Source organism: Streptomyces katrae, from assembly GCF_000717655.1.
Lineage (GTDB): Bacteria > Actinomycetota > Actinomycetes > Streptomycetales > Streptomycetaceae > Streptomyces > Streptomyces katrae_B.
The window spans coordinates 1-57,671 of sequence record NZ_JNZY01000038.1 but is presented as its reverse complement, the minus strand read 5'-3'; the positions used below and the strand labels follow the sequence as shown (position 1 = coordinate 57,671).

The following is a 57,671-nucleotide window of genomic DNA, read 5'->3' as shown; positions in this document are numbered from 1 at the left end:
CGGGATCGCCCGTTCCGGGCAGTCGGCTACCCGATGGGCGTAGGCCAGGCTGGCGGTCACCGTGAGGGTCTCGGGATGATCGCTGCCGAAGATCCGGGCGTAGTCGGTCAAGGCGTGCTCTAGCAATTCGACTGCGGCGTCGGTGTCGGCGCGGGCAAGGAGGGCTCCGGCCAGGGCGGCTCGGTACCTCAGGGTCGCCGGATCGTCGGGGCCGAGGACACGTTCGGAGCGGTCCAGTGCCCGATGGAAGGCGGCAACGGACTCGTCGATCCGGTCGCACGCCTGGAGAGCGCCCGCGACGTTGCCGAGCGCCGCGAGTGCTGCAGGATGGTCGTCGCCCAGGGCGCGCCGGTAGGCCGCGTGGGACCGTTCTAGGAACGCCAGTGCGTCGCCGGGAGCACCCTGCTCGCAGAGGAAGAGCCCGGTGCGGTTGAGTAGGCGGGCGGTCACCGGCGTGTCGGACGACGCTGCAGACTGATCGGCGAGTGCCGTGATGTGCGGCAGGAGTTCCCGCCATCGCGGCCAACTCCGGGGTTCGTGGACGGGCGGAACGTACTGGTCGAGCAGTTCGGTGGCGATGGTCAGGCCCTCGGCGATGGCCTCCGTACTGCGCAGCGAATCGCGGTCGTCAGCGGTCCGCACCAGGGTCTGGACATGCCGGTGAACGGAGACCGTGTTGTCGCCGAGTTGGACAAGGCCGTGCGCGCGGAGTTCCCTCAGAGCCTGGGGAACCGTCCTTCTGACGGACTGCCCGTCGGAGCTGGACAGGAGTACAACGGGCACGGGCTCGTGGCTGTACCAGGACAGCACGCGCAGCAGGCGCAGTGCGCCCGGCGTATTCGAGACCGCACGGAGCGCCAAGCCGATGGCGTCCACCAGATGCCCGGCCCACGCGTCGTTGCCACCGATGGTGTCAGGATGTTCGGACATCAGCCGACGGAACGCGGCGACGCTGATCCCGGTCTCGTGAAGGTGTGCGCCCACCAGAGTGAGCGTCAAGGGATGTCCGCGGAGTTCGAGCGCAAGCTCACGGAGCTCGGCGGGCTCTGCTGGGCGCGCGGCACCCGGTTCCCGGGACAGACTAGCGAGCAGCTCGGCCGCGGCGTCCGGGGCGAGGGGCTGCAGCTGAAATACCTCGGTGTCGGGCCGGCGCCAGCCGTATGAGAGCCGGGTGGTCACGAGGGCCCGACCGCGGCTGCCCGCCAGATCGGCCAGCAGCGGATCGACGTGTGCCGGGTCGGTGACGTCGTCCAGCACCAGCAGCCATTCATCGTGTTCGAGCAGCCACCGGACGGCGCGCCGCGCCGCTTCCTCCATGGGGAGCGACCCGGCCAGCTCGGGCTGCAGTCGGTAGACCAGGTCTGCCAGGCCGTTGTCGATCTCGGTGGGAGACCCGGCCGCCAGCCACCAGGCGGGTGCCTCCCTCCGCCGGAGCCAGAGGTGTGCGAACGCGGACACCAGAGCGCTCTTTCCGACACCCCCCTGTCCGGTGACCACCGCAGTCCGCCCCGGTTCCTCCAACAGATCTGTCAGCAGGCCCAGTTCGTGTTGCCGTCCGATGAATTCCGGTACTTCAGGCGGCAGGTTTGACAGTCCGACCCCGGCCTGCACGTCCGACACCCGGCGCAGGGATCCGGTGTTGAGGAACGAGCCGTGGATGTTGACGTCCCCGGTGATGTTGATCTGGCCGTGCCCGGAGGCACCCACAGTGCCGTTAAAGCGGAAGTCAGACATCGGCATCCCTCTCATCGGCCGTCAACTGCGTGAGGAACTGGAGCAGCACCTGCCGGTCGCGGATCTCCACTCCCTTGTACGTGGCGAGCACAGGTGCGAGGCCACGGTCGGGAATGGGAACGGCATGGGCGGGGCGGACCTCCGCACTGCCGTTGACCGTCCGGTCCGGTGGCTCCGGCGGGCGGTGCGCGCGGTTCGGCGCGAGTACGATTCCGGCGCCGTGCCCGCGGGTGCCGAACTGTGGGACCGGCATGCCCGGACGCAGGGCGAGGCGCGCCGTGACGGCGTCATAGATCGCGGTCATGTCGAGGTACTCCGAACCACCCTCCACTCCGTGGCTCAGGATGTGTATCAGTTCACCGGTGAACGCGCTGTACCGCTCGCCCACTGGCGACAGCGCCTTGCGGGTGGCGGCGGAGGCCGTGAGCACGCAGACGCCCTCGATGTCGGCCTTGCCCGCCACCAGCGCAGCCAGCTCCTGCTGTTGTGCCGCCGGATCGCCCCGGTGTTCCGCCCCGGCGGCGCCCATCTCGCCGTTCAACGCTTTGCCGCTGTAGCAGCAGTCGAGGATCACCACGGTGCGCCGGGCCCGGCTTCCAGACTGTCGCAGCCGGGTCCGCAGCTTGGCGTAGCTCAGGCAGTCGTCCTCCCAATGGACGCCCCTGAGCGCCAAGTGCAGGTCCTGCGATTCGCCCACCAGCAGTCCGTGGCCGGAGTAATAGAGGAGCAGCGTGTCCGTCGCTTCGGCGGCGGCGCGCTGAACCTCGTCCAGGACCTCGTGGGGATAGGCGGGTTCAGGAATCGAGAAGCAGTGCTCTTCCGGTAGGTCCCACACCGTACCGTTGGTGAGCAGGCGGCGCATGGCCGCCAGGTTCTGCTCCACCGCCGGGAGCGCGCCCATGCCCAGGCCGTCGGCCGCACTGTGCACTCCGATGAGGATCGCCCGGGAACCGGCCGGGTCCGGCGCGGTCACGAGCCCGATGCATCCTCGTCGACGGTACCGTCGCCGGAGGCCGTAAGAGCGTCGACGACACGGCGGACCTCGGCGGGGTCGTCGTTGGTGATCTCGACCGTCGCATCCTTGTACTGGATCCGGACCGTGGGCATGGTGGCCCTGTCCCGGCCCTGCCGTCTGGCGTCCCGCCACGCGGCCACCGCGACGGCGAGGCTGCCGAGCCCCGAGACGTCGTCCAGGATGGCCTGTACGATGTCGGCGACGCCCATCTCGCCCTGCCCGGGTTCGGCAGGCAGCACGCTGAGCTCGGCATGACCGGCAACTGGGTCGTTCCGCAGCCATCGCAGGAGATCTCCGCCCTCGCCACCGTCCTCCACCCGAATCCGTACCTGCACGACGCGCCCCTCCGTCGATCCCTCACCCGGTCCGACCCGGTCGGCTCTAATCCTGCCCGATACGGCGGGCGCCGGGGGCGGTTTCCGTGATCCGGTGTGCTCAGGCGGTGCCGCAGATGGTGAGCACCGCCAGCCCCAAGGCAGTTGATGCTCGCGGCACCATGAACACTGACCAGTGGCGCGAAGCTGGCAGGATCGCCCGGACGGCGGTTCATACGGTGGCCTCCTGCGGGTTGGGATCACCCCCGCGTCGGCAGGGAGCGCTCTTCGTGACCTGCAGGTTCTTAGGTGCTTTGCATGTTCTTTGTCATCTGCCCGAGGTGCGGAAGTGCTGTTATGGCAGAAGCCATAGGGCGTGACGTAGTCCATGGGTCGGTAGCGTGTTCGGGGTTGTGGCGGTCATATTCGTCGTTGGGCGTAGGCCGCGAGTTCGGGGTGCTCCCGTATGAGTTGTTCCCGTAGTTGGCGTACTTCCTGGGCCTCGGTGGCGGCGCGTTGTTCGGCTTCGGTCTGGTCTTGTGCTGATTGGGACCGCTCGGCATGCTCGGCATAGGCTTCATCGAGCATGCGTTCCCAGCGGATTGTCTATCGTAGGCGTTCGGCTTCCTGTGCTGCCTCGGCCTCGGCGACGAGTCCTGCCGTCGCGCGTTGGATCTCAGTCTGTTCTGCCCTGTTCCGGCACTGCTGGCATAGCCCGTCGTCGGGTCGTGGTCCTTTGCCGGCTGCCGAGCAGTCCTTGCCGTCGCATTCCCACCACCGGAGCTGCGGGCCGTTCTGCCGTTGTGTGGGCACTGGGCGCCGGCGGTGGTCTGCCCGGCGTTCTGTGCATTTGGGGCATGCGTCGTCCAGGTGGAGGGTTGTGCCGTCCTCGCACATGGGGTCAGGGCAGTCCGTGGACGGGCGCACCAGCCCGACCGCGGCCCCGACGGGGGAGGAGAGCTCTCCTTCGGCCAGGGCGTGGGCGTAGCCGTGCGTCCACCAACGGCGTTGGATCCGCTCGAGTAGCTGCTGGGGGGTCCGTCCTGCGTCCAGGGCGTGCAGGATCGCCTCACGTAGCACGGCCGGGGGGTGGGGCGGGAGCAGGGCTGCCAGCTCTCGCGGCCATCCCGCCTCAACGGCTCTGACCGAGTCAGCCAGTCCCGGCGACAGTCGCAGCCGGGTCGTCTTTCGCGACCTGGCTGGCGGGATGGGCGCGCCAGCGCCCCGGGACGCGGCGCAGCCGCTGGCCCCTGGCGGCCTACTACCTGTTGTGGCCCTGCGGGCGTCATCGGCGCTACGCGCCGCAGGCGCTGTCGGGGTTTGTGGAGTGGGGAGGGTTATAGGGGAGGGTTGGGGGACTGTCAGTCCCCCCTGCGGGGATTGACAGTCCCCCCTTCCCCGGGACTGAGAGTCCCCCCGTCCGTCGGATTCGAGGGGTTTTGCGGGAGGGGACTGAGAGTCCCCTCCTTTCTGGCGTGGCTTTCCCTTGTCGCTGCGCTCTGTCCGCGGCGGGGTGGGTGGCAGTGTGGGCCGGGTGTGGTGTGTGAGTGGGGGCAGGCCGCGGTGTGCCCGGTCCTCGTTGACCCGTGCCAGTCTTTCGGGGCCGTACCAGGCTGCCGGGATCTGCAGGCCGCTCCGGCTGGCCCGGATCGGCGTCCCCCTTTCCCAGACGGCCCCGGAGGGCCTGGCGGCGGCGGGCATCGACCCGATCCTGTTGCCCCCGGTGCCGGAGTCTGCCGGGCACGTGACGGTAGAGCGCTCTCATGCACCGCAGGGCGTTCCGGTCGGGGCACCAGCCGTGTTGAAGGAGCACGCCTTGGTCGGTTCCGCAGATACGGATGAGAGCCTCGCCCACCCGCTGCAGCCGGACCCCGCACATGACGAGTACGGTCAGGACCACCCCTATGGTCCTGAATTCCCCGAAGCGGTGCCGCCGGCACAGCCAGTTGTTCGGGTGGCCTCCGAGCCGGCCCGTATGACGGAGGCGGAGCTCTGGGAGGCATGCCGCTCGTACGCGGCGCGCACCGGCGCGCCCCCCTGATGCTGCCGCTTTCGTGGTGCACCTGGCCGAGGCGTACGGGGTGGTGGACCCGGTGACCGGTGGGCCGCTGCCCGCGACAGATGTAGAGGAGCTACTGGCCCGGTTCCCCGGAAGCCCGACGGCTGTGACCGGTGACGATGCGGTGACCGGTCACGGTGGGGAACCCCATCCCTTCTTTCAACCCTTCTCGGCTCGAGGCGACGTTCATGCGCCCGCCGTGCAGGCCCCGGTGTCCGGTCAGGTAGCGGCGGCGCCATTGGCGTCGGCGGGTGACCGGCTGCCGGCCGCACGACGTAAGCAGATGCCCCCTGACGTGCTGACCGATCTGGTCCTGGCGTCTGCTGGGGAGGCCGAGCGATGGGAGGCGACGGTCACCGACACCGGTGCGGCCGCTGCCCGGCTGCCGGAGCAGCAGATCGAGGAGCCAGTCCTGGATCCGGTCCAGCAGCAGATCCTCACTGTCGCCGCTTGGCTCACCGAGGCCGAGGAGACCGGCGTGAAACTCTCCGGAGCAGAAGTGGCACGCCGCCTGGGAGTATCCCCTAAGACAGGTCAGCGCCGCGTGATCGACGCTGGCAAGCACCTCACCGAGCAGCGTCGGCAGCAGGGGCGTGCTCACCTCCGCTCGGTCTGAAGCTGACCGCCCCCGCGTGACCGGTGACCGACGCCTCCGTGACCGCTGACCGACAACTGGTGAACTCGTGACGCGACCGGTGACCGGTCACGGCCTGACCGGCCCTCGTGACGGCGCGACTGGTGACTGATTCGGTGACCAATCCGGTTACAGAATCGGTGAGTCACCGACTATCACCTCACCGGTGCGAGGTCACCAGCACGCCGGTCTGGAGCCCCATTCGACGCGAGCGGCCCGCGTGGGCGAGCCCCGGCACGTCGTCGTGCTCGGCTGGCTCCATCGTGACCGGTCCAACACCCGCACCCCTTTGACCTGCGATTTGACCGATGACCGATGGTCAGGATGACCGGTGACCGGTGACCGGTGACCGGTGACCGGTGACCGGTGACCGGTGACCGGTGACCGATCCCACCTCCATCGGTCATCGGTCATGACGGACTCTCCAAAGTCACCAGCCCCCTGCGAGGGCACAGGCGGTTGGAAGTTGGACGGAGGCGCGTACGCAGTCGACCTCAGGTGATACCCGTGTCGAGCCAGCATGGCCAGGAGCGGTCTGATACCGGTCCGCGTATCCGGCCGGCGTCCGCGGTGCTGGTGAGCCCAGCGCAATCGCAGCTTGCCTCCGAGAGCCTGGGCCACACCCGAGCCCTGGCAGGCCGTCACGATGCTCGCCAGGGCACATTGCTGGACAGCGGAATTGCTCCTGGGCCCACGCCAGTTCGGCGCTGACGTATGCGGCAGCGGCCGGCGCATAGGCGCAGGACCGGACCGGTAGCCATCGATCACCTGACAGGTTGCTGCGTCCGCTCGCTTTCGAGTGTGCGACGGGCGAAGGGGAACTGCGTGCTGTCCTCAGGGGGCTTGGCCGTCGATGGCAGGAATCGCTGCCTCGTGGGGTGGCGAGAGGAGCTTCCGGGGCGTCGCGTGTTGCTCCACCCCGGGGCTGGTGTGGCAACGCCACTTTCCGGCCGGTCGGATGGGTCAGGGCCGGTTGTACCGACCGCAGTGGCTTGAATGCGCAGTCACATCGTCAATACAGACCCTGACGTACGCGGCCCCGCGGGGCGCATCCGCAGGAATTCCGATCCTGAACGGATACGTCCCATCACACTTAATGCCGGTGTCCCAGGCGCCGAGCTCCTCGCCAGAGGCACCGTACGTGCCGAACCACGCCCTGTAGCAGCCGACGGCCCGGAGTGTTCCATCGGCCCCGACCGACCGGTTGTACCAAGTCAAGGTGCCGCGGAGGTAGCTGGCACCGAATGTAACGTCGAAAGGGGTGGTCGAGTAGGCGGCGGTCTGCGCGCCGGCGGCGGGAGCGCCCAGCAAGGTGCCCGCGGTCAGCACGACGGAACCGAGGGCGGCGGCGAGATGAGCCTTCATGCGATCTCCAGGATGGGATGAGCCGGTTCGTTCCGCCCGCGTAGGCGCAGACCAGGTTGAAGCCTTCGTGATTGAGGTGTCCGGTGATCTGGCGGCGCAGAGCGGGAACCGAGAGCTTTTCGGTGGCGGCGCCGGGGGTATCGACGAGTTCGGGGTGGGCGTCGGCCCAGATGCCGGCAAGGGTGTCGACCAGGGCGGGGACCCGTCCGGGGACGCCTGTGTCCGGGCGTCGAACGGGCGGACGGCACGGGGCGCGGCCGGCTCGTCCCCGCGGGGTGCGGGCGTAGAGCTCCTCGGCCAGCGAGAACACGTCGTGCCGGAAGCGCGCGGCGGTGCGGTCGGTGATGCCCTGCACCTCCAGCCCGGCGGCGATCTCCAGCGGGCGGCCCCCGCACGTCCGGCGCGGCCCTGGTCCCCTCTCGGCTTCTGTTCCAACCCCCGTTCGAACCTCTCTCCGGGGCTCCGTCTCGGGTTTCTCTTCGGAGTTCTCCGCGACGTCGGGGCGATGGCACGGTGGCAGCGCTCCGACCTGCTGGCCAAGGGGTCAGGTACCTGCGGTTCGCAGGCTCACCTGACCCAGGCGCCGGCCGCGCCGGCACCCACCAGGCGCGGGTCTCCAGCAGCTGCGACCGGGCTTTCCAGCTGGCCTCAGCTCGCAGACGGAAGGGGCCTGGGGATGCGCAGGCACTCGAGGTCCTTGAGGTTCCCGTCATCGAGACAGACCCTGACGTATGCGGCACCGCCGGGCTGGTCCGCAGGCACGACGAAGTCGTAGGACTCGATGGCGCCGCAGGCGATCGGGGAGCCGCCGCCCGAGCCGACCACGCCACGGTCCCCTTGGAGGGCGTAGGCCCACGTGGTCCGGCACGTCACCAGACTGTCCGACACTGCGGACCTGTGCTGCCCAACGACTCGGACCGATCGGTTGTACCAAGTGATGGTTCCCCTGGTCCACGTGGCACCGAAATTGATGGTGAACTCACTGGGGGGAGGATAGGCGCTCGCGTTCGCGGTCTGCGCGCCGGCGGCGGGAGCACCCAGCAAGGTGCCCGCGGTCAGCACGACGGAACCGACGGCGGCAGCGAGATGAGTCTTCATGCGATCTCCAGGATGGGATGAGCCGGTTGCGGCTTCACATCCTGGGCGGGTCGGCCACCTGCGGCCTACCTGTTAAGCCACGGCTTAAAGGGGCGGGACGGCAGTCGCGGCGCCGCACGCGCCCTCGGGGCGAGTGTCCGGTGGTCCCCGAGCAGGGCGGCACTGCGCAAACGGGTCTGACCCCGCGGCGCCCTCGGGCCTCAGGGTTCCGTCAGAACACCGGTCCGCAGCAGGGCCAGCCCGAGAGGGGTGATGACGTGCAGAACGGACCTGCCTCGGCGGCTGGTGGTGATGAGGTCCGTGTTCCGCAGCACGGTCGCGTGCTGACTAGCCGCTGCGGCAGTGACGTTGAGGCGACGGGCCAGTTCGCTCGTCGTGCAGCCTTCCGCTGTCACCTGCAGAGCGGCAGCTCGCGTGCGGCCGAGCAGCAACTCCAGGTTCCGCACGGCGGAGCCGTCTGCCTCCGCCGGTCCGGTACCAGTCAGCGGCCGACGGAGAGCAGGCACGGTCAGTCGGGGTGGCTGGGCGGGATCGAGCGGGTCCCACAGAAAACTCACCGGGAGCTTCGCGAAGACCGTGGGCGTGATGATCAACCCCCTTCCCTGGAGACGCACCTCAACTCGGCGCGGGTAGGGAGCTTCGAGCACCGGCGGACGCCAGCGGACCAGTGGCGCGCAGACCGAACGCAGCAGCAGATCGATGCCTCCCTCCAACACCAGGTTCGCGCAACGGGTGGTCAGCGCGACCAGCTCGGACCGCCCTTGATGCCAGTAGGGCTCCACGGTCAGCCGATGGCAGGCACGCACGGCCTCGGCGAGCTCCCGCCGCGCGTCGCGGTCACCCTCGGACACCTGTCTGGCCCATGGCAGGTGCCCTGGGTGAAAGTCGAGCCCCTCGAACTCGCGTCGCAGCCGGGACACTGGGGCGTGCAGCAGATTGTCCACGGCGTGGTCTACAGAGGGCACATCACCCATCAGGGCCAGCAGATCAAGCCCGGGACCGCGCACCGGAACCAGGGACGTCAGGGGGCGCGTGTCGGCTCCCATCCGGCCCGCGACCGCTGACCGCCACGAGCGGAAATGAGGAAGCTCCCGGTTCTCCCTCAGCAGCTCCAGACTGTAGTAGACCTCCGCTGCGACGCCGATCGTTGCGGCCACCCGTGTCCGGGCGAGGTCTTCCGCCGTGAAGTGAATGCGTAACACCGACCGGCCTCCTCCCACCGAAGTAGAGCGCGTGAGCGCACCGCCCAGCATGCCCCAACCCGCCGCGTTCGCACCGGCATTCAGGCGGAGGCCGCGCCCGCTTGCTGACGGCGTATGCGCGCCCGTAAACCGGCTCGTGCGACGGATCGGGTCTGCCCCGGCATGACTCGGATCATCGCTGACACCTCCTCTTCTCCGGCGGCTTCGGCGCCAGGCCTGACCACGGCTCGGACAACGGTCTGTGGCCGGGCACACCGGTACCCCGTGGTTCGTGGTGGAAAACGGGAACCGGTTCCTCGGTCGGCACGTGAAGTGAGGCCGGGCCGCCTGGCCGGCAGCAGACGGTAGGCGACCGGCCGGTCGGGGAGACGCGAGGGCATGGACGCATAGGTTCGGTGTCAAACGCCTCGATTGGATGACAGGGCGACTGGCTTCACTGTCCAAGGACACCTACACCGCTGCTGCCCTGTCTCACTGAAGGTTGGCCGCTCAGCTGCTTCGACGGTCAGGGAGCACAGTGGACTGGGGAACGCTCGTAGGCACTGGTCTTGGGGCGTTACTCGGCGTCGGATCGACACTCGCTGTCGACCGTGCCCGAGCACGTCGTGAGAAGGACGTCCGCGGCGAGCAGCTTCGACGCCAGGTGTATGGCGAGTACCTCGTCGCCCTGTCACGGACCCGGAGTCAGCTGCGCGACATCGCTCATAACGTCCAGGAGCCGCCGGAGCAGCAGACCCGGCAGGCACGTGACACAGTGCGCGAGAGTGAAGCCTACGAGCTCCGCCAGCAGTTGCAGCTCTGCGCGCCGACGGAGGTGCTGGCGCTCACTGATCAGGTGCACGCAGCGCTGCGAGACCTTCGGGAGCAGGTCGTGAACGGAGCTACTTCCGAGAACGAGACGTACCGGGCAGCGCGCGCAGCATACGAGACCGCCGCCCGAGCCCTTCGCGGAGCGATGCGTCGCGACCTGGATGTCGCCCCGGGCCAGACGTGAGGCGCTGTCGGCCCCAGGCCTCCCCACGAAGATGAACCTCGGCCGTTGCCTCCAGAAGCCCCGCACCGGCCATAGACCGAGCGTTTCGTGGTCCAAGTTCAGTGAGAGCGGCCGATCCTCAGTGAGACAGGACAGCTGCATGCCCGGTGACTGGCAGCGTGCTCACCGCTCGACGGAAGCGAGGCGCGGCTGTGCCAGGGCTGGTGAGCTATCCGGGGACTCCATTGCTCCCCGTTCGTCGGTCAATGCCAGCGGGCGACGTCCTCGTCCTTGAAGTCGAGGCCCTCGGCGCGGAGACGGGCCACGGCGGCGTCCAGGTAGCGGGTGTTCCACAGCACCACGGCGTTGACGACCAGACGCGGGGCGGCGGCAGGTGGTGCGCGCCGCCGTGGGCGGTCCAGCGGATACGGCGGTCTATCACCGCAGGACGCAGCTCCATGTGCATGGGAACGGGCAGTGTGAGCGGTTGCCGATGAATCTGTCGGTGTGGGTGCTGGCGTCTGTGTGGCGGAGGATGGAGATCCCGTACGGCTTCTACGGGCCGGTGGTCGTCACGGGGCCGCAGCTGGATGCCTTGGACGAAGCGATGGCTGAGGAAGTACTGGCGGTCTGCGCGGCGGTGGCGGAAGTGCGGGAGGAGTGGGTGACGCGGCAGCCTGCCGGTGAGTGGCAGGCTCGTGCCGAACTCCTCGCCGCGGCCCGTCACCGGGTGGCGGCGCTCGCCTGAATGGCTCTGTTCACGAGTTAGGGGTTCTGGCACACATTCCGTGAACGATCTTGGCTCGGGCTCCACCAGCCCTCTCGTGACATCCAATCCGCACAGCTCACGTGGTGCGCACCGCCATGCTGACGGATAGCCAGCAAGATCGTTCACGGAATGTGTGCCATAACCCGGGTTTCGACAGTAGGGGGCTGCGGGGCTGGCAGGGTCCCGTCCACCCGTCTCTTGTTCGTTGGCGCTGGGCGGCTCTTGCCGGTCGTCACCGGTCGCGGCCGAGCCGCTGAGACGACTGCGTCCGGTGGCTCGGGCCGATAACGCATGGAAACCGCGCCTCCAGCCAGGCAGGGTGTGGCGTGATGAGCTATCACGATGAGACGTCCCGCACCCTGTCCTATGCATGCCATGACACGCTGGAAGGGCTGCTGCAGCGCGGCCGGGGGCTGGGCGCGCAGCGCGCACGGTATGACCCTGAGGCCGCCGCGCCGTTCGTGTACGACGGGACTCGCCGGGACTGGAAGTGGGACTACCAGACCGACACCCGCTACCTCTACCAGGCGCGGCTGATCCGGGACCTCAAGCTGCCGCCTACGCCGGTCGTCGACCAGCTGGCGGGGGATGAGGAGGAGTGCTTGCGGGCCGCCGATGTGCTGGAGCTGCTCGCCCTCGCCGGTTCGGATGAAGCCCGGGAGGGACTTCGGGCATACATTCGGGAAGGCAAGCACTGGGTCTCCGTACTGGAGTCGGTCGCGGATGGCTGGCCGGCCGAGTGGTGGGAGGACCTGGGCGACGTCGCGCGCGCCCGGATCGGCGAGGAGGAGGATCTTCCGTGGTCTTTCGAGCCGTGGAGCCGGTTCGGGATCGAGGTGCCGGGCCGCCGATTCCCTCCGCGGCCGTCCCTTGGCGGGCTGAGCGACGAGGAGCTGCTCGCCCTGCTGGCCGCCGACGGCACGGAATTCAACATGAAGATCCATGCTCTGGGTGCGCTGGCCGGGCGGGAGCCGGCCGAGGGGCTGATCCCGCTCGTGCCTTCCCTCGGAACCCCGGACGGCCGCCGGCCCCTGCCCCTGCTCTGGCGGGCGGTCAAGCGCCTCGGAGTCCTCGCCGTGCCGGCGGCGCGTGAGTGGGCCCTGGACAATCGGGAGTGGCTGGCCCAGCTGGGGGCGGAGGTCTTGTCCGACCACCCCGGGCCTGAGGCGCTACCGGGGCTCGTCACCGAACTGGCCGATCAGTGGAAGGCGCGTGCCTGGTGCGGTCCCGACACGACGGCGAGGAGACTGGCCCGCTTCGGACCCGAGGCCGCCGACGCCGTGCCCGTCCTTTGGCGCTATTGGCGTCACACCCCGCACTCGTACGAGCGCGCTGACTACCTGATGGCGCTCGCCGTGATCGATCCTTCCGGCTTGGACGACGCGTACACCGAGTCGCTCTGGGACTGCGAGGAACGGGCACGGCTGCTGGGCATCGCCTCGGCACCCCACCACCCGCAGACACTGCACCGCATCGCCGTACTCCGCGACGACCCCATGGAAACACCAGAGGTACGGGCCGCTGCCGGAGCTCGGTTGGCCTCGTGACCGGCCCTGAGTTCTCCCTGACTCAACTCGGACGGCAGAGGTCGCCACGGGGTGCCTCCCGTTCCCGGGGTCTGGCACACATTCTGTGGTGACGGCTCGACGCTCAGTACGTTGGCCAGTGACCCCGGCTTTGCACGCGAGAGATCGGCTCTGGTGAAGTGAACAAAGCCACCTGAACGCTGGACCGCGAGCCCGCTCTGAAATTGGGTGTGGGCCTCTGCAACTGCCGGGGCCCACACCGATCTATGCCGTGCTGGGTATCACGACGCTGTGTTCTCGGCTGTCGTGGGGGAGGGCCGGCTGGACAGGACGAGGTTGATGGTGTCTTCGGTGAGGGTGTCGAGGGTGATGTCGTAGGTGCGGGCCATCTGCTGCACTCGGGCGATGGTCCTGCGGATGGATGCCTGGTTGTCCGCGGCCCATTCGATGTGGAGCAGGTCCCGGTAGAGGACTTCCGAGGTCTCTTCGATGTCGAGGCCTTGCTGGACGGTGCGGCGGGCGGCGTCGAGGTCGGGGGCGGTCCCGTCGGTGTGCCAGCGGGCGAGGGTATGGGCGGTGTCGGTGATCCTCGACAGCATGTCCTGAATGACGGGGTCAGCCCAGGGCAGGGTCCGGCCGTCGAACGGCTTGCCCCGCACCAGCCCCATCGCCGTTTCCAGATCCGCGATGCCGCCCTCGGGACCGGCGGCCAGCCCGCGAGAGGCCAGCTGCTGGAAGCGGTCCCAGTCCGAAGTCACTGCCGGGTGGAAGACATACCCGCTGCCGCTCTTGGGCCGCGGAAGCAGCGGATACCCGTCGTCGGCCAAGCCGATCTGATTGCGGAGCTCGGACAGCCGTGAGTGCAGCGTGCGGGTGGACCACGGGTGGAGGGGGTCCATGGCCTGACACAGGTACTCGGCGCTACGCCCCGGGCGCAGGTGGATCAAAGCCGCGATGGCGTTGGTGCGGGGGCTGTGGGCGGATCCGAGGCCGCCGGTGATGCGCAGGGGGCCCAGCATCTCGATACAGACGACCGTGTCCTCGTCGCCTCGTTCGGCTGTGGTCCGGGCCGCAGGGATGAGTTTGCTGGGCTGGCCCGGGCGAGCATGTTCGCCCGGCGTACCGGCGGAGGGTTGGCCCTTGGTGTCGGCAGCTTCGGCGGCGTGGGCGGCTTCGGTTTCAGCGGCCGCGGGGCCGCTTGGGGCGGTGGCCGCAAGGAGGGCGGGGAAGGGGTTGCCCGGGTCGTGAGCGCCCTCGCTGGTCACCCGCACGGTCAAGGGCGCGCTGGTGGCAGCTGGCTGGTCGTGGTCCTCGGCGAATTCCCACGCCCCGGTCGCGGTCGCGGGTTCCTGGACGGATACCTGGAGGGCGTGGATGTACTGCAGGTACTGCTCGTCGGTGATCCGCTGCAAGGTCACTGGCTCGTCCAGCAGCGCGAGGCCGACGTCTTGATCGCGCGTGGTGTCGAGGATTTCGGCGTGGGGGAACGCCCGGCGGGTGGTGTCGGTGGCGGGCAGGACGACGGCGGTGTGCAGAGTGCGGGCAGCGGCGAGGGCGTCAGCGAGCTGGGTGACGTGTTCCTGGTCGCTGTCGCCGGCGCCGATGAGCAGCCAGGGCAGGACCTGTTCCCCGCTCTGGTGGGCTGCGAGGAGGAGTTCGCCGAGGTCGGCGGCGACGGCGGGTAGATGGGGCATGGTGCGGATCCGGCCCTGGGGGAGGAGTCCGGCCAGGCGGGCGCCGAGCCCGGTGGTGAGGATTTCGCTGTAGTCGGTCCAGGCGCAGGTGCCGAGCTCGAGTGCGAGGGCGCGGGCGACTTCGAGGACCTCGTCAGCCTCGCCGTCCAGGAGCAGCACGTTGCAGGTCATGAGATCGGCCAGGAGCAGACCGGTCTGGGTGGCACCGAGCGTGACGAGCCCCGGGTACGGGGCCTGGACGTCCTTGACCTGGTCGGCGGGCAGCAGCACCGCCTGGGCGTCCAGGGTCCAGGCTCGAGGGTCGCCGCCGGCGGTGAAGGGGGTGATGGGCTCGGCGGGTTCGTCGAGCAGCAGGGTGATGTCGGCGGCATCGAGTCGGGCACCGCGCAGGGCGGGCAGTTCGCGCTCTGCCTGGGCGGTGTGGTGGGCGAGGGTGCGCAGGACGCGGTCGAGGAGCTCGATCCCGGCAGGCTCGGAGGTAGCCCCGAGGATCTGCTCGAGGCTGGTGGGGTCCGGGTCTTGGGCGATGGTCTGGCCGGCGCGGCGCTGGCGCTGCTGCATGATCCGCCGTACGCCGAGCGCGCCGGCGAGGGAGGCGGCCAGCAGGGTGCCGATCCCTGCGATCAGCGCCCAGTTGATGGTCGCGGGGCTGTGGGTGTTTGGGGTGGTGGTGTCACTGGGGGAGGGGGTGACCGGCGTGGGGGTGGTCTGCTGCGGGCCGCCGGCTGAGGGAGCCGTAGTTGACGGTGCGGGTTCGGGTGTCGCGGGTGAGGATGCTGATGGTGCGGGGGCGGCCGGCGACGGTGTTGCCGTTGCCGGGGGTGCGGCGGGCGCCGGAGTGGGAGGCGGGGTCTGCGGTGGGGTGGGTGTTGCGGTGGCGGGCTGGGGGAGGGTGAGCCGCTGGCCGGGGTGGATCAGGTCGGGGTCCGTGAACACGCTGCCGTCGGGCAGGGCCTGGCCCTTGTTCAGGTCGAAGATCTCCTGGTATCGGTCGGCGTTGCCCAGCGTGGTCGCGGCGATGCCGGACAGGCTGTCGCCCCTCCGGACGGTGTATGTCGCAGGAGCCGCCCCGGTCTGCTGCGGGTTTGTGCCGCCCGTTGCAGCCGGGCGGGCGTCGGCGGGGAGGCGCAGGCTCCATCCGGGCTGGATGGGCCGATCCGCGTGGAAGACGGTGCCGTCGCCCATGGTGTGGCCTTCGTTGAGGGCGGCGATGTCGCCCCACCGCTCGCCGTCGCCGAGGCGTTCGGCGGCGATGGACCACAGGCTTTCAGCGGGGCGGATGTCGCGGACGGTGTGGGTGTCGGCCGTGCTGGCCGCTGGTTCGGAGGTTTCTGCTCCGCCTGCTGCGCTGGTTTGCGTGCCCGGAACGGGGGCCGCGCTCGCGCTGATGTGCGGGGTAGGGGCGGGTGCTGCGGTGGCGGGGGCGGCGAGGGCGGTGCCGGCGGGCAGGGCGAGCATGACGGCGCCGACGAGTGCGGCGGCGGCTCGCTGTCCCAGCAGTCCGCGGATCTGGGGTGCGGTGCGGCCGCGGAGCTGGGCGGGGATCTCGAGCAGGACCGCGCACGCGAAGCATGCCCATCCCGCCCAGGCGGCGGCGGCGAGGACGAGGAGGAAGACCTGGCCGGAGTCCTCGGTGGACAGCAGGCTGGTCAGGGCGGCGAGTCCGGGTGGCCCGACGAGGGCGGTGGCCCACCACAGCAGGGCCGGCAGACCGGCCAGCAGCGCAGCCAGCACGGTCAGGGCCAGCAGGCCGCGCAGCATTGCGGCCGCGGTCTGAGCGCCGGCGCGCCGCCGCGGCGGGGTGGGGGCGGGGGTGGGCTTCGGCATCGGCCGGTCCTTCTCGCGTCGAACGGTGGGCTATTGGGGCTGGGTGGTGCCGTACAGCAGGTGGGCGGAGCCGTGCCCGGTGACGTCCATCGATCCGAGGCCGATGAGGGCCAGGAACTTGGTCGGGTAGGTGTCATGGACGGTGACGGTCAGCTGGGTGCCGTCGGCGGAGAGGGCGGCGCTGCCCTGGGTGCCGGCGCGGGCGAGGTAGGCCTGCGCGGCCGCCTGGGCGGCTGCGGGATCGACACGGACCGCGGCCCCGGTAACGGCAGCCTCAGGGTCAATGGCCTGCCCGGCCGCCCTAGCCGCCTCCATCGCCACAGCGTCGGCGCGCTCGGTGGCGCGGAGCTTGCCGCCGCCGTCGATGGCCAGCCCGATGATCGCCAACAGGGCCACGGTGACGATCGCCGTGTAGATGGCGATCCCACCCCGGTCCTCGTGCAGTCGGCTGTGCCACCAGGTACGCAGGTGCTCCATGGTCAGCCCTCCCGGGATCGGAAGGCGTCCACCACGGAAGTAAACCGACTGGTCATCGTCTTGGATCCCGGAGCGCCCGGCAGCAGTAGGTCGCTCATGGTGACAGTGCACGAGATGGTCACGGTGACGGTGCCGACCTGTCCGACCGGTACGGCGAGCCCGGAGGCGTCCACGCTGGTGCTGGTTGAGGCGCAGTGGATGCCCTGGTCGTTAAGGGAACGGGCTGCCGCGGCCGAGGCTTCGGCATGCGCGCTGCTGTAGGTGCGGGAGATGGACGCGGCACGGGCCGCGTCCTCGGCGGCGGCGTCGATTTTCGCGCCGGCGGTGACGATCCGCCCGCCCGCGATGGCCAGGCACAGCAGCATGAGCAGCAGTGGGGTGACGATCGCGGCCGCGATCGTCTCGCTGCCCCGGTCACCCCCCGCGGTGCGCCGCCGTAGCCACGTCATGATTCGGGTGGATTTCACGGCGTAGTCCACCTTTCGCGTGGCGCGCCGGCCGACTGCGACACGGACAGTCCGCCCATTCCGGGGATGAGGGACGGGGCGCTGCCGGTGACCGTGACCCGCACGTTGGTTGCGGAGCTCCCGGAGGTGGTGACGGCGGTGGCGGTGAGGCTGTCGCCCGCGATCCGTCCGAGGGTCTCTTGGGCGCGGGCTGCGCCTGCGCCGTCGGGGGCCTGGTAGACGCGGGCGGCGGCGACGCCTTCGCGGGCAGCGGTCAGCGCGATGCTGCGGGCGTGGACCCACATTGCGGCCTGGACTACCGCGACGGTCACCAGGAGGACGAACGGGAAGATGATCGCCATCTGGATCGACGCCTCACCCCGGTCCCCGGCCAGCCGCCGCCGGAGTGCCGTCAGCCGGCTTCCGGACCGCCTGCTGCGGACCGGCCGTCCCCGCGCCGTACGCGTCACTGCGTCCCCCTCTCCCCCCTTTGCACTGCTGCTAGATGCCGGACAGCTTGCCGTTGTACTTGGTGACGACGATGCCGATGGTCCCGGCGATGGCGAGGGCTCCGGCGACGGCGGCGACCCAGATGATGATGGTCGTGATGGAGATGTCGCCCCGGTCCTCGGAGGCATGCGCCTGGACCTTCTCCCAGTGCGAGCGCAGGGCGACGTTCAGGCGGACGAGCGTCTTCATGGTGTGACTCCCTCTGTCGGGTCGGGTCAGGTGGTGAGCATGCGGATGATGGCCGGGAAGGCGATCAGGAGCATGACCAGGACGGCGAGCAGCGCGCCGGGGGCGGTCATCTTCTCGCTGTCGCTGTTGGCGTCCGCGGCCTGCTGGGCGAGGAGTTCGGTGCGCAGGTTGCGGGCGCGCGAGCGCAGAGTGGTGTAGACGGAGGCGCCGTCGTCGGCGGACTGCCGCATGATGGCTGCGAGGTCGTCCATGACCGGCAGGTCCAGCTCGGCGGTCAGGCGGGCCAGGGACTCCCAGTGCGCCACCTTGTCCACCCTCGACTGCGCCAGCGCCGCCTGGATCCGCTGGAACGCCCACCCCTGCCCCACTGTTGCGGCCTGCTCCATGGCCTGTTCGGCCGACACGTTCCCGGCTCGGCGCAGGGCGACCAGGTCGAGGTAGGCGGCCATGGCGTGCGCGAACTCCGCCCGCGCCCGCTTGGCCTTGTCCCGCAGCGCGAGGGCGGGCGCGAACCACAGCACGACGGCGGCGAGCAGCCCGACGATCGCTGGCAGGTACAGAGGCAGACCGAGGAGCAGCAGCGGCACCGTGGACAGCGGCGGCAGCAGCAGTCCGGCACCGGCCAGCGCCACCTTGGTCAGGACGAACCGTGCGGGCGTGGACCCGGTCAGAGAGAGGTCCTTATAGGGGATCCGGACGCCGGGGACGTCGGCCAGGCGTTCCAGCAGCCACTGCCCCCACTGCTCGTCCCGGTCCGGCCTGGCCTCGCCGTCCGGGGTGGCGGCGGGTGCGGGCTGGTTGAGGCGGCGCAGCGCGGGCCCAAGGGCGGGTGTGGGCCGCAGGACTTCACGGATGAGCAGGGCGCCGCCGGCTCCGATGGCCGCGCCGGACAGGATCGCTGCGACGGGCATCATGCGCTCACCTCCACGGTGGGCTCCTCGGCGTTGTCCCCGCCTGTGGGGGTGGGGGTGACGGCGCTGCGGGGGTCGGCGATCAGGAAGCGGGGGACGGGCTTGATGTCGGCGATCTGCCGCATCAGCGCGAGGACTCCGACGAACCCGGCCAGCACGACGGCCAGCACGAGCTGCCCGAGCAGGGTGCCGTAGGGGGCGGTGTAGGAGGGAATGAGGAACCCGCATCCGATCACGCCGAGGGTGATGATCGTCATCCACCGCATCGTGGTACGCGGCTTGGCACGGTCGGCCTCGATCGCCCGGCGCCGGGCGACTTCCTCGTGGACGGACTCCGCGAGGTCCTCCAGCGCCTGCGCCAGACCGGGCCCCCGGTCGGCAGCCGACAGCACGAGAGCGGCCACCACCTTGTCCGCGGTCACATCGTTCAGCGCGTCGCCGAACTCCCGCAGGGCGTCCACCGGCCGCCATCCGACCTGCAGCCGGTCCACCAGGTCGGCCACCTCACCCGTGATGTCCTCGGGACAGCCCCGGCGGGAGACCTGCAACGCCTCGTCCAGCCCGCGGCCCAGCCGCAGAACGTTGGCCAGGCGCTGGGTCCAGTCGCCGAGGGCTTCCAGCTTGGCGATCCGGGCGGTGGCTGACCTTGTCGGCGAAAGCAGCCACGGCACCCCGATGACCGCGAGGAACACCATCACCCCGGCGATGAACACCCCACTGATCAGCCACAGCAGCACCCCGGCCAATGCTCCGCCGGTCAGGCGGGTACGGCGGGCCATCTGCTCATCCCGGCTGGCCAGATGCCGCCCGGCCCGAAGCCGGGCCGCGGCACCGGGCCCCTTGGGCGCGGTGGTTCCGGCGATCCCGGCGACCAGGCCGACCAGCCCGCCCGCGACGGCGAGGCCGGCCAGCACCCACAGCAGCACGCTCACAGCGCCGCCCCCTCGGTTACCAGCAGCGGCAGCGGCGCGCCCCACGCCCCGGACGGGTCGTTCAGCAGGGCGGCGTCGAATCCGGCGCGGCGCAGATCGGGAATGCAGCGGGGGTGCATGAGCGGGACGGCGCGGTGCTCGCCCCATTCGGGGCGCGGGCCGAAGATGGTGTTCGTCTCGGGGCGTCCGCCTTCGCCGATGCCGGTGACTTCCAGGACGTGGGAGATGAACCGGTGGCGGTGGCCGCCGATCTTCGTCTCGTCCACGGAGGAGACGAACACGATGAAGTGGAGCCCGTTGGCGGCCTGCCGGTAGGCGAGCGACTCCGACATGTTGGCCTGGGCCAGCAGGTAGAGCTCGGCGATCCGGTCGAAGACCACACTCGGGTGGATGGCGTGCAGGGTGCACAGGTTGCCGCCCGCACCGTTCGTCATCGCCTGCAGCATCGCGACGATCTCCGGGCCACGGACCTCACCGACCACGATCCGCGTCAGCGTCATGCGCAGCGCCCGGTACATCAGGTCCATCAGCGTGATCTCACCGGCAGCCTGCCCCGCGACCACCTCGCCGTTGGACTCACGGGCCTCCATCGGCACCACCTGCCGGTGATGGCCGTTCTCGTGGGCGAACAGCTCGTACTCCGTCTCCAGCGTCGCGAACCGCTCGTCCGGATCGATCTCTTTGAGCAGGGCCCGCAGCAGCGTCGTCTTGCCCGCCGCCTGACCGCCCACGATCATCACGTTCTTCTCCGCGCGCACACACGCCCGCAGGAACTGCTCAAGGGTCGTGTCGAGCATGCCGCGGCCGACCAGTTCAGGCAGGTCCGCATGGCGCATGCTGTGCCGGCGGATCGTCACATACGTGCCCGGCGTGACGTCGATGACCGCCTGCAGACGCGACCCGTCCGCGAGCCGCAGCGCCAGAAACGGATCCGCGGTCGAGAGACTGCGCTCGGCCTGGCCGGTGGTGCGCCGAGCCAGATCCCGCAGCAGCTCGCGCAGCTCCTCGTCGGAGTCCGCGACCGGCGCCACCCGCACACGGCGCCCGTCGGTGAAGTCCAGCCACACATCCGCGAACCCGTTGATGAAGATGTTCTCCACCAGCGTGTTGTCCAGGTGCTGCTGCAGACGCCCAGCCCGGAACTGCAGGTCGAAGACCGCCTGCGCGATGGCTGCGTCCTCGGCCGCAGACGTCGCAACGCCACGCTTGATGGCCTCGGCATCCGACCACACCGCCACCTGCCCATTGATCAGATGACGGCCCTGCTGCTCCTGCGCGGCCACACTCATGCCCGGCCGGGCCCGCAGCAGCTCGGTCAGCCGTTCCCCGACCTCCTTCTTGATCAGACGGACCGCCCCGTAATCGAGGACCGGCACAGACACCGCCGCGGGAGCGGGCGTGGCCGTGGCGGGCAGCGACCCCCGCGGATTCACCGGCTGGGCGCCAGGGCGCCCATTTGAGACGGGGGCCCCGGGGACGGCGCGGGGGCCGGCCAGCCGGGCCTGGAGCGAGCCGGCGGGCATCTGGGGGTTGGGGTTGTTGTGCAGGGGGTTAGCGCGCACCGGTCACCACCCGTCCGCCACCCGGCCCGGCGGGCGGGGCCAGGCGTGTACGGCGCACAGCCACAAGCTCCTGGATCCGCACGGCGGCCGACCGGGCTGAGCGCATCAGCTCCCCGGACTCGAAACGGCGTGGCTGCTCGGCCCCGTCTGACAGCACCGCGGCCTCCTTGGGCCGCCAGGGCAGCACCGCCGTGACCCCGACCCCCAGGTGCTTGCGGACCTCCTCCTTCGAGAACGGGCCCTCGTCCATCAGCAGAATGCCCAGCTCGGTGGTCCCGCCGAGCGACTCGCGTAGCGCCTCCAGGCGCACCTGGGCGCTCTGCAGCGAGCGCAGCGTGCTGCGTGCCACCACCAGGACCACGTCCGCGCTCTGCGCCAGCACCGCCGACGGGCCGAACGCCCCACGACGGCCGAGGTCCACGATCACGTCGTGCCCGTGAGCCTCGATCCCCGTGAACAGAGCGGCCAGCGGCCGCCACACCGGTTCCATCGCCGACGCGTGCGCCGGGTCGTACAGCCCGGGCAGGACCAGCCGGTCACGGCTCCCGGCGTCGGTGACGTCCACCAGCTGCCGCCAGAACGCCTCACTCAACTGCCCCTGCCGCGTGGCCACCGCAAGGTTGCGCAGCCCGTGGGAGTTGTCCAAGGTGCCCTGCAGCGCGCCGGGCAGGATCGCCCCGCCGTCCGGGTCGGCCTCGGCCAGCACCACCCGGTGCTCCTGCGGCATCGGCCACGTCATCAGGAGCGCCATCGCCGCCGTGGTCACCCCCGGCGCGCCCAGCCCGCCCGCCAAAGCAATGACCGTCATCAGCTGCTCCCGTCCTGCGCGGCCACGATCAGCGCGACCGCCCCGGTCGCCACCCGCGCCGCCAGCGTCGGCCCGCTCGTCGCGGGCACCGCCACGTCCACCACCACAACCCCCGTCGCAGGCGCAGCCACACCCACCGCCACCACCGTCGCCGCGAGCGTCTGCGGCGCCGGCGAATCAGCCGGCTTGCCGGCACCTGCTGCCGCACCGGCCTGAGCCGGATCAGGTGTCGAGACGATCAAGACCTTCTGGCCTGGCGACAGCCGCGACGCCGGAAGCTGCGACGGCTTCAGCGCCACCCCCACCAGCTGTTCGCCTGCTTTGACCAGGGAGGCGGAGGTGACCTGGCCGGGGGAGAGCAGCGAGCCCGACTTCAGGGCCACGGCCGCACGCTGCCCGACCATGCCGGCCTTCTTCGCGGCGGGGACCGCTTTGACCGCAGGGTCCAGGGCGAGTGAAGCCGAAGCGAGGTCCGCCTCCGTGATCGCATTGCCCACCGGCACATCCCGGGCCACGACCAGCACACTGGAGCGCTGCCCCGACGCCGTGAACAGCAATGCCCCCGACAGCCCCCCGGCTGCGATCAGCGCGACGGACAGGGCGATCAGACCGGGGCGGCGGCGCCGCTGGCGCACCACGCGGGGAGCAGCGGCCGGAGCGGCCGGCGGACCGGCAGGCCCGGGCCGTGCCGTGCGGGGTGCCGAAGGCTGGGTGGACGTGCTCACGTGCTGTGCCTCCAGAAGACAAGAGCAGAGAAGAGAGAAGCAATGGGGAGAAGCCGGGCCGTTACTGGCCGACCACCTGTACCTCGCCCACCGACACGGTGAACGGCGACTGGCGGACCTCGGTCAGCTGGCCGGTGCGGCCGCCGCCGGTCACCGCCCAGTCCACGCTCCACGTGGACGTTGCCGTGCCCTTGTAGACGCCGCCTGGCTGCCCGGCCGACGTGGTCCGGTACAGATGCCCGCAGTCCGGCGACGGCGACATCCCGCGGCCCGCCGTGTACGGGGTACCTGGGCCCTTGCAGGTCACGCTGGACCCGTCACCCATCGCCCACACGACCGACGACACCCTCGCAGTCGCCGTCACCGTGACCCCGCCCGCCGACGCAGACGCCGTATTGGGCCCCCACGTGGTGGGACTCTGGCTCGCCCACAGCCACATCGGCACACCAACTGTGTACCGCCCCTCGGGCCGCGGACTCACGATCGCCGGGCCGGCGAGGAGCATGCTGTCCACCGCTTGCCTAGCCAGCACCTCCGGATCGACAGTGACCTCATCTGGGCTGGCCGCCCAGACGGTCGTGACCACGAAAGTCTTGTCGGGGTCATCGCTGAGCCACTCGCATTGCTGGCGATAGACCGCACCGTCTCCAGGTGCGTGCCCTTCCCAGTCCGGGCTGCCTGCTGGCGGTTGAGGGTCTTTGAGCGTGCGGGTGCATCGCCAGCGACTTTCTCCCGTACCCCGGCCGGGTTCAGGGGGGCGTGAGCCTGCCCCTTCTCCGCCGCCTGGTTCAGTCCCGGGTTGCTTGACGCAGACGGTGACCCACTTGTCTGCCCCTTTACAGACACCGCCATCCGCATGGGCTGGACCTGCTGTGGCGAGGGACAACGCAGCGAGTAAGGACAGCCCGAGCGGTACGGATGCGTGCCTCAGCACGTTCTGTCGCCGTTCGGCGTGATCTTCACGACCATCCATCGGCCGGCATGTTGCTCAACTTGCGCTACGGCGATGTAGCGCAATGGCTGGTTGGACGGATAGGGCCGCACGGTGCCTGTGCTGCGGTCGGTTGTGTGCCAACTGGAGAGGTCGAGGCAGTCGGACACCGTGGCTGTCGGTCGCTCAGCGGACAGGCTCAGAGTTGTCGTCTCGGGACGGTGGCCCGGGCTTCCCTGTTTGGCGACACCGGCCTCCAGCATGTTGGCAAGATCGGTCAGAGTCTCGTCAAGCGCACTGCCAGCAGCGAAATCAACCAGCCGTGTGTCCTTGTCGGTTCCCTTCTCGTATGCCTTTACCGACTCGGCCCAAAAGCCGTCGTAGGCGGCGAGGACCTTGGCTTTCTCTGCTGCCTGGGGGTCGGTGGACGCGGTGGGGGAGGCGCTCGGGCTGGGGCTCGCGGTCGCCCGTGCCTTGTCGTCCTTCGCGCTGCTGGTGCAGCTGGTGGCAAGTGCGGCGAGGGCCGCGGTGGCGGCCGCGGCCGCGAGCAGCCGGGTGGTTCGGGTGTGGTGCTGTCGTGCTGGTGTCACCGAGGGACCCCCGGGGCTCGTCGGATGGGTGGGTGGTGTCGTTCTCCAGGGCGGCGAAATCGCTGGTGCAACGTTTTGGGGTGCTGTGGTCCGGCGTTGGTACAGGGCACCCTACGATGTCAACGCCCCAGGTTCTATGGGGTTCTTGGGGTGCAGTTGAGCGAACGACACTTTTGCCCTGGATTGCCGCTTCGGCATATGACCGCAGGGCTGTGAGGTGCGGGAATCGCTCCGGAGGTTGGCAGGGAGGGGTGGTTGGCGGGTCGGCGCCCCGGGGTGGCCGGAACTCTTTCTTCTGGCTGATTCTTTGCTGGTGGTAATGCTTCCGGCCGCTGCTCACCGCTTTTCTCACCGGATCCGGCTTTCAGGGTCACGGTCGGGGCGGGTGAGGAGTTCACCGGCTCCGGCCTCACCCGTCCGGGCGGCACTGCGGAGATCGGAACGACGGTTCGTCGGTGCCCGGCGGGAGAGAGGCCGGCGGGCGCCGGTGGCGGGTCACAGTTCGGTCCAGCCGCAGGGCTCGCTGCCGCCGGTGAGGGGTGTCCATACCGGGGCCTGGGGCCCGAAAGCTTCGAGGTCCTCGAGAACGGCGGCGCCGAGGGGGACGCGGGTGCCCATGCGGGCGACGAGCTCGTGGTCGCTGGCCATGCTGCGCAGGTCGGCGATCCGGTTGGTCAGGGTGGTGCGGGAGGCGCCGGTGAGGATGAACAGGATCCGGGGGAAGCGGGGATAGACGCGCTGCCAGACGAGCATGGCGGCCTGGTCCCCGATGGTGCCGCGGCGGCCGGTGGGCTGGGGGGTGTAGTCGTGGAAGCGGGCGTAGGTGATGAGTTTGCGGGCCAGGCGCTCGCTGCTCATCGTGGCCCGGTCGATTTCCACGAATGCCCGGTACTGGAGCCGGCGGGGGCTGGTTGCTGTGTAGTGGAAGACGGCGTCTGCGATGAGCCGGTCCTCGCCTGCGGTGTCGGGGAGGCGGTGGGTGATCTCGGGGACCCAGTCCAGCGCCTGGTATTCGTCGCCGCGGGTGCGTGCGTCGGTGAGGAAGGCGATGTGGGCTCGGGCCCCGGTCAGGATGTGGCCGGCGCGCAGGAGGGCTGCGGCCGGGGAGTGGATGGGGGTGGGGTTGCGTCCGCGGAGCTCGGGCCATTCGGCGACGGTCTGGTGTCCGGCGGGGGTGAGGAAGTGGGCCTGCAGGCGGCCGGGGAGCGTGGCGTGGGTGATCAGCCCGTCCTCGCGTAGCGGCACGAGCACCTTGTGGATCTTGCGGGGCGGCAGGTGCGGGGCGACCATCTGGTGGAGCTGGGTGGTGGTCAGCAGTCGGTGCTGGGCGATCAGCGCGAGGGCCTGGTGGGCCTGGCTGTCGCCGCTCGCGGGCTGGAAGTCCCCGTGACCCGGGGCTGCTGCGTCATCGGCGGTGGTGGTCATGCGTACTGCTCTCCGCTCTTGCCGTCGGCAATGGTGTCGGGGGCGAGGAAGGCCAGGACCTGTGCTTCCTGGGCGAGCGCGGTCGTGGTCCGTTCGGCCAGGGGCCGGGCGCCGGTGTGGGTGTGCGCGGCCTTGTGCAGGGCTTTGACTTGGCCGGGCCGGGCAAGTCCGTCGAAGACCTCGGCCAGCGCGGGGCCTCGGACGGGGAGGGGGCCTATCCGTTTGCCGGCCACGGTGAAGGATGCGTAGTGCTGCCAGCGGGGCAGCGCGGCGATGTCGGCGGGGGTGACGGTGCCAGGCCACTGGTCGGTGATCTGGGCAATGGCCTCGACCGATCCGGCCGTGGTGGACAGGCAGGACGCGTTCTGCATGAGGGCAGCGCGGGTGGCGGGGCTGAGCCGGTGCAGAAGCTGGGTCATCCCGTGCAGACGGCACGCAAATTTGCGCAGCTGCTCGGTGATCTCCGCCAGCACCGTGGATGATCCGTGGTCCAGGCTGATCAGTTCGTCCAGGTAGAAACGGAACGGCCACCGTGCCTTCTCGGGAAGGTCGCGGCGGGAGAGGCCGGCCCGCAGGAAGTCGTGGACGATCAGGGAGATGAGCAGCCGGTCGGTGGGCCCGGTGCCGGGCGGGCAGATCCACAGCACCATGGCGTCGTCCATTGCCTGGCGGATGTCGTATCCGCTGACGGGGCATCCCAGGAAGCCTCGGACGACCGGGGAGGCCCCCAGCCGCTCCAGGGGGTTGAGGACGGTCAGCAGGCTCTCGCGGGGAAGATCGGGGAAGCTGTCCGTCCACCACCTGCGTGCCTCGTGGTCCAGGGCTGCCACGGCGGCCTGCCGGAACAGGGTGTCGGTGAGGAGCGCGCTGATCTGGAAGATGGTGGCCTGCTGCGCAGGCTTCTTCGCGGCGGCGGCGCGGGCATTGACGGCCACCAGGGCCTCAACGGCTTTGGTCAGGATGGTCAGTGCACGTGGTGCGGTGACGTCCCCCCACCCCAGGGCTCCCGCGAACGCCTCGACGACCGCCGCGCACACCTCGTGCGGCGGGCGATGCTGGCTCATGTCCAGCAGGTTCCAGCAGCCAAGCATGTCGGTGTCCTTGCGGACGGTCAGATCGACGAGCGCGACGCGGTCGATGAGGTCCTCGTGGGCGAGGTAGCGGGCGACGTCGGCGAAGCTGTCGCCGTGCGGGTCCACGAACGCCAGCCCACGGCCGTTATGGGCGCTGGCGACGGCGTGGACCTGGGCACGGGTGGTCTTGCCCCATCCCGCCTTGCCCGACTGGACCTCGAACAACGTGTCGTCCTCGTGCGTGGCCAGCAGCCGCTCCCGCCCGTCCGGCCCCCGGTACCAGCCCTGAGGCAGCAGATCCGCCCCCATCACGTACGTCGGCATGTCGCTCTCCATCAGCGCCACCCGCGCCACGGCCGTCACCGGCTTGAGGAATCCAGCGAGTTCCTGGATGTGCGCCCATCCGCCGCGGGCGGGCCGCATCACTGCGCGCGTCCACTGCTCGTCGAACCGGCCGCGCCAGGGCCGCCGGTCCGGGCCGAACCGCAGTGGTCCCAGCGACCAGCCAAGCGACGTCAGTCGCGAGGGCCCGGCGTAGACGTCCATCGCGGCACTGATGCGGGCCAACCGGGCCTGCGCGCGCCCGGCCTCGTTCGACGCGCACCGCACCAGGATCTGCACCCGCACCAGCCCGGGACGGTGGGCGAGTTTGCCCAGGACTTTCTCCCGGCCCCTACGGCGCGGCTGCGGCGACATCACCATCCGCCCCCGCGACCGGCCCTGCCACGCTGACGGGTCCAACCGTCGGCCCACGACGGCCGGAAAGCTGTCGTCGCTCTCGCGGGTCAACCACCGTGCATCGCGCTGCGCTTCACGGCGGGCCTGCGCGCGGTCGCGCTGCATGGCCTGCGCACGGCGTACGGCGAGGTGCCAGCGCGGTGCGGGGGAGAGGTCGACGCACACCTCGGCGAGGTCGCCGTACTGCGCCCGCAGATCACCCACGGCGTCCAGCAGCGGCTGCAGAGGGTCGGGGTCCAGGGGGACCTCCCGCAGGCGCGATCCCGGCTCACCGTGCAGGGTCAGCACCGCCCGCACGACGTGAGGCCGGTGCTTGTCCGCGACCGGAGCGACCTCCTGGACCTCGACACGCGGCCCGTACGGGGTCCGGGCCAGCAGTGCGTGCGCGCTGGCGGGGGCCTCGATCCGGTAGGCCAGCGCACGCTCACCGTCGGCGCGTAGCCGCACCCGCACCGACCGGGCCCGGCGCGGCGTCCACCACGGCCCCGACCCGGCCGCCCGCACCAGCTGCATCCCCTGCCGCCAGATCTGCTCACTGTCCGCCTCGAACGCCGCCGTCGGGACCAGCTCCAGGTGCGTGCGGCGTGACAGCGCCTCGGCGGCCAGCCGCCGCTGCAGGTACTCCCAGCCAGCCCAGGTGGCCGCACCGAGCAGGGCCAGCCACCAGGAATTGGCCACGGCCCAGTGAGCCACCGCTCCCAGGGCCTCAAGCAGCGAGGCGGCGGCGTGGACGATGCCGGCGGCCGTCATGTGCGCTTCCATGATCCGTTTCCGTCCTGTGTGTAGAAGAGAATGGCGGGGCGTCCGTCGAGGTGGGTCCCGGCCGGGTCGCCTCCGGCCCACACCAGCCGCACCACCGCGCGCACTTGGCTGCCGGTTGCCTCGAGGCTGGTGTCGCGGCGGGCGATGGCGGCCTGGATCCGCACCTGCGTGTATCCGGCGGTCTCCGTCATCCATGCGGCACGCCCTGCCTCGAGCAGTGCGCGCTCGTCGTCGGGCGGGAGGTCCGGGCGGCTGGCGCGGTCCAGGGCTTGCTGGATGAGCGGATCGGCTTCTGGACCGGATCCGGGAGGCGGGAGCTCCCCCGGTGTGTTCCTCGTCCGGGCTGCCAGCCCCTCCGGCCCAGACCTGCTCGGTGAGGCTGCCGGCGCGGTCGGGAGTACGGGGGTGACTGAAGCCTGCGGTGAGGCAGACGTCATGGCCGGCTGCGGGCTTATGGCTTGGACCACCGTTGCCGCCCGCGGTGCCGAGGCGCCCGTGGCGGGCCGGGGCAAACCGGTACGGGCTCCCGCATACAGCAGCATGGTGCCAGCTGTTGCCAGGACGACGGCGGCGGCGATCAGGCGGCCGCCTGTCCGCGGTGAGGACGTCATAGCAGCCTGGCCCCTCCCGCGTAGTCGGGCATCGCGGTGACGGGATCGATCCGTACGACCTTGCCGGGCCGGGGCGCGTTGATCATCTGGCCGTTGCCGAGGTAGATCCCGACGTGGTGGATGGTGGAGTCCGAGGCGGGGTTGTAGCCGTAGAAGATCAGATCGCCCGGCTGCAGCGCGCCGTACCCGGCCGAGGCGGGGATCCGCTGCCCGGCGCCGGCCTGCTCCGCTGCCGTGCGCGGCAGGCTGATTCCGGCTTTCGCGTAGGCGTACTGGGTCAGGCCTGAGCAGTCGAACCCGTTCACGGTGCGGCCGTCCTGGCCGCCGGGGGAGCAGCAGATCCCGGTGCTGGGGCCGCCGGGTCCGCCGCCGCCCCAGGAGTAGGGGAGGCCCTGCTGGGCGAGTGCGGCCTCGATGACGACGCCGGCGTTGCCCGTCGGGGTGGCCGGTTTGCTGCCCAGCGCGTCGTAGCGGTCGATGCCCGCCAGGACGTCGTCTACGTAGGCCTGCGAATGGTTGTAGGTGTAGATCGCTGCGCGGAGCTGCTGGCGGTCGGAGAGGTCGCGGCCGTTGCCGCAGAGGTAGACGGCGGCAGATGCGGCGGCGTCGTCCGCGTTGTGCGGGGAGACGGTGCCGTCGCTGTTGCCGTCCCTTCCGTACGAGCGGAAGGTCTCGGGCAGGAACTGGAAGGGTCCGACTGCCCGCTCGAACTGGGCGTCGCCGTCCCAGGCACCGCCGTCGGTATCGGTGATGGCGGTGGTGTTGCCGCCGGCTCCGGATCCGTCCAGGCGGGGGCCGGTGATCGGCGGGCTGATGTCCCCGCCAGCGCTGATCTGGTGTCCGGCAGCGTGGTCGGATTCCACGCGGGCGATCCCGGCGAGGATCTGCCAGCGCATTCCCGGGCAGTTACCGGGCTGGGCGGCGCCGGTGAGGTAGGCGGCAAGCATCCGCTCGGGGATTCCCGCCGCGGCAGCGTCTACAGAGCCACCACCGGCTGCTGGCTGGCTTCCGGCAGCCGCGGACAGCAGCGCGGGGCCGGTGCAGCACACCGCGGCGGCCAGTAGCAGCACGGCCAGGCATCCCATTTTCCGCTTCTTCACTGAGCTTCACCGCCGGGGGATCGGGCGCCGGGGTGGCGGGCGTTGATGACGGCACGCAGTCGGTCAGCGTCCGCCTGTGCCCGGGCTCGGGGGCTGTCCTTTGGCAGGGGAGCCATCGTGCGGGTGGGCTGCGGCCAGCTGGTGACCTGCCGGCCCGGTCCCGGCGGGTGAGCGGCCGGGTTGGGGGTGAACACGACAGGCGGGGAAGCGGGGCCGGCTCTTCCTGTCGCAGGCGGCGTGGGGCGGGCAGGACTGGCCGGTGATGTCCCGGTGCGGCTGAGCCCTTCTCGTATGGAGCGCACGGCCGGCTCCCACCGGGCGCCGTCTTCCCGGACCTGGTGGGCCGCGACCCGTAGTTGGGTATGTGCGTCCTGGGTGAACTCCGATGCCTTATCCCGCCCGGTGTGCAGGGTCCGCGGCAGGCCGAGCGTCGCCCCGTACGCGATCAGTGCGGTGCGGTGTGCGATGCGGTAGCCGCGCAGCCGTGAGGCGCGGGCGTGGATGCGGGTGCCGAGCAGGGGCCGGTCGGTGGAGGGGTCGTGGAGGATCTCGCCGGTCCACTGGTCCACCTTCATCTCGCCCGCGGGCTGTGCCGGGGCCGCCGGGCCGCGGCCTGCGGCCGCGCGGTGGAGGGATGCCGCGGCCGGGTGCCGGCCGGGCTTGGGGCCGATCAGGGCGGCGTGTGCGCCGCGCACTGCGATCGCCACGGGGGCGATGCCGCGGCGTCCTTCGGCGAGGGCGTCACCGATGAGCCGGCCCGGGTTGAACGGCATGCCGGTGCCGTCGCTCATCGCGGCGAGGCTGCCCAGCGAGCGCAGCCGCGCGCTGAACGCCCCGTGTGCCACCGACGTTGCGCCGCCCCTCATACCGCCCCCACCGCCTGCCTGGCTGTGCATGGCCAGGGCTGCGCCGAGTGCGCTGCTGTCTCCGGGGAGGTGGGTGCCACCGATCTTCGCGTACCGCATCCGGGTGGCCATCCGCTGGCCGAAGTTCGCGGCCGAGGCGAGCAGCCGGCGGTGGAAGGCAAGGAAGGCGAGGGCGATCGCGTCCAGGAGGACCAGGCGCTCGACCATCAGGTCCGGGCCACTGCGGGAGAAGACGACGTCCACGGTGATCCCGAACAGCGGGAGTGCCATCGCGGTGACGAAGCCGGTCGTGACGGAGACGATGAAGACACCGAACCAGCGCCACACCGACATGCGGGACGGGCCGGGCAGCATCGCCCACACCCACGCGATGCCGCCCGCGGCGGCGGCTGCCGCGTCCCCGGCCTGGGAGCCCAGCATGACCAGAGACATCGACACCACCATCATCGCGACGATGCAGACCGCGACCAGCAGCGCCGCGGCGGCGCCCACCCGGTCCCAGGTCGGCTCTTTCGCATACGCGGCGGCCGACTTCCCCCGCTCACCGGCCTTGTCCAGATCGGTGAGGAGCTTTTCGAACTCGGGATTGGCGACGGCCTGCGCCCACGGCAGGGGGCCGTCGGGTGTCGGCAGGACGGAGCCTGCGGGGGGCCTTCGCTCGCAGTAGGCGCGGGCCGGGCCGTGCACCTTGCGGCACACGTCCTTCTTCCCGGCCTTCTCGTCCTTCGTCACGCCCGACACCCACTCCAGGTGCGCCGCGTATGCGGCCTTGTCGGCGGGGTCTGCGGGGTCGAGGACCGTGCCGTACTGCAGGAGCATGTACGGCTTGACGATGAGCGCGCTGGTCAGTGCGTCCTGGATCGGTTTGGCCACGGAAGCGGCCTGGACATCGGAGTTACTGCAGGTGTCGTGAGCGGGACCAACGACCAGGTCACACGGATCCCCCGCGGGAGCGGCCTTGCCGAAGTAGCTGCTGGTGGTGATCTGAGCGACCTCGACGGCCGCCTGATGGGCCTGATCGAGGGGCCCGTCACGGCCCAGCAGGTAGTCGGGGCGAATGAACGCGCTGGCGGCGAGGGCGGCGATCACCAAGGTCAGCGCGATTTCGCCGAGCCCGGTCCCCACCTTGCCGCGTACGAACAGGACCAGCCCGAATACGAATGCCCAACCGAGCAGAAGGGCTTTGAGGCCGAGGGCGTCGACGACGTGGGTGTTGTAGGCGGTGGCGAGCTCCTGCGCGGGAGCTGTCAGTAGCCGCAGCAGGGGAAACTCGAATACGAAGCCGATCAGCCAGCAGCACAGCCCGACCAGCAGCCGGACCACAGTGAACAGGCCGCCCATCACAAGGACCTGGGTCTGACCGACGACGTTGGCGAGCATCCCGCCCTTGGCCTCGAGCTGGTAGCCCTCCAACGGCACGCCTTCTGAGCTGGGAATGTTGAGGGGGGCGAGCAGCCCGCCGCCGTCGGTCGCGTTCCCGTCGGCTGCGGCAGCGACGGCGGTGTTCGTCGCCAGGAACACGACGGTGAGCAGGACAACGAACCCGGCCGCGCGCAGCGTGCCGCGGTCGACGTGGATCCGCCTCATCGGGCCCGCCGCTCGAAGGCCAGGACAAGCCCTACGGCTCCGCCGATCGCGGCAGTAGCGAACAGCATCAGGCCGATACGCCCGTCCATCCCGGTGGGGACGACGGTGGCCGCTGCAGCGGGCCCCGTCACCGCGGCGGCCGTGCCTGTGCCGCGGGTGCAGTAGTCGTGGGCGGGGCCGATGACCAGGTCGCAGGGCTCGGTGTCCGCTGCCGCAACGCCGGGCACCGCATTTGGCTGCTCCCGGGGGTTGGCCCATGCGGCGAAAGTGCAGGTGAGGAGGAGCAGGGCGAGAGCGGCGCCGAGCAGCGGGCGCAGGTGAGCGTTCATGAAGGGGTCCCCCCGTGGGCCGCCGCGGTCGGCGTGCGGCCGGGTGTGGTGAAGATGGAATTCTTCAGCCGGGTGACGGGCGGGACGACGACCTTGATCCGGCCGGCCTGCATGCGGGGATCGCGCAGCAGCATCTCGCCCTCGCGGCCGGCCTGGCCGACGGGGGACAGGCCGGTGGTGACGAGCCTGATCAGGTCTTCGTCGTCGCCGTCCAGGCCCAGGAAACGCAGGCCCTTGGCCGCGCGGGCTTGGTCTGTGGTGCGGGTCAGGAACCGGTAGGCGATCAGCCCGGCATCCTTGCCCAGCTCCTCGACGTCGTGCGCGCCGAGGAACACGCCGGCGCCGTGCTTGCGGCCGTCGTGGAGGATCTCGTGGACCAGCGCCGAGCCCTCGGCGGAGGAGGTGAGCCAGTAGCACTCGTCCAGCGCGACCAGGCAGAACCGTCCGGGCTCGGTGAACGCCGCCTGGCGGGCGATCGCGGCGATCAGGTAGAGGACAGCCCGGCCGATGAGTGCCTCGAGGGGCTGCTGGCGCAGCACCTCGACGTCTGCGAACGCCTCCTTCGGCGGCAGCGTCAGGCCGGCGGTGGTGACCACCACCATGTCCGCGCCCAGATCTCCCTCCAGGGTGACCGGGGGAAGGTCTGGGTCGAACACCATTGCTGCGAGGGGGTTTGACCGCACGATCCGAAGGAGGTCGGCCATGGTGGCCGCCGCGTCGGCGCGTGTCGTGCCCGAGCTCTCGGCAAGGGCGGCGAGGACGTCCAGGACCTTCGCCATGGACGGCTCGGGAGCGCCGGACACTTCCTCGACGGCGTGGTGCAGCACGGCGCCTGCGGCGCTCATCGCCCCGACCCCGAGCTGCAGCGTCAGATACGACAGGGCGTAGTGCGCGCCGACCGGCCCGCCGAATACCCGCAGCGGGTCGATGGACAGCTGGGCGCGGGCGGCGTCGATGACCTGGCACCGCTCACCCATCGCGGACTGCGCGAAGCTGGCCCATTCCCGGATCGGGGTGCGGTCGATGACGATCGCCCGCCCGCCTCGGTCCACCACCCCCGCGGTGACCAGCTTCTGCAGCACGCTCTTCCCGCCGCCTAGCTCACCGACCGCGGCGCTGGACGCGGATGCATTGACCTGAGGTGCATCAGCCGGGTTCAGCAGGACGGGGCGGATCGTGCCGCTGTCGAGGTCGTGGCCGATCATCACCCCGGCCGGGTCACCGACCTTCGAGAGGGTCAGTGCCCCGCAGGCGGCCCAGTCCTCTGACAGCTGGTGCTGGGTGAACTGGCTCAGCTTCGCTGGCCGCACCGTACCGGGCAGACTCAGGGCGAAGAGGTCCTCCTGCATGCCGATCGGTCGGACAGCCCGGTAGTCGGTCCCCGACAGGGCCGCGGATAGCTCCCGGGCTCGGGCGTCGCACGTCGCCGCGTCCGCGCCCCAGACGGTGAGGACGGTCACCGACTGGACCTCGACCTCGACCGAGGTCCGTGCCATCCGTGCATCCTGTTCGGCCAGATCCCCGGCAGCATCGGGCAGCGAATGCGGCATCCCGGTGGGCTGCGCCCCGTACTGCTCGGCCTGGTCCAGCAGTTCGCGCTTCTTGCGCTGAACCTGCGCGCGGGCCTTCTTCGCCGGCACCACCCGCAGATCAGCGGTGACATCCACCGGGAACGGCAGGCCCTCCAGCTGGGCCAGGACATCCGCGCTCTCCACCGACACCGCCGGCGGAATCTCCGCCAGCACCAGGTGCGCCTGATATCCGGTCCCGGCTGCCTCGGTTTCGACCTGCAGCCACTTGCGGCCCACCGGCGACGCCGTCGCGACCGAACGCCACCACGAACGCGCACCACCAGCCTTGCGGCCCTCATCGTCCGCGGTGGGCTTCTTGTCCTGGCCGCCTTCGGCGAGGCGGACCTGGCCCAGGTCCGCGTACGAGGGAGAGCGCAGCTGTCCGTCGTGGATGCGGCTGCCGAAGAGCGGGCTGTGCTCGGCGTCGGACAGGAGCGGCTCCTCCAGCCCCCGGTAAAGGGCGTGCTGGAGTATCCACACGATCTCGGCAGGGGACGCCGGCCGCAGGCCCAATCCGCCGCCCAGCGAGCTCTGGACACGGTCGGCCTCCGCCTGGGCAGCCCGCACCTCCGCCTGCGGCACCGGTACGGGCGCGATGCCCAGGGCCCCAGAGATCTCCGCGTACAGCGCTCCGAGGGACGCCGTGGTCGTACCGCCCTTGCCGGGCAGAGGAACGGCGAGCCACACCGTCCGCTCGTGCATCTCCTGGCCGGTCAGCAAATCCACGGTGGCCGCGCAGGTCTGCGCCCACGCGGGCAGCCGCTGCCAATTGAGTCCTTCGACCATCCGCTCTGCGACCTCGCCCGGATCGGTGCGCGCGGCGAGGACGAACAGCCGCGGCTCCATGGCGGGCATCGACCGGACCAGCGAGGTGATCTTCCCCAGGAGTTCCTGCCGGACGCGGGCAGGCAGATAGCCGCCGGTCAGGGGCCTCACCCGCCACACCGCCCACACGGTGCCGGACGTCGACCACAGCAGTTGACCTGCGATGTGCCGGAAAGGAGTGAGCATCACGCCGCCCTCCGCCCGGACTCGGCCGCATCCGCCAGAGGCGGGCCAGGCCCGAACCGGCCGCCGCGCTCTCCTTCGCCGGCGCCCCCACCGCCACCAGCACGGTCGGCCTTGCCCCCGCCGGGGCCGGAACCCGGGTAAGGGTGGCGGGGGCGGGAGCAGCCTCGATGACGAACTGCCCGCGCAGCTGGGTCGGCTGCTTGTCGCGGGCGGTCCTCCCGCCGATCCGCCCGGCCGGGTGCCGCAGCAGCAGGACCAGCATGCCGAGCAGGGCGGTGAACGGGTTCTGCCCTGCGATCTGCGCCCCGCGCACGGCCCATACCGCGCACAGCCACAGCGCGACGGGAACCGGCCCGGCCCAGGACCACCACGCGAACGTCTTGATCAGCGCGAACGCCCCGCCACCGAGCACGACCAGCTGTGCGGGCGTGTACGGGCCGAAGGGCACGGTCCAGTCGCCGAGCTTGCCCAGCACCCACGGATGCCGGCGCGCGCTCGTGTAAGCCCTCGCAACGCGCGGCTGCGCGGCCGCGCTCATCAGAGGACACCGTTCTGACCGGCCGCGGGGCCGGGGGTGACGACGACGGTGACGGCACTCGCGCCCTTGGACGGGTTTTTGATCTCATCGGAGAACATCTCGGCCAGCGAGTCCCGAGAGTTGTAGATGCCCAGCGCGATGACGAGGGCGATCAGCGCTCCGATGCCTGCCTTCATGGAGAACTTCTGGCTGACCGTGACGACCACCACGGCGAGCAGAATGGCTTTGAGGCCCCCGTCGCTCCAGCGGGCGAGCGTCGCGATGAACGAGTCGCCCATGTCAGCGAACTTCCCTGCCAGCACTTCGTTCATCGGGCACCGCCCGAAACGGGCGCGGTGGCGGAGGGTGCGGTCGCGGGCGGCGTTGTGGTACCTGCCTCCAAGGCGCTGACTTCCCACCGGCCGGCTCGCGCAGTGACCTCCAGCCGGTAGACCAGCGGCCAGCGCACCCCGCCCCGGTCTTCACCGCTCACTCGGACTCGCACCCGCGCCTTGGTGCCGTCCGCCGGCACGGTGGTGCCCAGGGCGGCCGCGGAGTCCGGGGCGACGTCCTCGACGTCCACCCGCGCATACGAAGCAGCCCGCGGCGCCGAAACCCGCAGCCCGGGCGAGAGATAGCGCTCCACCCCGGTTCCCTGGCCGCCGCCGAGGTAGGAGCGGACGAACTCGCCCAGCGTCGTCGCCAGCACTCCGGTGGAAGGAGCCGGGTAGGTGAACGGCGAGGCCGGCACCGCGGCCGCGTCAGGGGCGGCAACCTCCGCCGGTGCTCCAGTGACCGTGAACTGGCCACCGTCCTTGCCACCGGTGCCGGACACAGCGAAGTACCGCACCAGCGGCACAGCAGCCGCACCGGTGTCCGCCCGGTCGCTGATCGCCGCGACCACCACCGTCCACGCGCCTTCAAGCCCGTACGCGGTACGCACTGCCACGGACTTGGCGGCCGCCGGGCCGGTGCTGTCATTGCGGGGCCGCTTGGGGAGATCGACCTCAGGGGCCAGAGCACGCACGGCGGCCGTGATGCCGTTGCTTTCGGGGGCGGTGGCGTCGGCGCGCAGCCACAGATCCATGAACATCTCGGCGACGCCTTGCGGGTCGGCCGGGGTGCGGGCAGCGTCAGTGACGTGTGGGGCGGGAGCGGCCTGGGCGATGGTGGTCCGCGGCACGGCGAGCGCGACAGCCAGGGCGAGGGGACCCGCCGCGAGCGCGGTCCAGATCCCGTACCGGGCCAACCGGGGGCTGCGGGATACGGCCCGGCGCGCGGGCACCGTTTCGGGCCGGGCGCTGCGCAGGGGCTTCGATACCGGCGCTGCCGCCGGGGGCCGGGACACGCAGCGCTGGCTGGGTGGGGGAGTGGTGGTCATCAGGGACGCCTTCCGTGGGAGAGGTTTTCGCTCTGCCCCACAAAACGGCGACGCCCTCACCGGTCGGCTCACCGCGGCAACCCCTGCCGCATCACGGGTGGACAACGCCGCAACCGGTGACTCGCCGGTGAGTTCGCGGAACCTCCCCATCGCAGGTCACAGCCCTGCGCGCTGGTTTCTCACCGCCCGCCGGTGACATCAGCGGTGAGTCCCGAACGCACTCACCGGCTGCGGACCAGGGCATGCACGTTTGCCCTGCCACCCACACCAAGTGCTCTCAAAACCTCACTCATCGACATCGCTAGCCGGGTGTCCCACAAACCCGTACCCGAGCCGCTCGTACCAGGAGGCAGCCGGGGCTTCAGGGCGGCCGGCAAGCGTGGTCCGCTCCGAAGGGATCTCGTCTAAGGGCTGTCCCGCAAAAGCTGGTCGGGCCGCCGCGACTCGGGTGTCGCGACTGTGGCAGCCTGCCGTCATGCCAGCCGAGCTGCGAGAACATGCAGGACGTCACTACGCCGTCCAGTTCCACTACGCCCTGCCGGACGATGCCTGGGCTGTGGAGCTGAGCGAGGCCGTGCCGGCGCCAGCCGCGTGGGCCGAGCACCCCAGCGCAGAGAGGCACCTGCCTGGAGCCGCCTTCTTGGTGGCGCTTGTCCCCGATGAGGATCCGGATCTGGAACCGACCGTCCACATCCACAGCCATGATGAGCACGTCATCCCCTACGAGATCATGCGCTGGTTCATGGAGCAGGTGGCCGAGCAGGTGGAACGCTGCCGCATCGCGTTCGAGCAGGACGGGCGCGAAGCAGTGGAATGATCTTGTCGTGACTGGTGTGATCACGGCATTGGAGCCGTACTGGATAGCCCCGTTCACCGGGCTGAGTCCGCGTGCCTTCGGGAAGCTGGTGACGGTTTTGCGGCGCGAGGGCGCGGACGCGGTCCGCAAGGGCCGGCCGTGGAGCCTGCGGCTGGAGGACCGGGCCTTGCAGGTCACGGCCTACTGGCGCACGAACCTGACGATGCGGCAGCTCGCTCCGCTGTTCGGGGTATCGAAGTCGGCGGCGGGCCGCATCATCGACCCTCTCGGGGCGATGCTCGCGCTTCGGCCCCGCAGACGGTTCACCAAGGACACCGTGCTCATCGTGGACGGCACGCTGGTCCCCACCCGCGACCACACCCTCGCCGAACCGTACGAGCACCGCCGCGCAGTCCTGGGGGCCTGAGGTCGTTTCACCGGTGATTCAGCGCGGGACCGATACCCGAGCCGGTGGCCGCCGCCCTGCGCTGCTGCGCCGGGTCCAGCGTGGGCTGACAGTCGATCTGACGGGCGGCCCGGGCAACCGGGCGGATGTGGTCGAAGCCACGTGCACCTGCCGGGGACGCTTGTTCTGGTCCTCGTTGACCTGGAAGCGCTTCGTCCGTGCCCACCGGCAGGACCCAGGTACCTCTGGTCCTCGGCAGCTGATGCACGATGCTCGGTCAGTGCCCTCGCGGCTCACTTCATCGGAGGGAACGTTCATGGCTTCTTCCCAGCGTGTACCGGAGGACCTGGACCGGCTCCACCGGACCAATCTGGAGGCTTTCGTCCTGAGGGCCCGGCGGGTGGAGGCGCACTCGCTGGCAGCTGACCGGACCGCCTGACGGTCCTGGCCAAAGCCGAGATACACATCAGCCTCAGAAGTCGTTGTCTTTCCGGTCGTGGCCGTTGAGATTCCGCTGGTCAGGAGTGAATTTCGCGTCGGTGCAGGAGCGTTGGGGTGCCGGGTTGCTTCTTGATTGGTGGGGGTGGCTGGTGGCGTCGGTGCTGGGGTTGCTGGAGGCGAAGGCGTCGGCCGCGCGGGAAGCGGTCGAGCGGGCGCGGGAGGCAGTCGCGAGGATCGTGGCCGTACTCGAAAAGGCCGAGCGAGTGCTCGAACGGCTGGTCATCGCCCGTGGACGGCGTGACGGCGTGACTGTCCGCTGTCACTGAACCCGGATCGTTTGCCATCCAAGGTGGACCGACCACCTGAACAGGTCTGATAGCTCCGTTGTTAGGGTCCGGTCCTGTGACTCTTTCAAATCCCGCAGCCAAAACGCGGTTCCTTGTCCTGCACGACTATGGGATGGGCGGTTCATGGTGGTGGGTCCACGCGCGGTCGGCCCGGGAGATCCTGGAAACGTTCGCATGGACCGAGGTTGTCACCAGGCAGGAGTCGGTGACCTGGGCCGAGGGCAACAAACTCGAAGAAGTCGACATCGATGCGCCACTCTTGCCTCCAGGTCTGGACGGCCTGCGGGCCGAACGCGACGTACAGCGCGGGCTTCCTGGCTTCGGCGCCCTCGCGGACAGGAGCATGGTGTACGTGCGGCGTCACTGGGACGGCGAGGACGACGGCGGCCCGGTCTACCTCATGGAGGTTGAATCGGACGGGCGCCGGACCCGCGAAGTTGAGCTGGCTGAGGACGGGAGCGGCCGCATCAGGAGCGGACCTGACGACTGGCCCTTCAACCCGCCGGTCGTCGACTTCTTCGACCCGGAGTTGGCAGGCCAGGAGATTACCCGGGAAGCGTTCGAGGAGCAGTGGGAACGCGCCGTACCCGCTTCTGGCCTGTAGCCGCCCACGGCACGTGATCGTGCTTCGATGGCCGCGAACTCCCACGCTGAGGGATGGGCCACCGCGCGCGCCGGTGTCGTCAGTGTCTGGTGCCAGGACGCCGCCCTTTGGGGTCCGGTCAGGGTCTGTTCCAGCCCGGGTGAGGCCCGGTGCCGCAGTACCACCGGGCCGACACTTCGTTTCGTGTCCCCCGCCCCCAGAGGCTGCCGGGTGACCATCGGGGTGTCCGCCGGGTTGAGCGGTCATGCGAAAGACGATCTATACGGCGGTGGCCATGTTGGCTGCCGCAGCTGTAGCAGCTCCCCCGTCGTCTGACCCGCTGGGGCCGGCCGGGCGGGGCGGGTCACCCGCGGTCGGGGTGCCAGTCGGCAGGGCCGCCCCCGCGCCATTCGATGATGTCCCCGCCCCCTGCCGTGACGTCGTCCAGGTCGAGGCCGGCCCGCCGCAGGAACTCCAGGACGTCGGCCGGCCCGTAGGCGCGGCCGAGGCCGATGCCGTCGCAGCGGACACGGCGTGCGCCCTGCCCGTCGGGCGGAAGGACGGTCACACGGTGCGCGTTGCCCGCTTGCTCGGGGTGCTGCGGGCAGTTCATTCGAGGACTCCCAGGATGGTGTCGGGGCGGTAGTGGGGGCAGATGGGGACGCCCTCGGCCAGGAGGGCGCGTACCTGCTCGGCGGTGGCCGGCGCGCAGCGTTTGCTGAGATCCCAGCAGCTCCCGGCGTGGACGCACACCGGTGGCATGCCAGCGCCGATTCCGCGTTCCACCAGCCATTCGGGGGCTCGGGTGGTGGCAGTCGGCGGGCTGCCTGGGCTTCGGCTTCCTCGGCCTCGGTCAGTGCCCTCTCCGCCCTGCCCAGCTCGCCCCGCAGGTAGGTGACCAGCGTCCGCAGACGCGGCAGGTCAGGCGGCAGCACAGACACCGGCACAGCCCCCGTACTGGGCCTGCCGCGCGGCCCTACACGCCGAACACAAGGGGTTGGCAGGAGCCCCGTACCGCGCGGTCGGGGCATGGCTTCTCTGCACTAGTCAAAGGCGAGACGCTCGTGTGGCCTTCGGGAGTCAGTCGTGCCGGGCGAGTTTGACTGCGGAGACGAGCAGGATGACGGCCAGCAGAGGGATGAGGACGGTCGGGGTAACGGTGGTCGGGCTGCCTTTTGCTTGCCGTTAAGGTCTGCCGTCGCACGGTGCTCGTGTCGCCGGAGCCCCGGAGCCCCGGAGCTTGGGTCGGGTCCACCTGAGGGTCTGCTTGAGGAAGCGGAAGTGCTCCACGTCGAACCGTCGCAAGAAGGTTTGCCAGCACCGGTCCACGTCCTCGGGGCGGGCAACGGTCCGGGGCCAGCACAGCCACACGGGCTTGTCCACCCCACCGCTGTCGACCGCCAAACCGGATCACCGTGGCCTCGATGATCGGTAAGGGGCCCTCGTGGTCGAGCCACGCCGCCCGCCGGGTCAGCCGGGGGTGCAGTCGGTCCCACGCCTGGGCGGTCGCCGTCCGTGCCTGTCGGTTTCGGTCGCGGTCACCACCGCCACTTCCGCCCGGAGCAGCAGCACGTCGGCCAGGGCCCGGCGCAGCCGGGCGACGTCCATCCGGCCTTGGTTGAGTCCGAAATACAGGGCACCGTGCCCGCGTCGGTGCTCGGGAGCGAGGGCCAGGTCCACGAGCGTGCGGACCGGGCCTTCGGTGCACAGCAAGGCATCGCACAGCTCGAACAGGCGTCGCTCCGGGACACCAGGCACGCGTAAGCTCCGACTGGCACCTTGTCACCGTCACGAACGCGTCTCGTTGAACGCCGTGTTCGACCAGTTCCACGATCCCGGCCTCCGTGCCGCATCAACCCTTCCCACAGGATCAGGCTCCGGCCCCCGTAGGTCCCGTGAACTGGGGAAACCCAGGCGGCCGACCGCTGGACCTGGCTCGTCCTGGCCGCGCACGCCCAACTCCGCCTCGCCCGCCCCCTCACACGGGATCTACGCCGACCATGGGAGCGGCCGACGGAACCGAACAGACTCACCCCAGCCCACGTCCGCCGGGGGTTCAGGAACCTGCACGCGAAGACGGGCACGCCAGCCGGTGCACCGAAACCTACACGGCCCGGCCCTGGCCGCCCGCCCCGCTCGAAGAATCGGCAGCTCGCCACCCGCTACGCCGTCGGGCGGGTCCTCGCCACCGGCGAGTCCTACACCCGACCCGCACACCACAAGAAGGGGACGAAGCCCCGGCGAACTGGATGAACAGCAAGAACGGCAGACTAGGGCTCATGGACTCAGGACTCGCCGCACTGCTGGGCGCCGCCGTCGGCTCCGCCACCACCCTCGGGGCCGCAATCGTCAACGTCCGTGCTCAGGCACGGTCCCAGCACGCCCAATGGAGCCGCCAGCATCGGCGCGACGCATACGCCGGCTACCTCAGCGCTCTCCATAACCGCGACATCGCCATGGACGCCGTCCTCGACGCGCTGCGTTCAGACCAACCCGACCTGCCCGACATAGACGAGAAGATAGGCGGCTTTATTACCCTGGCCCGCGAGGTCCACCGCGCCTGCGAAATCGTCATCCTCGAAGGGCCAGCACACCTCGCGGAAGTCGCGGAACGCGTCACCGTCGCCTCCAGCGACCTCTCACACGTCATGCGACGGATGGCCGAGAACGTCCACGCGGGAAACACCACTCACAAGGCCGAAGACATTGCCCTTGCCGCCGAACGAGAGCGGACCCTCTACGAAGCCGTCAAGGACTTCCGCCTCGCGGCCCGCAGCACCATCGGCAAAAGCAACTGATCCAGGGACTCCGAGCCGTCCCCCAGAGCATTGGGCGATCGAGGCGTTGTTCAGCCTGAAACGTTAAATGGCAAGCTTAACCCAGCTCGACCACCGTCTGGCTTCGTTCACGTCCAGCGACAGCAGTCACGAGCCCGCTGGGGGACCAGGTATCCGGCGGATGTAGCGTCCCGTATGTGGAAATCGCTGACCTGACCCCTCTCGAATCCCGCATCCGGTATGCCTTTGCACGGGGCAAAACGATGGACGTGCGCCAGGAGCACGGGGCCCCGGACCCTCCAGACATCGCGGGGCCATCCGTACGTGCTGCGGTGCTGCGCGGACTGTTGCTCTCCGGGCCGGCCGAGGACGGCGAGATACCCGCGCTGCGCCTGCGCGGGGTGACGATCAGCGGCCGACTCGACCTGGCGTACGCCGAGATCCCGTATCCGATCCAGCTCATGGACTGCGACTTCGAGGACACGCCCGATCTGAGCGAAGCGCGCGTACGCCAGCTGGACTTGCGCGCGTCACGGCTGCCCGCGCTCACCGCGACAGGCCTGCGCGTCGAGGGCGACCTCCTACTCGCCGACTGCCGGGTGTCCGGCCCGATCCGTCTGGGTTACGCCCGCGTCGAGGGCAACATCAGTGCCCCGCGCCTGATGGCCCAAGGCGAGGTCGTACTCGAGGCGGCCCAAGTGGCTTGTGCCCTCGACCTCGAAGATGCCCGGCTGCACAATCCGCAAGCCCTGGCTCTCAACGCGCCCAGCCTCAGCCTCGGCACCGTCCTCAACGCGGGTGGCCTCAGCGCCGAGGGCAAGGTCAGACTCACCGGCACCAAGGCAGGCGGCTGGATCTCGTTCATCGAGGCACGGCTTCACAATCCCGGAGGAGTCGCGCTGGGCCTCAGTAGCTGCGAGGCCCGCCAGCTCACCCTCCGCGACGCGGAGCCCATCGTGGGCGAGGTGAGACTGCACCACTCCACCTTCAAAGCGATCGAGGCCGATCCGAAGGTGTGGCCTCACGCGGTCCGACTGGAGGGGCTGGTCTACGAGTCGCTCTCACCCCGGCTACCCGCCGCCCGCCGGCTGCCCCTGCTGGAGCACGACCAAGATGGCTTCGTACCGCACAGCTACGAACAACTCGCCCACACCTACCGCGGCGCGGGAGAGGACGGCGAGGCACGGACCGTACTGCTCGCCGCACAGCGCAGACACCGCCGGACCCTGCCCTGGCCCGCAAGGCTGTGGGGACACATCCAGGACGTGACCGTCGGCTACGGCTTCAGGCCCGCCCGCGCGGTGACCTGGCTACTGGCACTGCTACTGGTCGGCGCCGTCACCTACGGCCTCCACGAGCCACCACGAGCCGAACCGGGCAAGGGGCCGCAATTCAACGCCCTCGCCTACGCGGCAGACCTGCTGCTCCCGGTCGTCGACTTCGGCCAGGAGAAGGCGTTCGCACCCACCGGCGCACACCAGTGGCTCGCCTATCTTCTGGTCGCGGCGGGATGGGTCTTCGCAACGACCGTCGCGGCCGGCGTCACGCGTAGCCTCAAACGCCAGTAGCCAGGGACTTCACAGAGGTCAGCCCGAATACGACCGCCCGGGAGGCAGCCTCAGGCAGCGGCCGTGTCCAGCCCAACTGGAACGGGTTCAGGCGGCCGCGACCCGAGACGCATTCGCAGCTCCGCCCTCTGCCCCTCTGCTGCCTCCCAAACTCGCGAACACGTTGGTGAGTTTCAGGGTCTATTCGGGCCGGCGGATGGCTGGGATAGCGAGGGCAAGACGAGGGCGAGTGGGGCAGGCGAGACCGTGGCGCCTTCGCCTCGCCCTTCTCCGTCTGTTTTGCTTGCCCCGGCGACCCGGACGCGGGCCGTCGGGGCAAGACAGGCAGTGGTCGGCCCCCTGTCACGCATCGGACACCGAGATCATGTGCGGAAGATCCGGCGGCGACGGACACTGGTGTCCATGGTGTGTGGGGCGGTGACGGTGCAGTCTTTTGGTACGGTGCGGATGGCCAGGGTGACGCCGCTGGTGATCTGGCAGCGGCGGCCGATGGCGACGCCGGGCCCGAGGCTGATGTTGTTGCCGGTCTGCGTGTCATCGCCGATGACGGCCCCGAACTGTGTCGTGCCGGACCGGTAGAGGCCGGTCATGGTGCGAATGATCACTTCTCGGTCGGGCTTGCGCATGTCGGCGGTCATGTTGATCGCAGCCACGGTGACGCTGGCGGACAGGTGGGTTCGGGATCCGAGGATCGTGCGGTTGACGCCGATGCGGTGCCCCAGGACAGCGCCTTCTCCGACAAAAGTAGCGGTGACTTCGCAGTTGAAGCCGATCTGGGCGCCTGCGCACAGGATGCTTCCCCTTCTCACGGTGGTGAACTCGTGGACTTTGACGTCCGGGCCGATGATCACGTCGTCGCCGATGATCGCTGTGGGGTGGATGAATGCGGAGGGGTGGATGCGCTGCTCCTCGCCCAACATGACTATGGCTTCGCGCTGAAGACCCTTCCATTGGGCCAGGAAGTCGGCCAGTTCAAACTTCTCCAGGCCGCCGTACGCGGTCGTGGCGATCGCCCCTTCGGTGGGGGCTGTGACGTAGTCGCCCAGGATGATCCGGTCCATAGCGATGGCCTTTCGTACGGTCCGGGTCCAAGGATCGGCGGGGGTACGCTCACCGAACTGGCTCCGGAAGAAAGTGGTGGTGGTCGTGATCCGGCCGCGTGTGGGTGTCGCCGTGCTGACGATGGGCGACCGGATGCCTGAGCTGCTGGCCCTCCTGGCCTCGGTGGCCAAGCAGGACGAGCCGGCGGCTCGGGTCGTCGTGGTCGGGAACGGGGCGGCCCTGCCAGATCTGCCCGAGGGCGTGACCGGGGTGGAGCTGGAGGAGAACTTGGGGGTGTCCGGCGGCCGGAACGTCGCCTGGCGCCGCCTGCGGGACTTCGGGGACGTCGATGTCCTGGTGGACTTGGACGACGACGGCCTGTTGACCGAGGCGGACGTCTTCCGGCGGATCGGCGACCTGTACGCGGCAAACCGCCGGCTGGGCATCGTCTCGTTCCGGATCGCGGACGAGACCGGCCACACCCAGCGGCGGCATGTACCCCGTCTGCGGGCGGGGGACCCGATGAGGCGGGGCCTGGTGACGACGTTCCTGGGCGGCGGACACGCCCTGTCGATGCCGATGCTGGAGGAGACCGGCCCCTGGCCGGACGCCTTCTTCTTTACCCACGAGGAGACCGACCTGGCCTGGCGGGCGATCGACCGCGGCTGGGACATCCTCTATGAACCGCAGCTGGTGCTCCAGCACCCGAAGACATCCCCGGCCAGGCACGCGGTCTACTACCGGATGACGGCCCGCAACCGGGTCTGGCTGGCCAAGCGGCACCTGCCCGCCCCGCTGGTGCCCCTCTACCTCGGCGTGTGGGTTGCGCTGACCGTGGCCCGCACCCGGTCCGTGGCGGGGCTGCGGGCCTGGTTCGTAGGGTTCGCCGAAGGCATCCGGACATCCGGCGGCCCCCGGCGCCCGATGCGCTGGCGGACGGTCTGGCGACTGACCCGGCTGGGCCGGCCCCCGGTCATCTAGGCCGTGGTGGGCTCCCGCCGGAGCCAGTCCGGAGCAGCGGCCGGGGTACCTTGGAGCCACTTCACATACCGGGCCACGCCATCGGCGATGGTGACCTTCGGCTTCCAGACCAGGATGTTCTCCATCCGGCGGGTGGCCGCGTACCCGCCGAGCGGGTCACCGGCCGGGAGCGGCGTCTCGAGGAACGGCGTGTTCGGGTAATGAGCCTGGACCAGCTGGGCGACTTTCCTGACGCTGGTGGGGACGCCAGTGCCGATGTTCACGGTCTCGGCGTGCGCGCGGGGGCTGGCCAGGGCCCGCAAGGTGCCCTCGGCGATGTCGTCCACGTGGACCATGTCCCGCACCTGCCGGCCACCGCCGTTCAGGTGGAGCGGGAGACCGAGGTGGGCCCGCGCGGCGAACCAGGCAACGACCCAGGAGTGGGAGTTGGGCTTGATGGTCTGCGGTTCGCCGTAGACGGAGAAGTACCGGACGATCGCGTACGACGTGCCGACCTGACCCAGGATGAGGGCGGTCTGCTCTTCGCCCCAGGCCTTCGTGTTGCCGTAGACGGACTTGGGGCGCATGGGGGTGAACTCGTGGAACTGGGGCGGGATGCGGCCGTGGACGGATTCCAGGAGCTGGCGCATGGTCAGCAGTTCGGGACTGTCGGTCTCCTCGGGGTTTCCGTCGCCGTAGACGCTGGCGGAGGAGACGAACACCATCCGGCGGACGCGGTCGGTCGCGGCGACGGCGTCCAGGATGCTCTGGGTCCCGGCCACGTTGGTCTCGATGGCGGCCAGCGGTTCACGAGTGCAGGCGGCGACGTCCGCCAGGGCGGCGGCGTGGATCACGTAGTCCGATTCCGCTACCAGCTTCCGCACTAACACGGTGTCCCGGATGTCGCCCAGGACCACGTCCGGGTCCCCGGCGCGGACGCCGAACAGGTCGGCGTACACGTGCTTGGGGTAGGCGTTCATGGTGCACAGGGCCACAGGGCGGGCTCCGAGATCCCGCAGCTGTGCGGTGATTCGGGAGCCGATGAGTCCGGCGCCGCCGGTCACCAGGACGTTGGCGCCGGCCAGGGCGCTGAGGTCTGAGCGGTGGTGCACGATGCCTCCAGAAACAGGGTTCGGGTGGGACGTGAAAGGCGGCCGGCCTTGCAATCAGTGAAGCGTTGGTCACTGTGCGCGGGTACCGTGAGCGGGGTAGCAGCCTGTTCAATCTGTTCAAGATCGGCTCAGGGAGCGCGAGTTGACGAAGAGACGGAGACCGAACACCGCGCTGGAGGACGTCATCGCCGAGGCCGGGTGCACTTATGAGTCCCTGGCCAGGGAGATCCGTACCGTTGCCGCCGAGGCTGGGGAGGAACTACACACCTCGCGCTCGGCCGTCCACTCTTGGGTCGCGGGCGGTACCCCAAGCGGTCAGACCCGCTCGTACATTGCCGAAGCTCTGACCAGAAAGATGAAGCGGAGGGTCACGCTCACCGAGATCGGTCTAGGCTGCGCAGGCATCGGGGAGGCACTGGGCGCCGATCCGCTGGCCACTGCCACAGACCTCGGGAGATTCGTGATGCTCCGTCGCAGGGACTTCCTCAACGCCGCCTTCGCGACGGCCGCCGTCGGTCTGCCCCTCGCCTACGACCACGAAGCCGTCGCCGCCACCCTCAGGGCGGCCCAGCGCGGTGGCGGCGTCGGCGCCGAGGAGGTCGCCACCGTGGCTCACCTCACCGAGACCTTTCGGAGCGCGGACGACCGCTTGGGCGGCGGCCACGGGCTGACGACGGTGACCGCGTACTTCACGGACACAGTCGTCCCCATGCTGGAGGGACGGTTTCCGTCGGATTCGCTGCGGCGAAGCGCGTTCGGCGCGGCAGCCACGCTGGCGTGTCTGGTCGGCTGGAAGCACCACGACCTGGGCCGCGAAGGTGCCGCTCAGCGCTACTACCTGCTCGGCTTCCAACTGGCCTGCGAGTCCGACCCTCACGGGCACGGCGCGTGGATGATGCGGGCCTTGACCCACCAGGCACTCGACCTCGACCACCCCGGCTCGTGCATCGGCCTGGCGGAGGAAGCACTGCGGCGCGCGTCAGGTAGGGTCGACCGCCAGACCGAAGCACTCCTGTTGGTCACCTGCGCCAGGGCGTACGGGGCCGGCGGAGAGAGCAAGCAGGCGGCTGCCTCGCTGCTGTCGGCCGAAGACGCGATGCTGGCCGGGGACGACCAGGTGCCCTCGTACGCGGCGGCTTCCGGGCCCGTCTCGGCCACGGTCGCTTCGCACACCGGCAAGACCTTGACCGAGATGAAGGACCACCGGGCGGCCGAAAAGCACTACCGCGCAGCCCTCAGGGGCCGGGTGCCGGGCACCTACCAGCGCGTGCACGGCCTCACCCTGGTCAACCTCGGCAAGTCGGTTGCAGCCCAGCACCGCCATGAAGAGGCCGTGGCTCTGTGGAATCGTTCCCTCGACTTCATGGACGGCGTGACCTCCGACCGGAACCAGAAAGAGATCAGGACGATCCGCGCCGCAGCGGCCGGCTATCGCAGGCGCAGGGTCCCCGGGGCTGAAGCGCTGAACCAGCGCGCCGCCGAGCTGCTGCAGGCCCAAGCGTGAACCGAGCCCTGACGGACATGGCTACGGTCGGCGTCGTGATCCTCACCATTGGAGACCGGGAGAAGGAACTCCAAGCCCTCCTAGAGTCGGTGGCAGCCCAGGAAGGAGACCCCCCGACGGTCATCGTGCTCGGACAAGGAGTAAGACTGCCGGACCTCCCCGACGGTGTCGCGGCCGTCGAGCTGCCGGAGAACCTGGGCATCCCCGGGGGCCGGAACGCCGGCGTGAGGTGGCTGCGCGAACACGGCGGTGTCGACGTAGTGCTGGTCCTGGACGACGACGGCCTGCTGCCTCAGACCGACGCGCTGCGACTGGTCAGGGAGGCATTCACCGCGAACCCCCGCCTGGGGATCGTGGGTTTCCGCATCGCGGACGAGGAAGGGATCTCCCAGCGCAGGCACGTACCCCGCCTCGGTGGGGCCGACCCGCTCGTCTCCGGGCCGGTCACCACCTTCCTTGGCGGCGCCCACGCCATCCGAATGTGCGTGATCGACCAAGTCGGCGAGTTCCCCACCCAGTTTTTCTACGCCCACGAGGAAACCGACTTCGCCTGGCGCGCGCTCGACGCCGGCTGGGAGATCGAATACCGGGCAGACCTGGTCCTGACCCATCCCCGAACCCCGGCATCCCGCCACGCCGTCTACTACCGCAACACCGGACGCAACCGCGTCTGGCTCGCGAAGCGGCGCCTGCCCGCCGTCCTGGTCCCGGTGTACCTCGTCTCATGGGCGGCCTACACCCTTGTCCAACGCCCCCCACTGGCAGGCCTGAAGTCGTGGTGGGCCGGGTTCTTCGAGGGCGTACGGACCGCGTGTCCGCCGCGTCGCCCTATGCGGTGGCGGACGGTATGGCGAATGACCCGACTGGGTCGACCGCCGGTGCTCTAACCCAAGGTGTGGCATGTCGAGCAGCCGTTGCCTGTGGCCGCGTACAGCCCAGCTGCCGAGGTCGCCCAGGATTGCCCTGTGGCTGCGCTGCCGCCGGTCGCCAGGTAGCCCGCACGTGCCCCGGCCCGGGTGGTGTAGGAGTGGGCGGCGGGCACCAGTCTGGTGAGCGGGGTGAAGACGCTGTTGCCCCTCGTCCGTCGCCGCGCGCAGTGGCCGATGTGGACCCCGCGGATGCGGCGCTGGCGGCGTCGTCCTGTGGCTGGCCCGCGCCCTCGCCGTTCGCCTGAACGCCTTCGACCTCTCGCCCGTCGCCACCGCCCAGGCAACCGCCCTCCGCGCCCACCTTCCTCGAGCACGCCGCCGACCGCGGCGTCTTCCGTACCGCCGAGCTGGAGAACACCGGCCTGCCATCCGGGTATGCCCACGGCATCGTGTTCGTGGACGCCCTCGGGCGTGCCGGCGACCGCGGGGCGGCGCTGCGTGAGCTCGCCGCATCCTGGCCCCCGGCGGCTGCCTAGTGGTGACCCGCGCGCTCCGGCGCGGTGCGGACCCGGCGTGGCACAGGGAGATCGCCGCTGCCGGACTGACGCAGGAGCATATGGATGAGCGGCCCCGTGAGCCTGCGATGTGGGAGCGGCTCTACCGGCTGTGGATCGCCCATGCCGATCAGCTGCGGCGAGCTGGGGGACCCGGCCGAACGCGGGGACTCGCCGCAGTTCGAACCCGTATTGGAGAAAGTCCGCGTGCCCCGCATCGGGCCGGGGCGGCCACGTGTCCGTCCCGATCGGGTCCGTGTGGACAAGGCGTACACCTCCCGCAAAACGCGCGCCTACCTGCGCCGCCGCGGAATCCGATGCACCGTCCCCGACAAGGCCGATCAGGCACGCAACCGCCAAAAGCTCGGCTCCCGCGGCGACCACCACAGTTCGACCCATCGACTACCGCAAGCGTCACGCGGTCGAGTGCGGGATCAACCGCCTCAAGAGGCACCGCGCTGTCGCCACGCGATCCGACAAGCTCGCCGTCCGCTACGAGGCGGCCGTGCTTGTCGCAGCCATCAACGAGTGGCTTTGACACTCGGTCGTCACGCGGTGGGATCCACGTTCCACGCCGCGGGCAGATCGTTGCCGCAGAAGACGCAGACGAAGTCGTCGTCACGCACGATGTTGCGTTCCTGGCAGCCCAGGCATCGTCGGAACACCACCTCGTGGGTGAAGTCGGAAGGCCGCCCGAGACCTATGTCGTCCAGTGCACTGGCGACCTCCACCCAGGAGCTGACGTCCGGGCAGTACCCGGTGGACTGGTTGCTGACCTCGCTCACGGTCCACCGGTCTGCCTCGCGCACGAAGCTGATCTCGCCGGCACTCAGAACCATGTCTCCACCAGCACAGGCCACGTGCTCGCTTCGCCGCGGCGCCAGCCGGAGCACACCGTCCATGCCGACCACGAACGTGAACGGTTCGGCCAGCTCCGCCACCGATCGCTTAGCGATCCAGGCATCGAACTCAGCCGCCGAGCTGATCGGGCACCCGCCGCCGTCAGGCCGGACCGCAGCCTTCAGCTCGACGGGCCCGACATATCGATAATTCCGCCCCCGTGCGCTCACGTCAGCCAACCTAGAGCACTTCCGACACACGCCCTAGGCGGGCGTGGTTCAGCGCGGAAGGGCCGGGCGACTGAGGGGGACAGCGAGGGGGAATCTGAGGGGGGTCCATGAGGGGGAGCGCGAGGGGGAGTCTTAGGGGGAAATCACTCCGCTGAGGGCCTTGCATTTTTGCTGGTCAGCGCCGGTCTCGGCGGTGGTGACCAGTCAGACATTTCTTATAGGGGGGTTGAGGGGGAGAAGGAGTTCGGCGTTGGGTTGGGGGTCTGTTCTGGCTGGCTGGCTGGCTGGCTCGGTTGGGCTTGGGCTTGGGCTTGGGGTTGAGGGGTGTTGATGGGGTCGCTGTAGGCAGGTGTGAGTGGGACTGGGAGGTGGGCACGGGAGGGGCGGCGATTCGGGCGGGTGGAGCGGAAGGGAGAGGCCGGGGCAAAAGGCCGGGGTGGGTGAAAGAGATGTGGCCGACGCCCACTTCCGCCGAGGGCGGGTGGCAAGGGCGTCGGCCTACCGAAGAACACACCTTGGGAGAAACCCACATGCGTCTCAGGGGCGAGCATAGCGGTCGGCTGGCCCGTGGGCACGTACCGCACGCGATGTACTCTTAGTGCGGTATATTTTTTTCTTCCGCGTGCTGGAGTTCGCCGGCGCGCCGCATCTACCGGGGGTCGGGCTCTTGATCCGCGCTGGACGAACGGCCGTCGGGCGGGAGGAACTCGCCGACGTCCTGGGCATGAAGTGGGCCGCCTTCCGCCGGGCGAAGCCTTATGCGGAGGGCGGCTTCCCCGTCCCTGTGAGTTCTGCGGACTCGAGGGTTCTCCTGTGGGACCTGGAGCAGGTGGAGGCCTACCGCGACGGCCGGCCTCAGCCCGTCATCCCGGACTCCGAGCACGAGGAGGATCTCCTTGACCGCCGCGAGGCGGCTGTCCTGCTCGATGTGAAGCCTCGCAGCGTGGACAGCTATAAGACCGACCCTGGCCTTGCTGACCATGTCGTGGTCGTGGGTGGGGTCGAGCACTGGCCGCGCGCTGCGGTGCTCGCCTACGCGGCCGGACGCGGCGCCATGAGCGCTCCCAGCGGCCGGCCGAAGGGATCGGGCGACATGGTCCCCCGCGACCTGCTCCCCGGCCGCATCGCCGAACTCCTCGACGCCAACCCCGCGGTGACCGCCGCCCACGCCGTCGATGTCCTCGGTATCTCCGTCCCGGCCGCGCAGCGGCACCTGCAGCAGGAGCGCGCAGCGCGCATCGTCGCGCTGATGCACACGGAACCGGGTCTGGGTGTCGAAGAGGCGGCGGAGCGCCTCGGCTATCCGCCGGCCGTCCGCCGGGCAGCCCTGAAGGCCGCACAGGAGTTTTACGGCGCCTCCTAGCGCCCCCAACCGATTTGCCCTTGAGGGGGCCGCAGCTCTCCGGCTGTGGCCCCCTCAAGGCATTTCAGCCCGGCGGGGGGCGGGCGTTGCGGGTCCGGCGCCGGCCCGGGGGTGAGCGGCTTCGCCGCTCACCCCCTTGGCCGCGGGCGGTCGTGAGGGCACGGCAGGCTCCGCTCCGCTGCGCCGGCCGTGCCCTCACGACCGCCCGCGCTGCGGGGTGTGGTGGCGGGTGGGAAAGGCAGGGGTGCGCGCTGCGCGCGCAGAATACCCCTGCCTTTCCCACCCGCCACCACACCCCTTGCCCTCCGCGCTTCGCGCTCCGGGTCCAGCCGGCACCTGACCCGCCATGCCCGCCCCCCGCCGGGCTGTAAACACCCTGTGACCTGCTAATACATCACTCTTTCGGGTCGCCCCAAGGGGGGCGATTCCCTACCGATTGCGCCTCTCTCGCGATAGAATTCTCTTGTTGGTGGGGGGACGTGGCAAGAACCCACCGGCACCGAAGACCCCCAGCCCTCAACTTCTAGGGAGAGCTATGGCCGCGGACGCAAAGCCCTTCGCGCTGATCGTGCACAACGACGGCAGTTTCGTCCTCGCAGACTGGACCCCCACCACCGAGCCCCACGAACTGCTCCGCCGTGAGGGGATCCAGCAGAAGGCCCGGATGGGCTCGAAGCGGATCGACGACACCCTGACTGTCTGGTCGGACGACAACGCCCTCTGGGAGAACGCCCAGGTCAACCGGAGCGCACAACGGCTGCTCAGCATCCCGCACACCATCTGTGGCCCGGTTGTACTGACCGGCGCCATCCCCCACACCTGCGCGAGCATCGCGGACGGTCTCACGCAGGACCAGGCGCTTCGGATCATCGAGCGACACCTGACCGGCAAGCGGGTGCTCATGCGCAGCCTTCACATCCCCGCACAGCGCACCAGCTGACAGGCCGTCACGGTCGGCCCGGGTCTCCTGCCCGGCGACCGGCCCACCCTGCGGGGCCGGGAGTGGCACCCGGCCCCGCAGGCCCGCCCGAAGAACCCATCGCGAAAGGAAGGGCCCATGAAGCCGACGATCTCCCCCAGGCAGCGCGCCGAGAATCTCCTGTACAGCATCTTCGATGCGGCCGAGGACGGCTGTCACACCATCACGGCCTACGCAGGCGGCCCCTCCGTAACCATCCGATTCCACAACGAGGGCCGCCGGACCTACCTCGGCCTGGGCGTGGACATGGCCGACATCATCAGCACCACTGCGGCCGCCCTGACGGGCGAGGTATGCGGCGTCGTGCTGCGCAGCATCGAGGGGGAGGGGAAGGCCCGCGCGTGGGGCTGGCACGTACGCGGTCTGGTCGCAACCCCGCTTACGGCCGATGTCCTGCGCTGCGCCTACTCCCGGGATGAGTGGACCGGCGAGACCCTCCCGCCGGTGCAGGGTCTGTACTACGACGATGCCCCTCACATCAACCTGGTCTAGCACCCCAGCGCTCAGCCACTGAACCGCGGGGCCGGGAGTGGCACCCGGCCCCGCAGGTCCACCGCAGAACACCAAGAGAGGGCACGCCCATGTTCAAATCCCCTTCCCGTGATCTGTCTGCCGCACGGGAGCTCGCCCGCCGATCCATGATCCTGCTGCGGTCCCTGGCCCGCGCCGCCGGTGAGGGACCCCACCACCTCACGGTGGTACTGGCGACCGAGGAAGAAACCTGCGACGACGTCACGTGTGTCGAGGGTCAGTGCATCATCGACGGGCCCGTGTTGAGCGAGGACGACGGCAACGATCCGGTCGTGTTCGTCGCGTTCCTTCTGGCTACGACGACGACGGGCGTCAACGCCATGTTGGCCGCGCGCACGATGAATCCGGACGGCAGCGTGCGGTTCATGTCCTGGATGGTCAGTGACCTCGCCGCGTTCCCGGCCACGGCCGAGCAGAGCCACGTGGCCTACTGCATTGCCGAGGACCGAGACCTGTGCGACCCGCTTCCCCCGGCGGTCACCTTCGTGGACGCCCCCACCCTGGCCTGACCGGCCCGGCCTTGGTCGGCTGCCTGACGCGGCGGCCGACCGTTCCGGGCCCTGACGCCCGACTCTCTTCCAACGCCCACATCCCAGCCTGGCAGGCATTCCGGCCTGCCCAGAGGAGCACCGCCATGACGAACGACGACAGCCCGCATGGGTACCGCATCGGCAGGGCCGACCACGAATGCCGCTACCCGGTCCTGGTCGACGAGCAGCAGATCGGCCGGATCTTCCGATGGCACGGAGGATGGCTGGCCATCCCGGCCGGAACGAGCGAGCCGATCCGGCGGGGCGACGGCCGGGACGGCAGTGACGCCGTTGCTCGCTATCTCCTGGAGGAGTACCGCGCGGGTCGCATCACGCCCCAAGCGGACACGCGGAAGCCGGACCAGGGAACGGGCGGCCGCGTGCCGCTGCTGCACCCGCGCATGCGCGACACCGATCGCAACCAGAACGCGGCCCGCAAGGCCGTGGCTGGTCTGACCGCCTACCGGTGGGAGCCCCGCGGCGGCTACCCCGGAGCGGACAACCCGTGGGCGGTCCGGTGCCAGCTGTGCGGCTGGGAGGGCAACCGCTACTGGTCCCACCTGCGCGGCCGCAACGGCAACCCGCCCTCCCCGTACCGGCACCCCGGATGCATCGACGCAGACAAGGTGCGCGCCGTGATCCCCGCGTACGCGGACACCCAGAACGACTGACCACAGCCCGCCAGCGGCGGGGGAGTGGCACCCCTGCCGCATCCGTAGAACACCCCAGAAGGAGAGACTCCCATGGCACACGAGATCGAGCAGTTCAGCGACGGTACAGCCGCGTTCGTGAGCGCGCGTGAGAGCGCCTGGCACAGGCTGGGAACGGTGACCGCCGACGCACTGACCGCTGAGGACGCTATGCGCCTGGCGGCCTTGGACGGCTGGAACGTCCGCCTGGTCGGCCTTCACGCCACCGAACTGACGGCAGAGGGTACGACCCTCCTGGACGTGCCGAACCACAGGGCGAGCGTACGCACGCACCCCAAGACCGGGCGCCCCGAGACACTCGGCGTGGTCGGCCCCGACTACACGCCCGTCCAGAACGAGGAACACGCCGAGTTCCTCAACTTCCTCGCCGACGAGTCCGGGGCGCACTTCGAGACGGCCGGATCCCTGCGAGAGGGCCGACAGGTGTTCCTGACCATGAAGCTGCCCCAAACGATGACCATCGGCGGCAGCGACGACGTGGACCTCTACATTGCCGCCTTCAACTCCCATGACGGCAGCAGCGCATTCCGCATCGTCGTCACGCCCGTGCGTGTGGTGTGCGCCAATACCTTGCGCGCCGGTCTCCGGAACGCAAAGAGCAGCTACACGGTCCGCCACACCTCCGGAGCGCGCGGCCGCATCGCGCAGGCCCGGCAGGCGCTGGGACTCACCTTCAAGTACGCCGAGGAGTTCGAGAAGGCCGCTCAGCGCATGCTGGACACAGAGATGACGACCCGGGCCCTGCGTTCGGTCGTCGATGAGCTGTGGCCGGTCGCTGACAGCGACAGCGCCCGGAAGAAGACGAATCAGGCCACCCGGTGGAATAGCATCCGCAGTCTCTTCGAGCAGGCCGACACCCAGGCCGGCATTCGGGGAACGGCGTGGGCGGGCTACAACGCGATCACCGAATACGCCAACCACGTGGCCCCGGCGCGCGGCAGCAGTCCGGACCTGAAGATCGCCGCCCGCGCGGAGCGAGTGATCAGCGGCACCGCCGACGACGTGATGGAACGCGCCTTCCGCCTCATGACCGTCTGAGTCGAAGTCAGCTCCACAGCCCCGCCCACGGGGTGGGCGGGAGAACCCGCCCACCCCGCTCATCGCTGAGACAGGAGTCATCATGAGCACCCACAGCGCGGCCCAGCTGATCGGCGGACGCTCCCACCAGTGCGACGCCACGGCGACCTACACCCATCAGGGACGCCGCGCCTATGCCTTGCTCGACGGGATCGGCAGCACGGAAGGAGTTCGGACGTGGACGCGCACGGCCGCGCGCCGACTTGCCCGCACCGCCGCCCGCGCCGGGGCCTTGGACGGCCTGCGAGAGATCCACGCCGCCCGCGCCGCCGAGCTGGCCGAGGAGGGATGGCGTGCGGAAGACATGCCCAAGGCCGTAGCCGTCGTGGCCGTCGCGGAGCCCGGAAAGCCGCTCGAGGTGGCCTGGTGCGGTGACGCCCGCGCCTACCTGCTCCCGCCATCCAGTGACCGGCTGGAGACGCTGACCACCGATCACAACATGCGGCAGGTCCTGACCGACATGGGGCTGGAGCCCGGACCCTATGCCCGCAACCGGGTCACGTCCTACCTCGGTGACACCAGCCCCCACGCCCCGTTTGGATCCGTCCAGGTCCCCAGCGCCGGTAGGCTTGTGCTGGCCAGCGACGGCGCATACGAGCCGCTTGAAGACGCCCAACTGACCATCACTGACTACCTGATGGGACGCCCCCACAAGGCGGCCCGCGCCCTGGTGGCAGCTGCCATCGCACACGCCGAAGGACGAGCCGACAACGCCACGGCGCTGATCGTAGATCTTGCCCGGAGCTAGCGAGCGAGCGGGCGGGAACACCTCCGCCTTCCAGAGTTCATCTGGACCACATTTTGAAACAAAGTCTTGACCCTGCCTCGGGTGGATCCCGGGGCAGGGTGGGCCTCGGAGTAAGCCTGTGCTTGGAAATCTCCCGCACCATCCCGGTCGAGGAGCCCGGCAGCGGCCGGCTTACTGCTGTTGGCGGCCCGCGGAGCGGGCTGGTCCTGGAGGCGGAGCCGGAAGGGCCTGGGGTGGGGGAGCGGAGCGGACCCGCCCAACGGGCCGTAGGCCCGGACCCCGTGAAACGGGGTCACCCGGGCCCGCGGAGCGGGCCGTTCGGGGTGGAGCGCAGCGGAACCCCGAACCTTGTCCGGAGCGAAGCGCAGGACTCCGGCCCGAGGGGCCGCCCCTGGCTCGGCAAAGCCGAGCCCCGTCGAGCGCAGCGAGGCGGTTCTCTCCTG

General features: G+C 70.1%; 52 protein-coding genes and 3 pseudogenes (1 of these 55 running past the window's edge). 21 read left to right on the top strand and 34 right to left on the bottom strand.

Annotation, left to right across the window (positions count from 1 at the left end):
- The 4 genes from IF09_RS42125 to IF09_RS45975 form a co-directional block, all read right to left on the bottom strand.
- Positions 1-1,734, bottom strand: the 5' portion of a protein-coding gene (locus IF09_RS42125) for a tetratricopeptide repeat protein (RefSeq protein WP_158710109.1). Its footprint begins 1,137 nt before the window's first position; the window shows 1,734 of its 2,871 coding nt (coding positions 1-1,734); the start codon lies at positions 1,732-1,734; its stop codon lies beyond the left edge, outside the window.
- Positions 1,727-2,707, bottom strand: coding sequence for a caspase, EACC1-associated type (locus tag IF09_RS0132160; RefSeq protein ID WP_051833240.1), 981 nt, complete (start codon positions 2,705-2,707; stop codon positions 1,727-1,729). Before IF09_RS0132160 ends, IF09_RS42125 begins: the two co-directional genes overlap by 8 nt.
- Positions 2,704-3,084 (bottom strand): effector-associated constant component EACC1, encoded by a 381-nt coding sequence (locus IF09_RS45980; RefSeq protein WP_158710108.1) that lies wholly within the window; start codon positions 3,082-3,084, stop codon positions 2,704-2,706. The genes IF09_RS0132160 and IF09_RS45980 overlap by 4 nt, the downstream gene beginning before the upstream one ends.
- Before the next feature lie 399 nt (positions 3,085-3,483).
- Positions 3,484-3,651 (bottom strand): hypothetical protein, encoded by a 168-nt coding sequence (locus tag IF09_RS45975; RefSeq protein ID WP_158710107.1) that lies wholly within the window; start codon positions 3,649-3,651, stop codon positions 3,484-3,486.
- Positions 3,652-5,117: 1,466 nt separating this feature from the next.
- Here IF09_RS45975 and IF09_RS46540 point away from each other — a divergent pair.
- Complete coding sequence (locus tag IF09_RS46540; protein WP_199920515.1) at positions 5,118-5,738, top strand: hypothetical protein; 621 nt, start codon at positions 5,118-5,120, stop codon at positions 5,736-5,738.
- Between the two features lie 2,031 nt (positions 5,739-7,769).
- Here IF09_RS46540 and IF09_RS47510 read toward each other — a convergent pair.
- The 3 genes and pseudogenes from IF09_RS47510 to IF09_RS48095 all read right to left on the bottom strand — a co-directional run.
- Complete coding sequence (locus IF09_RS47510; RefSeq protein ID WP_234321222.1) at positions 7,770-8,009, bottom strand: hypothetical protein; 240 nt, start codon at positions 8,007-8,009, stop codon at positions 7,770-7,772.
- Positions 8,010-8,419: 410 nt separating this feature from the next.
- Positions 8,420-9,421, bottom strand: a complete 1,002-nt coding sequence (locus tag IF09_RS0132125) for an ArsR/SmtB family transcription factor (protein ID WP_030301796.1) — start codon at positions 9,419-9,421, stop codon at positions 8,420-8,422.
- A 1,245-nt stretch (positions 9,422-10,666) separates the two neighbouring features.
- Positions 10,667-10,771 (bottom strand): annotated as a pseudogene (locus tag IF09_RS48095) (Tn3 family transposase); the annotation flags it as partial.
- Positions 10,772-10,881: 110 nt separating this feature from the next.
- Between IF09_RS48095 and IF09_RS0132110 the strand changes: the two are divergent.
- Positions 10,882-11,142, top strand: coding sequence for a hypothetical protein (locus IF09_RS0132110; protein ID WP_158710105.1), 261 nt, complete (start codon positions 10,882-10,884; stop codon positions 11,140-11,142).
- 350 nt (positions 11,143-11,492) lie between these two features.
- Complete coding sequence (locus IF09_RS0132105) at positions 11,493-12,710, top strand: hypothetical protein (protein WP_030301787.1); 1,218 nt, start codon at positions 11,493-11,495, stop codon at positions 12,708-12,710.
- A 260-nt stretch (positions 12,711-12,970) separates the two neighbouring features.
- Here the strand turns inward: IF09_RS0132105 and IF09_RS0132100 are convergent, their stop codons facing one another.
- From IF09_RS0132100 to IF09_RS0132000, 21 genes are all read right to left on the bottom strand, one after another.
- A complete protein-coding gene (locus tag IF09_RS0132100) occupies positions 12,971-16,210 on the bottom strand; it encodes a LysM peptidoglycan-binding domain-containing protein (protein WP_030301785.1) in 3,240 nt (1,079 codons plus the stop codon).
- 30 nt (positions 16,211-16,240) lie between these two features.
- Entirely contained in the window at positions 16,241-16,687 is a 447-nt protein-coding gene (locus IF09_RS0132095; protein ID WP_030301783.1) for a pilus assembly protein TadG-related protein, read from the bottom strand.
- 2 nt (positions 16,688-16,689) lie between these two features.
- Positions 16,690-17,136 (bottom strand): TadE/TadG family type IV pilus assembly protein, encoded by a 447-nt coding sequence (locus IF09_RS0132090; RefSeq protein WP_030301780.1) that lies wholly within the window; start codon positions 17,134-17,136, stop codon positions 16,690-16,692.
- A gap of 14 nt (positions 17,137-17,150) precedes the next feature.
- The gene (locus IF09_RS0132085; RefSeq protein ID WP_030301779.1) at positions 17,151-17,549 is read right to left on the bottom strand and encodes a TadE/TadG family type IV pilus assembly protein; all 399 of its coding nucleotides are present in this window, start codon (positions 17,547-17,549) and stop codon (positions 17,151-17,153) included.
- An 85-nt stretch (positions 17,550-17,634) separates the two neighbouring features.
- The gene (locus tag IF09_RS0132080) at positions 17,635-17,832 is read right to left on the bottom strand and encodes a hypothetical protein (RefSeq protein WP_030301777.1); all 198 of its coding nucleotides are present in this window, start codon (positions 17,830-17,832) and stop codon (positions 17,635-17,637) included.
- A 26-nt stretch (positions 17,833-17,858) separates the two neighbouring features.
- The gene (locus IF09_RS0132075; RefSeq protein WP_030301774.1) at positions 17,859-18,746 is read right to left on the bottom strand and encodes a type II secretion system F family protein; all 888 of its coding nucleotides are present in this window, start codon (positions 18,744-18,746) and stop codon (positions 17,859-17,861) included.
- Positions 18,743-19,675, bottom strand: coding sequence for a type II secretion system F family protein (locus IF09_RS0132070; protein WP_037636583.1), 933 nt, complete (start codon positions 19,673-19,675; stop codon positions 18,743-18,745). Before IF09_RS0132070 ends, IF09_RS0132075 begins: the two co-directional genes overlap by 4 nt.
- Complete coding sequence (locus IF09_RS0132065) at positions 19,672-21,198, bottom strand: CpaF family protein (protein WP_030301770.1); 1,527 nt, start codon at positions 21,196-21,198, stop codon at positions 19,672-19,674. The genes IF09_RS0132070 and IF09_RS0132065 overlap by 4 nt, the downstream gene beginning before the upstream one ends.
- A 28-nt stretch (positions 21,199-21,226) precedes the next feature.
- Positions 21,227-22,045: a hypothetical protein gene (locus IF09_RS0132060; protein ID WP_030301768.1), complete on the bottom strand. Its 819-nt coding sequence runs from the start codon at positions 22,043-22,045 to the stop codon at positions 21,227-21,229.
- Positions 22,045-22,683, bottom strand: a complete 639-nt coding sequence (locus tag IF09_RS0132055) for an SAF domain-containing protein (protein WP_324606881.1) — start codon at positions 22,681-22,683, stop codon at positions 22,045-22,047. The genes IF09_RS0132060 and IF09_RS0132055 overlap by 1 nt, the downstream gene beginning before the upstream one ends.
- Before the next feature lie 148 nt (positions 22,684-22,831).
- A complete protein-coding gene (locus tag IF09_RS47505; protein WP_234321221.1) occupies positions 22,832-23,077 on the bottom strand; it encodes a hypothetical protein in 246 nt (81 codons plus the stop codon).
- A gap of 620 nt (positions 23,078-23,697) precedes the next feature.
- The gene (locus IF09_RS43740; protein WP_037636576.1) at positions 23,698-24,291 is read right to left on the bottom strand and encodes a hypothetical protein; all 594 of its coding nucleotides are present in this window, start codon (positions 24,289-24,291) and stop codon (positions 23,698-23,700) included.
- Between the two features lie 495 nt (positions 24,292-24,786).
- Entirely contained in the window at positions 24,787-25,716 is a 930-nt protein-coding gene (locus IF09_RS0132045; RefSeq protein WP_030301757.1) for a replication-relaxation family protein, read from the bottom strand.
- Positions 25,713-28,289 carry a hypothetical protein gene (locus IF09_RS0132040; RefSeq protein ID WP_037636574.1) on the bottom strand — a complete coding sequence of 859 codons (2,577 nt, stop codon included), beginning with the start codon at positions 28,287-28,289 and terminating at the stop codon, positions 25,713-25,715. Before IF09_RS0132040 ends, IF09_RS0132045 begins: the two co-directional genes overlap by 4 nt.
- On the bottom strand, positions 28,274-28,480 hold the full coding sequence (locus tag IF09_RS42435) for a hypothetical protein (protein WP_051833228.1): 207 nt from the start codon (positions 28,478-28,480) through the stop codon (positions 28,274-28,276). The genes IF09_RS0132040 and IF09_RS42435 overlap by 16 nt, the downstream gene beginning before the upstream one ends.
- Before the next feature lie 416 nt (positions 28,481-28,896).
- Entirely contained in the window at positions 28,897-29,985 is a 1,089-nt protein-coding gene (locus tag IF09_RS0132030) for an NlpC/P60 family protein (RefSeq protein WP_030301751.1), read from the bottom strand.
- Between the two features lie 11 nt (positions 29,986-29,996).
- Entirely contained in the window at positions 29,997-32,453 is a 2,457-nt protein-coding gene (locus IF09_RS0132025) for a hypothetical protein (RefSeq protein ID WP_051833226.1), read from the bottom strand.
- Entirely contained in the window at positions 32,450-32,782 is a 333-nt protein-coding gene (locus tag IF09_RS0132020) for a hypothetical protein (protein WP_030301746.1), read from the bottom strand. The genes IF09_RS0132025 and IF09_RS0132020 overlap by 4 nt, the downstream gene beginning before the upstream one ends.
- Positions 32,779-35,364, bottom strand: coding sequence for an ATP-binding protein (locus IF09_RS0132015; protein ID WP_030301743.1), 2,586 nt, complete (start codon positions 35,362-35,364; stop codon positions 32,779-32,781). Before IF09_RS0132015 ends, IF09_RS0132020 begins: the two co-directional genes overlap by 4 nt.
- A 537-nt stretch (positions 35,365-35,901) precedes the next feature.
- Positions 35,902-36,213: a hypothetical protein gene (locus IF09_RS0132005; RefSeq protein WP_030301740.1), complete on the bottom strand. Its 312-nt coding sequence runs from the start codon at positions 36,211-36,213 to the stop codon at positions 35,902-35,904.
- Entirely contained in the window at positions 36,210-37,262 is a 1,053-nt protein-coding gene (locus IF09_RS0132000; protein WP_063607456.1) for a conjugal transfer protein, read from the bottom strand. The genes IF09_RS0132005 and IF09_RS0132000 overlap by 4 nt, the downstream gene beginning before the upstream one ends.
- 475 nt (positions 37,263-37,737) lie before the next feature.
- Between IF09_RS0132000 and IF09_RS0131995 the strand changes: the two genes are divergently transcribed.
- The 5 genes and pseudogenes from IF09_RS0131995 (at position 37,738) to IF09_RS0131975 (ending at position 39,856) form a co-directional block, all read left to right on the top strand.
- On the top strand, positions 37,738-38,079 hold the full coding sequence (locus IF09_RS0131995; RefSeq protein WP_030301737.1) for a hypothetical protein: 342 nt from the start codon (positions 37,738-37,740) through the stop codon (positions 38,077-38,079).
- A gap of 7 nt (positions 38,080-38,086) precedes the next feature.
- A pseudogene (locus IF09_RS0131990) lies at positions 38,087-38,467 on the top strand (IS5/IS1182 family transposase); the annotation flags it as partial.
- A gap of 313 nt (positions 38,468-38,780) precedes the next feature.
- Entirely contained in the window at positions 38,781-38,903 is a 123-nt protein-coding gene (locus IF09_RS48090) for a hypothetical protein (protein WP_267882191.1), read from the top strand.
- Positions 38,904-38,988: 85 nt separating this feature from the next.
- Positions 38,989-39,231, top strand: coding sequence for a hypothetical protein (locus IF09_RS0131980; protein WP_158710104.1), 243 nt, complete (start codon positions 38,989-38,991; stop codon positions 39,229-39,231).
- Positions 39,232-39,307: 76 nt separating this feature from the next.
- A complete protein-coding gene (locus tag IF09_RS0131975) occupies positions 39,308-39,856 on the top strand; it encodes a hypothetical protein (protein WP_030301734.1) in 549 nt (182 codons plus the stop codon).
- A gap of 343 nt (positions 39,857-40,199) precedes the next feature.
- On the opposite strand, the gene IF09_RS0131970 is transcribed toward IF09_RS0131975, so the two are convergent.
- The 3 genes from IF09_RS0131970 to IF09_RS48640 all read right to left on the bottom strand — a co-directional run bounded on the left by IF09_RS0131970 (position 40,200) and on the right by IF09_RS48640 (position 41,593).
- Positions 40,200-40,448 carry a hypothetical protein gene (locus IF09_RS0131970; RefSeq protein ID WP_051833219.1) on the bottom strand — a complete coding sequence of 83 codons (249 nt, stop codon included), beginning with the start codon at positions 40,446-40,448 and terminating at the stop codon, positions 40,200-40,202.
- Positions 40,445-40,588 carry a DUF6233 domain-containing protein gene (locus tag IF09_RS47500; RefSeq protein ID WP_234321220.1) on the bottom strand — a complete coding sequence of 48 codons (144 nt, stop codon included), beginning with the start codon at positions 40,586-40,588 and terminating at the stop codon, positions 40,445-40,447. Before IF09_RS47500 ends, IF09_RS0131970 begins: the two co-directional genes overlap by 4 nt.
- A 717-nt stretch (positions 40,589-41,305) precedes the next feature.
- Complete coding sequence (locus IF09_RS48640) at positions 41,306-41,593, bottom strand: transposase (protein WP_418953087.1); 288 nt, start codon at positions 41,591-41,593, stop codon at positions 41,306-41,308.
- Positions 41,594-41,746: 153 nt separating this feature from the next.
- On the opposite strand from IF09_RS48640, the pseudogene IF09_RS47490 reads away from it, so the two are divergent.
- The 3 genes and pseudogenes from IF09_RS47490 to IF09_RS0131950 form a co-directional block, all read left to right on the top strand.
- A pseudogene (locus IF09_RS47490) lies at positions 41,747-42,088 on the top strand (transposase); the annotation flags it as partial.
- Positions 42,089-42,114: 26 nt separating this feature from the next.
- Positions 42,115-42,633: a hypothetical protein gene (locus tag IF09_RS0131955; protein ID WP_030301729.1), complete on the top strand. Its 519-nt coding sequence runs from the start codon at positions 42,115-42,117 to the stop codon at positions 42,631-42,633.
- 242 nt (positions 42,634-42,875) lie between these two features.
- Complete coding sequence (locus IF09_RS0131950; RefSeq protein WP_051833217.1) at positions 42,876-44,180, top strand: hypothetical protein; 1,305 nt, start codon at positions 42,876-42,878, stop codon at positions 44,178-44,180.
- Between the two features lie 362 nt (positions 44,181-44,542).
- Here the strand turns inward: IF09_RS0131950 and IF09_RS0131945 are convergent, their stop codons facing one another.
- Entirely contained in the window at positions 44,543-45,241 is a 699-nt protein-coding gene (locus IF09_RS0131945; RefSeq protein ID WP_030301726.1) for a transferase, read from the bottom strand.
- Between the two features lie 85 nt (positions 45,242-45,326).
- Between IF09_RS0131945 and IF09_RS0131940 the strand changes: the two genes are divergently transcribed.
- Positions 45,327-46,202: a glycosyltransferase family 2 protein gene (locus IF09_RS0131940; RefSeq protein WP_106975183.1), complete on the top strand. Its 876-nt coding sequence runs from the start codon at positions 45,327-45,329 to the stop codon at positions 46,200-46,202.
- On the opposite strand, the gene IF09_RS0131935 is transcribed toward IF09_RS0131940, so the two are convergent.
- Complete coding sequence (locus IF09_RS0131935; protein WP_030301722.1) at positions 46,199-47,293, bottom strand: NAD-dependent epimerase/dehydratase family protein; 1,095 nt, start codon at positions 47,291-47,293, stop codon at positions 46,199-46,201. The two genes, IF09_RS0131940 and IF09_RS0131935, sit on opposite strands and share 4 nt — an antisense overlap.
- Before the next feature lie 142 nt (positions 47,294-47,435).
- On the opposite strand from IF09_RS0131935, the gene IF09_RS0131930 reads away from it, so the two are divergent.
- Entirely contained in the window at positions 47,436-48,797 is a 1,362-nt protein-coding gene (locus tag IF09_RS0131930; protein ID WP_030301720.1) for a tetratricopeptide repeat protein, read from the top strand.
- A gap of 17 nt (positions 48,798-48,814) precedes the next feature.
- Positions 48,815-49,684 carry a glycosyltransferase family 2 protein gene (locus tag IF09_RS0131925; RefSeq protein WP_030301718.1) on the top strand — a complete coding sequence of 290 codons (870 nt, stop codon included), beginning with the start codon at positions 48,815-48,817 and terminating at the stop codon, positions 49,682-49,684.
- Between the two features lie 1,084 nt (positions 49,685-50,768).
- Here the strand turns inward: IF09_RS0131925 and IF09_RS0131920 are convergent.
- Complete coding sequence (locus IF09_RS0131920) at positions 50,769-51,290, bottom strand: hypothetical protein (protein ID WP_030301716.1); 522 nt, start codon at positions 51,288-51,290, stop codon at positions 50,769-50,771.
- A gap of 667 nt (positions 51,291-51,957) precedes the next feature.
- Here IF09_RS0131920 and IF09_RS0131915 point away from each other — a divergent pair.
- The 7 genes from IF09_RS0131915 to IF09_RS0131885 all read left to right on the top strand — a co-directional run bounded on the left by IF09_RS0131915 (position 51,958) and on the right by IF09_RS0131885 (position 57,228).
- Positions 51,958-52,653, top strand: coding sequence for a hypothetical protein (locus tag IF09_RS0131915; RefSeq protein ID WP_158710103.1), 696 nt, complete (start codon positions 51,958-51,960; stop codon positions 52,651-52,653).
- Between the two features lie 535 nt (positions 52,654-53,188).
- Positions 53,189-53,593 (top strand): hypothetical protein, encoded by a 405-nt coding sequence (locus tag IF09_RS0131910; RefSeq protein ID WP_030301712.1) that lies wholly within the window; start codon positions 53,189-53,191, stop codon positions 53,591-53,593.
- Positions 53,594-53,710: 117 nt separating this feature from the next.
- The gene (locus tag IF09_RS0131905; RefSeq protein WP_030301710.1) at positions 53,711-54,124 is read left to right on the top strand and encodes a hypothetical protein; all 414 of its coding nucleotides are present in this window, start codon (positions 53,711-53,713) and stop codon (positions 54,122-54,124) included.
- Between the two features lie 203 nt (positions 54,125-54,327).
- Entirely contained in the window at positions 54,328-54,672 is a 345-nt protein-coding gene (locus IF09_RS0131900; protein WP_158710102.1) for a hypothetical protein, read from the top strand.
- A gap of 125 nt (positions 54,673-54,797) precedes the next feature.
- Positions 54,798-55,364 carry a hypothetical protein gene (locus IF09_RS0131895; RefSeq protein WP_051833212.1) on the top strand — a complete coding sequence of 189 codons (567 nt, stop codon included), beginning with the start codon at positions 54,798-54,800 and terminating at the stop codon, positions 55,362-55,364.
- Between the two features lie 72 nt (positions 55,365-55,436).
- Positions 55,437-56,441: a DUF932 domain-containing protein gene (locus IF09_RS0131890; RefSeq protein WP_030301704.1), complete on the top strand. Its 1,005-nt coding sequence runs from the start codon at positions 55,437-55,439 to the stop codon at positions 56,439-56,441.
- Between the two features lie 82 nt (positions 56,442-56,523).
- Positions 56,524-57,228: a PP2C family protein-serine/threonine phosphatase gene (locus IF09_RS0131885; protein ID WP_030301702.1), complete on the top strand. Its 705-nt coding sequence runs from the start codon at positions 56,524-56,526 to the stop codon at positions 57,226-57,228.
- The last annotated feature ends 443 nt before the right edge of the window (positions 57,229-57,671 follow it).

Coding starts and splice junctions, on each gene's coding strand:
- IF09_RS45975 (WP_158710107.1), bottom strand. CDS start 3,651: ATGCTCGATGAAGCCTATGCCGAGCATGCCGAGCGGTCCCAATCAGCA.
- IF09_RS0132005 (WP_030301740.1), bottom strand. CDS start 36,213: ATGAACGAAGTGCTGGCAGGGAAGTTCGCTGACATGGGCGACTCGTTC.
- IF09_RS0131895 (WP_051833212.1), top strand. CDS start 54,798: ATGACGAACGACGACAGCCCGCATGGGTACCGCATCGGCAGGGCCGAC.
- IF09_RS0132020 (WP_030301746.1), bottom strand. CDS start 32,782: ATGAACGCTCACCTGCGCCCGCTGCTCGGCGCCGCTCTCGCCCTGCTC.
- IF09_RS0131885 (WP_030301702.1), top strand. CDS start 56,524: ATGAGCACCCACAGCGCGGCCCAGCTGATCGGCGGACGCTCCCACCAG.
- IF09_RS0132075 (WP_030301774.1), bottom strand. CDS start 18,746: ATGATGCCCGTCGCAGCGATCCTGTCCGGCGCGGCCATCGGAGCCGGC.
- IF09_RS0131890 (WP_030301704.1), top strand. CDS start 55,437: ATGGCACACGAGATCGAGCAGTTCAGCGACGGTACAGCCGCGTTCGTG.
- IF09_RS0132045 (WP_030301757.1), bottom strand. CDS start 25,716: ATGACCACCACCGCCGATGACGCAGCAGCCCCGGGTCACGGGGACTTC.
- IF09_RS0132080 (WP_030301777.1), bottom strand. CDS start 17,832: ATGAAGACGCTCGTCCGCCTGAACGTCGCCCTGCGCTCGCACTGGGAG.
- IF09_RS0132040 (WP_037636574.1), bottom strand. CDS start 28,289: ATGGAAGCGCACATGACGGCCGCCGGCATCGTCCACGCCGCCGCCTCG.
- IF09_RS0131945 (WP_030301726.1), bottom strand. CDS start 45,241: ATGGACCGGATCATCCTGGGCGACTACGTCACAGCCCCCACCGAAGGG.
- IF09_RS0132095 (WP_030301783.1), bottom strand. CDS start 16,687: ATGGAGCACCTGCGTACCTGGTGGCACAGCCGACTGCACGAGGACCGG.
- IF09_RS0131910 (WP_030301712.1), top strand. CDS start 53,189: ATGGCCGCGGACGCAAAGCCCTTCGCGCTGATCGTGCACAACGACGGC.
- IF09_RS0132030 (WP_030301751.1), bottom strand. CDS start 29,985: ATGGGATGCCTGGCCGTGCTGCTACTGGCCGCCGCGGTGTGCTGCACC.
- IF09_RS0132060 (WP_030301768.1), bottom strand. CDS start 22,045: ATGACGGTCATTGCTTTGGCGGGCGGGCTGGGCGCGCCGGGGGTGACC.
- IF09_RS0131995 (WP_030301737.1), top strand. CDS start 37,738: ATGCCAGCCGAGCTGCGAGAACATGCAGGACGTCACTACGCCGTCCAG.
- IF09_RS0131955 (WP_030301729.1), top strand. CDS start 42,115: ATGGACTCAGGACTCGCCGCACTGCTGGGCGCCGCCGTCGGCTCCGCC.
- IF09_RS0132065 (WP_030301770.1), bottom strand. CDS start 21,198: ATGCCCGCCGGCTCGCTCCAGGCCCGGCTGGCCGGCCCCCGCGCCGTC.
- IF09_RS0132000 (WP_063607456.1), bottom strand. CDS start 37,262: ATGACCACCACTCCCCCACCCAGCCAGCGCTGCGTGTCCCGGCCCCCG.
- IF09_RS0131970 (WP_051833219.1), bottom strand. CDS start 40,448: ATGAACTGCCCGCAGCACCCCGAGCAAGCGGGCAACGCGCACCGTGTG.
- IF09_RS0132090 (WP_030301780.1), bottom strand. CDS start 17,136: ATGACGTGGCTACGGCGGCGCACCGCGGGGGGTGACCGGGGCAGCGAG.
- IF09_RS0132105 (WP_030301787.1), top strand. CDS start 11,493: ATGAGCTATCACGATGAGACGTCCCGCACCCTGTCCTATGCATGCCAT.
- IF09_RS0132015 (WP_030301743.1), bottom strand. CDS start 35,364: ATGCTCACTCCTTTCCGGCACATCGCAGGTCAACTGCTGTGGTCGACG.
- IF09_RS0131950 (WP_051833217.1), top strand. CDS start 42,876: ATGGACGTGCGCCAGGAGCACGGGGCCCCGGACCCTCCAGACATCGCG.
- IF09_RS0132025 (WP_051833226.1), bottom strand. CDS start 32,453: ATGAGGCGGATCCACGTCGACCGCGGCACGCTGCGCGCGGCCGGGTTC.
- IF09_RS0132100 (WP_030301785.1), bottom strand. CDS start 16,210: ATGCCGAAGCCCACCCCCGCCCCCACCCCGCCGCGGCGGCGCGCCGGC.
- IF09_RS48090 (WP_267882191.1), top strand. CDS start 38,781: ATGGCTTCTTCCCAGCGTGTACCGGAGGACCTGGACCGGCTCCACCGG.
- IF09_RS42435 (WP_051833228.1), bottom strand. CDS start 28,480: ATGACGGAGACCGCCGGATACACGCAGGTGCGGATCCAGGCCGCCATC.
- IF09_RS0131905 (WP_030301710.1), top strand. CDS start 53,711: ATGAAGCCGACGATCTCCCCCAGGCAGCGCGCCGAGAATCTCCTGTAC.
- IF09_RS0131925 (WP_030301718.1), top strand. CDS start 48,815: ATGGCTACGGTCGGCGTCGTGATCCTCACCATTGGAGACCGGGAGAAG.